48 protein-coding genes and 1 tRNA gene (2 of these 49 running past the window's edge) are annotated in these 57,671 nt (G+C 72.6%); 19 read left to right on the top strand and 30 right to left on the bottom strand.

Annotated features, from left to right (window positions below; all coding sequences use genetic code 11):
- Positions 1-223 carry the 5' portion of a winged helix-turn-helix transcriptional regulator gene (locus NAEX_RS37735; RefSeq protein WP_096332311.1) on the bottom strand. The gene continues 179 nt to the left of window position 1, outside the view, so 223 of the gene's 402 nt are visible here — the first part of the coding sequence; it begins with the start codon at positions 221-223; its stop codon lies beyond the left edge, outside the window.
- A gap of 87 nt (positions 224-310) precedes the next feature.
- Between NAEX_RS37735 and NAEX_RS37730 the strand changes: the two genes are divergently transcribed.
- A complete protein-coding gene (locus tag NAEX_RS37730) occupies positions 311-1,114 on the top strand; it encodes an SDR family oxidoreductase (protein ID WP_096332310.1) in 804 nt (267 codons plus the stop codon).
- A gap of 79 nt (positions 1,115-1,193) precedes the next feature.
- Here the strand turns inward: NAEX_RS37730 and NAEX_RS37725 are convergent, their stop codons facing one another.
- Entirely contained in the window at positions 1,194-2,615 is a 1,422-nt protein-coding gene (locus NAEX_RS37725; RefSeq protein WP_096332309.1) for an aldehyde dehydrogenase family protein, read from the bottom strand.
- Between the two features lie 8 nt (positions 2,616-2,623).
- Positions 2,624-3,919, bottom strand: a complete 1,296-nt coding sequence (gene guaD / locus NAEX_RS51340) for a guanine deaminase (protein WP_170136339.1) — start codon at positions 3,917-3,919, stop codon at positions 2,624-2,626.
- A 967-nt stretch (positions 3,920-4,886) separates the two neighbouring features.
- Here guaD and NAEX_RS37715 point away from each other — a divergent pair.
- Positions 4,887-7,643, top strand: coding sequence for a serine/threonine-protein kinase (locus NAEX_RS37715; RefSeq protein WP_096332308.1), 2,757 nt, complete (start codon positions 4,887-4,889; stop codon positions 7,641-7,643).
- Between the two features lie 300 nt (positions 7,644-7,943).
- Here the strand turns inward: NAEX_RS37715 and NAEX_RS37710 are convergent, their stop codons facing one another.
- Positions 7,944-9,671, bottom strand: a complete 1,728-nt coding sequence (locus NAEX_RS37710; protein ID WP_096332307.1) for a right-handed parallel beta-helix repeat-containing protein — start codon at positions 9,669-9,671, stop codon at positions 7,944-7,946.
- A 168-nt stretch (positions 9,672-9,839) separates the two neighbouring features.
- Between NAEX_RS37710 and NAEX_RS53370 the strand changes: the two genes are divergently transcribed.
- The 3 genes from NAEX_RS53370 (at position 9,840) to NAEX_RS37695 (ending at position 12,454) form a co-directional block, all read left to right on the top strand.
- Positions 9,840-10,736: a GNAT family N-acetyltransferase gene (locus NAEX_RS53370; RefSeq protein ID WP_245913890.1), complete on the top strand. Its 897-nt coding sequence runs from the start codon at positions 9,840-9,842 to the stop codon at positions 10,734-10,736.
- A 10-nt stretch (positions 10,737-10,746) separates the two neighbouring features.
- Positions 10,747-11,553 carry an ABC transporter ATP-binding protein gene (locus tag NAEX_RS37700; RefSeq protein WP_096332306.1) on the top strand — a complete coding sequence of 269 codons (807 nt, stop codon included), beginning with the start codon at positions 10,747-10,749 and terminating at the stop codon, positions 11,551-11,553.
- Between the two features lie 112 nt (positions 11,554-11,665).
- Positions 11,666-12,454, top strand: coding sequence for an ABC transporter permease (locus tag NAEX_RS37695; protein ID WP_096332305.1), 789 nt, complete (start codon positions 11,666-11,668; stop codon positions 12,452-12,454).
- A gap of 72 nt (positions 12,455-12,526) precedes the next feature.
- Here the strand turns inward: NAEX_RS37695 and NAEX_RS37690 are convergent, their stop codons facing one another.
- Both NAEX_RS37690 and NAEX_RS37685 read right to left on the bottom strand, forming a co-directional pair.
- Positions 12,527-12,982, bottom strand: a complete 456-nt coding sequence (locus NAEX_RS37690) for a winged helix-turn-helix transcriptional regulator (RefSeq protein WP_096332304.1) — start codon at positions 12,980-12,982, stop codon at positions 12,527-12,529.
- 13 nt (positions 12,983-12,995) lie between these two features.
- Complete coding sequence (locus NAEX_RS37685; RefSeq protein WP_096332303.1) at positions 12,996-14,360, bottom strand: DHA2 family efflux MFS transporter permease subunit; 1,365 nt, start codon at positions 14,358-14,360, stop codon at positions 12,996-12,998.
- Between the two features lie 144 nt (positions 14,361-14,504).
- Between NAEX_RS37685 and NAEX_RS37680 the strand changes: the two genes are divergently transcribed.
- The 5 genes from NAEX_RS37680 to NAEX_RS37660 all read left to right on the top strand — a co-directional run bounded on the left by NAEX_RS37680 (position 14,505) and on the right by NAEX_RS37660 (position 21,626).
- The gene (locus NAEX_RS37680; protein WP_096332302.1) at positions 14,505-15,554 is read left to right on the top strand and encodes an aldo/keto reductase; all 1,050 of its coding nucleotides are present in this window, start codon (positions 14,505-14,507) and stop codon (positions 15,552-15,554) included.
- A 372-nt stretch (positions 15,555-15,926) separates the two neighbouring features.
- Positions 15,927-16,928, top strand: coding sequence for an ABC transporter substrate-binding protein (locus NAEX_RS37675; RefSeq protein ID WP_170136338.1), 1,002 nt, complete (start codon positions 15,927-15,929; stop codon positions 16,926-16,928).
- Positions 16,929-18,081: 1,153 nt separating this feature from the next.
- A complete protein-coding gene (locus NAEX_RS37670; protein ID WP_143825704.1) occupies positions 18,082-18,666 on the top strand; it encodes a hypothetical protein in 585 nt (194 codons plus the stop codon).
- Between the two features lie 21 nt (positions 18,667-18,687).
- Positions 18,688-19,887, top strand: a complete 1,200-nt coding sequence (locus NAEX_RS53365; protein ID WP_245913889.1) for an RNA polymerase sigma factor — start codon at positions 18,688-18,690, stop codon at positions 19,885-19,887.
- 365 nt (positions 19,888-20,252) lie between these two features.
- Positions 20,253-21,626, top strand: coding sequence for an FG-GAP repeat domain-containing protein (locus NAEX_RS37660; RefSeq protein ID WP_096332298.1), 1,374 nt, complete (start codon positions 20,253-20,255; stop codon positions 21,624-21,626).
- 116 nt (positions 21,627-21,742) lie between these two features.
- Here the strand turns inward: NAEX_RS37660 and NAEX_RS37655 are convergent, their stop codons facing one another.
- The 6 genes from NAEX_RS37655 to NAEX_RS37630 form a co-directional block, all read right to left on the bottom strand.
- The gene (locus tag NAEX_RS37655) at positions 21,743-24,676 is read right to left on the bottom strand and encodes a DEAD/DEAH box helicase (RefSeq protein WP_096332297.1); all 2,934 of its coding nucleotides are present in this window, start codon (positions 24,674-24,676) and stop codon (positions 21,743-21,745) included.
- Between the two features lie 231 nt (positions 24,677-24,907).
- Positions 24,908-25,969, bottom strand: a complete 1,062-nt coding sequence (locus tag NAEX_RS37650) for an aldehyde dehydrogenase family protein (protein ID WP_096332296.1) — start codon at positions 25,967-25,969, stop codon at positions 24,908-24,910.
- 148 nt (positions 25,970-26,117) lie between these two features.
- A complete protein-coding gene (locus tag NAEX_RS37645; protein WP_096332295.1) occupies positions 26,118-26,942 on the bottom strand; it encodes a purine-nucleoside phosphorylase in 825 nt (274 codons plus the stop codon).
- 13 nt (positions 26,943-26,955) lie between these two features.
- Positions 26,956-28,002: a serine/threonine-protein kinase gene (locus tag NAEX_RS37640; protein WP_096332294.1), complete on the bottom strand. Its 1,047-nt coding sequence runs from the start codon at positions 28,000-28,002 to the stop codon at positions 26,956-26,958.
- A gap of 218 nt (positions 28,003-28,220) precedes the next feature.
- Positions 28,221-29,738 carry a replicative DNA helicase gene (gene dnaB / locus NAEX_RS37635; protein ID WP_211302541.1) on the bottom strand — a complete coding sequence of 506 codons (1,518 nt, stop codon included), beginning with the start codon at positions 29,736-29,738 and terminating at the stop codon, positions 28,221-28,223.
- Entirely contained in the window at positions 29,708-30,205 is a 498-nt protein-coding gene (locus NAEX_RS37630; protein WP_096332292.1) for a hypothetical protein, read from the bottom strand. Before NAEX_RS37630 ends, dnaB begins: the two co-directional genes overlap by 31 nt.
- A 46-nt stretch (positions 30,206-30,251) precedes the next feature.
- Here NAEX_RS37630 and NAEX_RS37625 point away from each other — a divergent pair, with 46 nt between their 5' ends.
- Entirely contained in the window at positions 30,252-30,488 is a 237-nt protein-coding gene (locus NAEX_RS37625; RefSeq protein ID WP_096332291.1) for a hypothetical protein, read from the top strand.
- A gap of 158 nt (positions 30,489-30,646) precedes the next feature.
- Here the strand turns inward: NAEX_RS37625 and rplI are convergent, their stop codons facing one another.
- The 8 genes from rplI to NAEX_RS37585 form a co-directional block, all read right to left on the bottom strand.
- Positions 30,647-31,093, bottom strand: a complete 447-nt coding sequence (gene rplI / locus NAEX_RS37620; RefSeq protein ID WP_224193273.1) for a 50S ribosomal protein L9 — start codon at positions 31,091-31,093, stop codon at positions 30,647-30,649.
- A gap of 28 nt (positions 31,094-31,121) precedes the next feature.
- Positions 31,122-31,361 (bottom strand): 30S ribosomal protein S18, encoded by a 240-nt coding sequence (gene rpsR, locus NAEX_RS37615; protein WP_096332290.1) that lies wholly within the window; start codon positions 31,359-31,361, stop codon positions 31,122-31,124.
- 3 nt (positions 31,362-31,364) lie between these two features.
- Entirely contained in the window at positions 31,365-31,865 is a 501-nt protein-coding gene (gene rpsF / locus NAEX_RS37610; protein ID WP_096332289.1) for a 30S ribosomal protein S6, read from the bottom strand.
- 194 nt (positions 31,866-32,059) lie between these two features.
- The gene (locus NAEX_RS37605) at positions 32,060-34,273 is read right to left on the bottom strand and encodes a sodium-translocating pyrophosphatase (protein ID WP_096333859.1); all 2,214 of its coding nucleotides are present in this window, start codon (positions 34,271-34,273) and stop codon (positions 32,060-32,062) included.
- Between the two features lie 121 nt (positions 34,274-34,394).
- Positions 34,395-34,973: an aminoacyl-tRNA hydrolase gene (pth, locus tag NAEX_RS37600; protein ID WP_096332288.1), complete on the bottom strand. Its 579-nt coding sequence runs from the start codon at positions 34,971-34,973 to the stop codon at positions 34,395-34,397.
- A gap of 32 nt (positions 34,974-35,005) precedes the next feature.
- Complete coding sequence (locus tag NAEX_RS37595) at positions 35,006-35,686, bottom strand: 50S ribosomal protein L25 (protein ID WP_096332287.1); 681 nt, start codon at positions 35,684-35,686, stop codon at positions 35,006-35,008.
- 119 nt (positions 35,687-35,805) lie between these two features.
- The gene (locus tag NAEX_RS37590; protein ID WP_096332286.1) at positions 35,806-36,753 is read right to left on the bottom strand and encodes a ribose-phosphate diphosphokinase; all 948 of its coding nucleotides are present in this window, start codon (positions 36,751-36,753) and stop codon (positions 35,806-35,808) included.
- A gap of 34 nt (positions 36,754-36,787) precedes the next feature.
- Positions 36,788-36,859, bottom strand: a tRNA-Gln gene (locus NAEX_RS37585).
- Between the two features lie 448 nt (positions 36,860-37,307).
- On the opposite strand from NAEX_RS37585, the gene NAEX_RS37580 reads away from it, so the two are divergent.
- The 3 genes from NAEX_RS37580 (at position 37,308) to glmS (ending at position 42,478) form a co-directional block, all read left to right on the top strand.
- Entirely contained in the window at positions 37,308-38,771 is a 1,464-nt protein-coding gene (locus NAEX_RS37580; RefSeq protein ID WP_096332285.1) for a M16 family metallopeptidase, read from the top strand.
- A gap of 33 nt (positions 38,772-38,804) precedes the next feature.
- Entirely contained in the window at positions 38,805-40,400 is a 1,596-nt protein-coding gene (locus NAEX_RS37575) for a M16 family metallopeptidase (protein WP_096332284.1), read from the top strand.
- A 218-nt stretch (positions 40,401-40,618) separates the two neighbouring features.
- Complete coding sequence (gene glmS, locus NAEX_RS37570) at positions 40,619-42,478, top strand: glutamine--fructose-6-phosphate transaminase (isomerizing) (RefSeq protein ID WP_096332283.1); 1,860 nt, start codon at positions 40,619-40,621, stop codon at positions 42,476-42,478.
- 69 nt (positions 42,479-42,547) lie between these two features.
- Here glmS and NAEX_RS37565 read toward each other — a convergent pair whose 3' ends face one another.
- Positions 42,548-43,159, bottom strand: a complete 612-nt coding sequence (locus tag NAEX_RS37565) for a GNAT family N-acetyltransferase (protein ID WP_143141167.1) — start codon at positions 43,157-43,159, stop codon at positions 42,548-42,550.
- Positions 43,156-43,644, bottom strand: coding sequence for a cyclic pyranopterin monophosphate synthase MoaC (gene moaC, locus NAEX_RS37560; RefSeq protein WP_096332281.1), 489 nt, complete (start codon positions 43,642-43,644; stop codon positions 43,156-43,158). Before moaC ends, NAEX_RS37565 begins: the two co-directional genes overlap by 4 nt.
- A 196-nt stretch (positions 43,645-43,840) precedes the next feature.
- Here moaC and pntA point away from each other — a divergent pair, with 196 nt between their 5' ends.
- From pntA to NAEX_RS37535, 5 genes are all read left to right on the top strand, one after another.
- Positions 43,841-45,433, top strand: coding sequence for a Re/Si-specific NAD(P)(+) transhydrogenase subunit alpha (pntA, locus tag NAEX_RS37555; protein WP_096332280.1), 1,593 nt, complete (start codon positions 43,841-43,843; stop codon positions 45,431-45,433).
- Positions 45,434-45,451: 18 nt separating this feature from the next.
- Positions 45,452-46,864 carry an NAD(P)(+) transhydrogenase (Re/Si-specific) subunit beta gene (locus NAEX_RS37550; protein ID WP_096332279.1) on the top strand — a complete coding sequence of 471 codons (1,413 nt, stop codon included), beginning with the start codon at positions 45,452-45,454 and terminating at the stop codon, positions 46,862-46,864.
- Between the two features lie 138 nt (positions 46,865-47,002).
- Positions 47,003-47,296 carry a helix-turn-helix domain-containing protein gene (locus tag NAEX_RS37545; RefSeq protein ID WP_096332278.1) on the top strand — a complete coding sequence of 98 codons (294 nt, stop codon included), beginning with the start codon at positions 47,003-47,005 and terminating at the stop codon, positions 47,294-47,296.
- Positions 47,293-48,573: a type II toxin-antitoxin system HipA family toxin gene (locus NAEX_RS37540; RefSeq protein ID WP_096332277.1), complete on the top strand. Its 1,281-nt coding sequence runs from the start codon at positions 47,293-47,295 to the stop codon at positions 48,571-48,573. Before NAEX_RS37545 ends, NAEX_RS37540 begins: the two co-directional genes overlap by 4 nt.
- Before the next feature lie 78 nt (positions 48,574-48,651).
- Complete coding sequence (locus NAEX_RS37535; RefSeq protein ID WP_096332276.1) at positions 48,652-49,017, top strand: winged helix-turn-helix transcriptional regulator; 366 nt, start codon at positions 48,652-48,654, stop codon at positions 49,015-49,017.
- A 230-nt stretch (positions 49,018-49,247) separates the two neighbouring features.
- Here the strand turns inward: NAEX_RS37535 and NAEX_RS37530 are convergent, their stop codons facing one another.
- The 8 genes from NAEX_RS37530 to NAEX_RS37495 form a co-directional block, all read right to left on the bottom strand.
- Positions 49,248-50,990, bottom strand: coding sequence for a hypothetical protein (locus NAEX_RS37530; protein WP_143141166.1), 1,743 nt, complete (start codon positions 50,988-50,990; stop codon positions 49,248-49,250).
- A gap of 16 nt (positions 50,991-51,006) precedes the next feature.
- Positions 51,007-52,620, bottom strand: a complete 1,614-nt coding sequence (locus NAEX_RS37525; RefSeq protein ID WP_170136337.1) for an ATP-binding cassette domain-containing protein — start codon at positions 52,618-52,620, stop codon at positions 51,007-51,009.
- Positions 52,621-52,711: 91 nt separating this feature from the next.
- On the bottom strand, positions 52,712-53,539 hold the full coding sequence (locus NAEX_RS37520) for a PHP domain-containing protein (RefSeq protein WP_096332273.1): 828 nt from the start codon (positions 53,537-53,539) through the stop codon (positions 52,712-52,714).
- Entirely contained in the window at positions 53,539-54,489 is a 951-nt protein-coding gene (locus NAEX_RS37515) for a Ppx/GppA phosphatase family protein (protein ID WP_096332272.1), read from the bottom strand. The genes NAEX_RS37520 and NAEX_RS37515 overlap by 1 nt, the downstream gene beginning before the upstream one ends.
- A 12-nt stretch (positions 54,490-54,501) precedes the next feature.
- Positions 54,502-55,776, bottom strand: a complete 1,275-nt coding sequence (locus NAEX_RS37510) for a PD40 domain-containing protein (protein WP_096332271.1) — start codon at positions 55,774-55,776, stop codon at positions 54,502-54,504.
- A 205-nt stretch (positions 55,777-55,981) separates the two neighbouring features.
- Complete coding sequence (locus tag NAEX_RS37505; protein WP_096332270.1) at positions 55,982-56,833, bottom strand: hypothetical protein; 852 nt, start codon at positions 56,831-56,833, stop codon at positions 55,982-55,984.
- Positions 56,834-56,846: 13 nt separating this feature from the next.
- Positions 56,847-57,293 (bottom strand): biopolymer transporter ExbD, encoded by a 447-nt coding sequence (locus tag NAEX_RS37500; protein WP_096332269.1) that lies wholly within the window; start codon positions 57,291-57,293, stop codon positions 56,847-56,849.
- Positions 57,294-57,323: 30 nt separating this feature from the next.
- On the bottom strand, positions 57,324-57,671 hold the final stretch of the coding sequence (locus NAEX_RS37495; RefSeq protein WP_245913888.1) for a MotA/TolQ/ExbB proton channel family protein. It continues 357 nt past the right edge of the window; 348 of the gene's 705 nt are visible here — the last part of the coding sequence; the start codon falls outside the window, past its right edge — the gene reads right to left on this strand; the stop codon is at positions 57,324-57,326.

Genomic DNA, 57,671 nt, shown 5'->3' with positions numbered 1-57,671 from the left:
GCAGCTGCTGCGCCAGCATCTTCTGCGACACCTCCGGGATCGCGCGCTCCAGCTCCGAGTAGCGCAGCACCTTGCCGCCGAACAGGTGGAACAAGATCCGCAGCTTCCAGCGCCCCTCGAGCAGCGCCAGCGCCTCGCCCACCGCCTCGGCCGCCGCCTCCGGGGTGAGCGGCTCCGACTTCGCTGCGGGTGCGTCGCTGACTTTCTCGTGCGAACTTGTCACTCCGGCAGACTAGTCCCATCTTCGCGGTTCGAGCAATCGGCGGCCGGCGAGCGACGCGCCGCGCGTGCGCTCCCCGGAGATCGACCCATGAGCCCGGCAACGCCCCTCTTCTACGATTCCCGCGAATTCACCGGCAAGCGCGTCCTCGTCACCGGCGGCACGAAGGGCATGGGCGCCGCGGTCGTTCGCCGGCTCATGGCCGGCGGCGCCACGGTCGCCACCACCGCGCGCTCCGCCTTGCCCGAAGGACAGGAGCCGGCCCTGTTCGTGCAGGCCGACATCGCCACCCGCGAGGGCGTCGACCGGGTCGTCCGCGCCGTGACCGACGACCTCGGCGGCCTCGACATCCTCGTGCACAACGCCGGTGGCTCGACCGCCCCCGGCGGCGGCGCCCTCGCCCTCGACGACGAGCAGTGGCGCCACGACCTCGACCTCAATTTGCTCGCCGCCGTCCGCTTCGACCGCGCCTTCCTGCCCGGCATGGTCGCCCAGCGCTCCGGCGTCATCCTCCACGTCTCGTCGATCCAGCGGCGCATGCCGCTCTTCGAGGCCATGCTCGCCTACGCCGCGGCCAAGGCCGCCCTCACCACCTACAGCAAGGGCCTGGCCAAGGAGTTCGGCCCCCAGGGCGTCCGGATCAACAGCATCGCCCCCGGCTACGTCGAGACCGCCGCCGCTCACGCCCTCGTGGCCCGCCTCGCCGCCGAGGCCGGCACCGACGAGGCCACCGCCCGCAACGGCCTCATGACCTCGCTCGGCGGGATCCCGATCGGCCGCCCCGGCCAGCCGGAGGAGGTCGCCGAGTTGGTCGCCTTCCTCGTGTCCGACCGCGCCGCCTCGATCCACGGCAGCGAGACCACCATCGACGGCGGCACCGTCCCGGTCGTGTGAACCCTGCCCCCACCACGCTGATAGGTCTCTTCGAGCATGTCCCCTGCGACATGCTCTTCGGGACACCTCGCGGCGTCGGTCACCGCACCACGAGCATCCGGATCTCCGACATGTCCTCGATGGCGAAGCGCAGGCCCTCGCGGCCGAGGCCGGAGTCCTTGACCCCGCCGTAGGGCATCGGGTCGGCGCGGAACGACGGCACGTCGTTGATGATGACCCCGCCGACCTCGAGCGTGTCCCAGGCCTGGTGCATGCGGTCGATGTCGCGGGTGAACACGCCGGCCTGCAGGCCGAACTTGCTGTCGTTGACCTGCCACAGCGCCTCGTCGAACGTGGCGAACTCCTGCAGCAGCGCGACCGGCCCGAACGCCTCCTCGGCGGCGATCGGCTGGTCGCGGGGCACGCGCTCGAGCAGCGTCGGCGCGACCATCACCCCGTCGCGCTGGCCGCCGCACAGGAGCCGCGCGCCGGCCTTGACGGCGCCGTCGATCCACTCGGAGATCCGGCGCGCCTCCTTCTCCGCGATGATCGGTCCGATGAACGTGTCCTCGTGGCGCGGGTCGCCGACCTTCAGCTTGCACACGGCCGCGACCAGGCGCTCGCGCAGCTCGGCGTAGATCGACGCGTGGGCCAGGATCCGCTGCACGCTGATGCAGCTCTGACCCGACTGGTAGAACGCCCCGACGACGAGCCGCTGCACCACCTTCTCGAGGTCGGCGGTCTCGTCGACGACGCAGGCCGCGTTGCCGCCGAGCTCGAGCACGACCTTCTTCTTGCCGGCGCGGGCCTTCATCGCCCAGCCGACCGCCGGCGAGCCGGTGAAGCTGAGCAGCTTCAGCCGGTCGTCGCTGGCCAGCGCGTCGGCGCCGGCGCGCGGGCACGGCACGATCGACCATGACCCTTCGGGCAGGTTCGTCTCGGCCAGCACCTCGCCGATCAGCAGCGCCGAGATCGGCGTCGCGCTGGCCGGCTTGAGCACGAACGGGCAGCCCGCGGCGATCGCCGGCGCGATCTTGTGAGCCGCCAGGTTGAGCGGGAAGTTGAACGGCGAGATCAGCGAGCAGGCCCCGATCGGCACCCGCTTCCACTGGCCGCGGTAGCCTTGCAGGCGCGGGCTGGTCGCCATCGGCAGCACCTCGCCGAGCGGTCGCGTCACCTCGGCGGCCGCCGCCTTGAACGTCTCGATCAGCCGGCCCACCTCGCCGCGGGCGTCGCGGATCGGCTTGCCCGCCTCGGAGCACAGCACCATCGCCAGCTCGGGCGCGCGCTCCTCGAACCGGCGCGCGCAGTGCTCGAGCGCCGCCTGGCGGGCGTACGGCGGCAGCGCGGCCATCGCCCGCGTCGTCCCGGCGGCCGCGGCGATCGCCGCGTCGAGCGTACCCGGGTCGGCCTGGGCCACGCGGGCCGCCTCCTCGCCGGAGAACTTGTCCAGCACGGGCAGGTCGAAGTTGGCCTGCACCGCGCGGCCGCCGAGGAACAGGGGATACGTCTCGCGGAGCATGCCCCGGTTTACACCACCTCGGGACCGGCAGCGACCGCCCCGCGCAGCAGCGCCCCGCGGACGAACACCGCGCGGGCGGGCGCCGCGTCGCGCCGGAACGCCAGCGCGTCGAACAGCCCGTCGGCGGCCGCGATCTCGGGCGCGTCGATCACCGCCAGGTCGGCCGAGTAGCCGGCCTGCAGGCAACCGAGCTCGGCCGCCATCCCCAGCGCGCAAGCTCCGCCGCGGGTCGCCAGCCACAACAGCTCCTCGGCCGTCGCCGGCGCCCCCGCGATGAGGCTCGCGTCGTAGGCGCTGGCGACCACCTGACGCAGCGAGAAGCTGCGCCCGGCGCCGACGTCGGTGCCGAGCCCGACGCGGATGTTCCGCCCGGTCGCCGCCCGCAGGCGCATGCAGCCGCTCCCGAGGAAGAAGTTGCTGTCCGGGCAATGCGCCACCGCCCCGCCGGCCGCCGCCAAACGATCCCACTCGCCGTCGGACAAATGAACGCAGTGCGCGAACAACGAGCGCGGCCCGCTGAGCCCGTGCGATTCGTACACGCCGAGGTAATCGCGCGCCGACGGGAACGCCGCCGCCGTGTGCCGCAGCTCATCGGTATTTTCGGACAGGTGCGTCTGGACATGTAAGCCGTGCGCCTCGGCCAGCCGCCCGGCCGCGCGCAGCAGCTCCGGCGTGCAGCTGAGGGCGAACCGCGGGGTGACGCAGAACCCGAGCCGGCCGTCGTGGCCGTGCCAGCGCGCGATCAGCCGCTCGCAGCCGGCGATCGCCTCGTCGGCCCCGACCAACAGCCCCGGCGGCGCCCCGCGGTCCATCAGCGTCATGCCGACCAGCGCCCGCAGCCCGCAGCGGCTCAGCTCCTGGAACAGCACGTCGGTGGCGGCCTCGTGGCTCGAGGCGTAGATCGCCGCGCACGTGGTGCCCTGGCGGATCAGCGCCTCGCAGAACTCCCACGCCACCGCGGCCGCGTAGCGCACGTTGTTGAACCGCTGCTCCTCGGGGAACACCGTGCGCTCGAGCCAGCGGAGCAGCGGCCCGCTGGCGCTGCCGATCACCCGCGTCTGCGGGAAGTGCACGTGCGCGTCGACGAAGCCCGGCAGGATCACCGCCCCCGGGTACGACTGCGGCAAGGGACAATCCTCCGGCGCCGGCGCGATCGAGGCGATCCGGCCGTCCTCGCCGATCGTCAGCAGCCCGTCGGCGATCCGCTCGATCTTCGCCTGCCGCGGATCGGGGCACAAGAGGCGCCCCCGCAGCACGCGGGCGCGGGACGGGGTCTTCGCGGGGCCGTCGGTGATCGTCGACATCCGGGCCGAAGGTGCCCGTTGCCGCCGCCGCGCGCAATCCGGGGCCCGCGCCAAAATGCTCGCACGAGCCCCCCGCGTCGCCCGCGGGGCCTGCGGGTCCTCGCGGTCGCGACCCGCGTTCGCGCCTCGACCTCGCGGGCTCGGGCGCTGGACTTCGCCCCCGCGGCCGCGGCTCCGGCGAACGCTCGCCCCGTCGCCGGCGCCGACCGCGAATTCCTCGCCGCTCGCGCCACGATCGTCGACCCGCCGCCGAACTTCGGTCGCCGCCGGGCCGCGCGTGATCGCCGGCTCCGTCGCCGCGGTCGCGATCGCGGCGAGCCATCCACCTGTCCCGAGAGACATATCATCACTTCCCCGACGACGCCCGCGCCGATCCTCGCGCGACGAGCGGCCGCCCGCTCGCTCGTCGGCGCGTGACGCCGGCCACGCCGATGCGACCTGCGCCGCGCGTTCGCGGCGGCGGTCCTCGACCGGCGCCGCGGCGACCCCGGCCAGGGCTTTGCCGGCCGCTTCGGCCGCGCCTCCGCGCCCGCGGCGAAGCGAGCTCGACCGCCGCGCCCGATCGTGCGTGGCGCACTGCACAATGTCCATTCGCGGCCGCGCGGCGGCCGTGATCCGCCTCCGTTTTTCGTACGGGCCACGATCCCGTATATGCACAGTACGGCCTCTCGAATGCCGGTCCCCGCCGCCTCGGCGAGCGCTCGATCGTTGATCCGGCGCACACGGGCGAGCCTCCGACGGAACACCCAGAACGGCGGTTTGACCGCCTTGCGCGCGCTTCTGCCGGCGTTCCGCCGTCGCGGCATTTTTTAGAACTTTGGGACAGGTTACGGCTAGCGCCCGCTGCGCGTCGCGGTCGGGCGGACACGCGCGATCGGCCGGGGTCGCCGCTTGAGCGCGCCGCATCGGCCTCGGGGCGCCGCGGCTGGGGCGTGTGTGCGGGTCGGTGCAAGACTGGACGAGTCCCATGAGCGTCATCATTCCCGATACGGACGCGTCGGGGATCTCGGTGGACATCACGCAGTCGCTGCCTGGTGTCGCGATCTCGGTCCCTGCGACCCTGCCTCCGCGGCTCGGTCGGTTCACCATCCTCGAGCGCCTCGGCGGCGGAACGGCGGTCGTCTACGCCGCCTACGACGAGCTCCTCGACCGCAAGGTCGCCATCAAGGTCCTGCCCGACACCGGGTCGAAGGGCCAGATTCGGCTGCTGCGCGAGGCCCAGGCGATGGCCGGGGTGAGCCATCCCAATGTCATCACCGTGCTCGAGGCCGGGGTCGTCAAGGGCCAGGTCTACGTCGCCATGGAGCTGATCCGCGGCGCCGCGCTGCCGGCCTGGCTGGCCGCCGGGCCGCGGACCTGGCGCGAGATCCACGACGTCTTCACCCAGGCCGCGCGGGGCCTCGCCGCGGCCCACGAGGTCGGCCTCCTGCACCGCGACTTCAAGCCCGGCAACGTCATGATCGACGCCACCGGTCGCGCCTGCGTCCTCGACTTCGGGCTCGTGCGGGCCACGCCCGATCGTCCGAGCCTGCTCGAGCTCTCGGGCGGAGGCGCCAGCCAGAGCATGCGCGTGCGCGTCTCCGGCGAGGACGAGGACGACATCCTCGGCACGCCGGCCTACCTCGCGCCCGAGCGCTGGCGCGGGGGCCCGGCGGAGCCCGCCTCCGATCAGTTCAGCTTCTGCGTCGCCCTCTACGAGGCGCTGTTCGGCCTGCCGCCGTTCGCCGGCAACGACATCCTCGCGCTCTCGCACGCGATCACCAACGGCCACCTGCGGCCGCCGCCGCGCAACCACGGCGTGCCCGCGTGGCTGCTCGCCGCGCTCATGCGCGGCCTCAAGACCGAGCCGCGCGACCGCTACCCGTCGATGGAGGCGCTGCTCGGCGCGCTCGCGCCGTCGCGCGGGCGGACCTGGCGGTTCGTCGGCGCCGCCGTGGCGCTGGCCCTCACCGCCGGCGCCGCCGGCCTCGCCGTCGTGCCCGAGGCCGCCGCCGAGTCGCCGTGCGCCGACGCCGACGCCGACATCGCCCGCGTCTGGGGTCCCGCCCAGCGCAACGCCGTCGCCACCGCCCTGCGCGACGCGGCGCCGCACTACGCCGCCGTCCTGTGGCCCCGGGTCGCCGACAAGCTCGATCGCTTCGCCGCCGCGTGGGGCGAAAATCACCGCGACACCTGCCTCGCCGAGCACCAGGGCCGCTACACCGAGGCCCTGCTCGATCGCCAGCGCCGCTGCCTCGACCGCCGGCGCGACGCCTTCGACGAGACCGTCAAGGCGCTGTCGATCGCCGACATGGACATGGCCCCGCGGGCGCTCGCCGCCGCCAGCGATCTCGTGCCGCCCTCGTCCTGTCACGACCTCGCCTTCCTCAAGGCCGAGCCGCCGGCGCCCGACGACGCCGAGCTGGGCGAGCGCGTCGCCGACCTGCGCAACCACATGGCGCGGGCCGAGGCGCTGGCCAAGCTCGGGCGGATCCACGACGCCGTCGACGAGGCTGCCGACATCGAGGCCGCCGCCGAGCAGATCGGCTACGCCCCGCTGCGGGCCGAGGTCGCGCTGCTGCGCGGGCGGCTCTCGCTCAACACCTCCGAGGAGACCGGGCAGGAGCTCGAGTGGCTGACCCGGGCCATGCGCAGCGGCATCGAGTCGCGCGGCGACGCGATCGCGGCCGAGGCCGTGGCCTTGCGGATCGTCGCCGCCAGTCGGCGCCCCGAGATGGTCGGCCGCGCCCTCGCCGACGAGCCCCTCGCCCTCGCCCTCGCCTCGCGCGGCGCGGCCCCCGAGGCTCTGCGCGGCCTCGTGCTGCACAACCTCGGCGTCGCCCACCTCGCCCAGCGCAACGCGGCCGAGGCGCGGCGCTACTTCACCGAGGCCCTGAGCGTGCGCCAGGCCGCGCTGTCGGCCGGCCACCGCGACGTCGGCTACACCCTGCTCAACCTCGCCGCCGTCACCGAGCCGGGCGCCGCGCGCGACGACCTCCTCGCGCGCGCGCTCGAGATCTTCGACGCCGAGCTCGGCGTCGTCCACCCGGCCACCATCGAGGCGCGGATCACCGCCGCCCAGCTCGCCGAGCCGGGCGAGGCGTGGACGATCCTCCAGACCGGCTGCGTCGCCCTCGAGCGGTTCTTGCCCGACGACCTCGTGCGGCGCACGCGGTGCCTGTTCCACCTCGGCCGCGCCGCCACCGAGATCGGCGACGACGACGACGCCGCCTCGGTCTTCCGCGCCGCCGCCGAGCTGTCGGAGATGTCGGGCACGCGGCTGTTCGGCCCCGAGGCCACCCTCCTCGCCGGCTACCGCGGCCTCGCCGGCCCGGTCGACGACAACACCGCCGTCGAGCACCTCCAGGCCACGCTCGGGCGCATGCCGGACGCCACCTGGTCGAGCGAGGAGATCGCCGAGCTGCGCCTCGTCCTCGGCCAGAACTTGCTCGTGCGCGGCCGGCCGCTCGAGGCCCGCGTGCCGCTGGCCGCCGCCGTCGCCGAGCTCACCGTCCTCGCCGCCGACGACCCGCACTGGGCCCCGCGCCTCGCTCGCGCCCACCGCACCCTCGCCGAGGCGATGCTGTCCGCCACGCCGCCGGCCGTCGCCGCCGCCCGCCCGCACCTCGGCGCCGCGCTCGCGTTCTACCGCAGCGCCGGCGCCAGCTTCGCCCGCCAGCTCGCCGCCAGCGAGCGCCTCCTGGTCCGCGGGGTGCCCCGGGCCAAGCCGCCGGCGAAGCCATGAACGAGAGAACATGCTCTTCGGAGCATGCCTCAAAGAACATGTTTTCGGCGACATGTCGGATGCGACATGCCCTGCCGAGCGCTGACGCCGCGCCTGCCGGCCACGCGCGCCCGCCCATCGCAGCCAACAATGGATCACATATGTACTTCTAAGGTTCAATACCCGCCACAATGGATGAAATATCACCTCTTGTTGAATTAGCCTGACGCGCCAGGCCCTTCGTGACCATCGCAGGGCCTGGCAGCAGCGCGTTGCGACCCGCGATCGCCGGGAAAGCCCCCCACGCGCGCGGCGGGCCCCCTACGCCGGGTCGCAGCCGAACGGCGGCAGCGTGGCCGCCGGCGTCTCCGCGCCGCCCGCGACCCGCTCGGACGTCACGCGCGAGCCGCAGGCCCACGTCAGCGTCGGGCTGAAGCAGCGCACGCAGGACACGTCGCGGACCACCGCGTCGACCCCGATGGCGACGTTGATCGCCCCCTCGCCGCCGGCGTTGCGCAGCTGGACGTGCTCGAACACGTTGCCGCGGGCCTTCTCGTACAGGCGGATCGCGTCCCAGGTGCCGCGGCGGTCGGTGACGCCGAAGATCTGCACCGGCTTGTCCGCCGTGCCCTCGACGCGCAGGCTGCCGCCGCCGTACTCGCCGACCCCGAGCGAGAAGCCGTCGTGGACGCGGAGCTTCGCCCCCGCGCGGATCGTCAGCGTCGCCTCGCCGTCGACCGAGACCGGGCGCTTGACCTCGATCGGCACCCCGAAGTCGTGCCAGACCGCGTCCTTGCCGATCTCGCCGCCCTCGACTTGCACCGTCGTCTCGGCGTCGAGCTTGTTCTCGGGCGGGATCATCCCGTAGAGCTGCGGGCTCACGTCGAAGGCCGGGTGCGAGCGCTCGAACGTGTTGTCGCGGAACTCGCCGAGGCGGACGTTCGCGCCCTGCAGCGTCACCCCGCCGCCGTTGTCGTGGAACGTGCAGCCCTTCACGCTGAGGCGCGCCTCGTTGTTCGCGTACACCACCCCGCGGTCGGAGCGCTGGCCGCCGTACTCGAACACCACGTTGCTGAAGCTCGCGGTGGCCGAGCGGTACAGGTTGACCCCGCGCCACGCGTGCGCCGTCTGCCGCGTCGCCGACGTCAGCACGATCGGCTCCTTGCCGGCCGCCTCGGCGATCAGCGCCGCCGGGTGGTCGTAGCCGACGGTGAAGTAGGCGTCGTCGTCGAACTTGAGGACTGTCCCCGGAGCCAGCTCGAGCAACGCCTCGTGCTTGTCGTCGGGGCCCTCGATCTCGATCACCCCGCCGATCACGAACGGCACCTTCGGCACGTCCCAGCGGGCGCGCTCGCGGATCATCCCGCCGAGCACGTGGATCACCGAGTCGGGCGGGAACGTGTTGTCGGGCGTCACCGACCCCGCCGAGCGGGCCGGCAGCAGCAGCGCCGGCGAGCTCACGCGCTCGAGCCGGTTGCCCTTGAAGCTGCTGAGGTGGCCCTTGGACGTGACGTGGACCGCCACGTTCTGGCTGTCGCGCACCGTCGAGCGGTCGATCTTGACGTCGGTCGCCTGCACGTAGATCGCCCCGCGCAGGTCGGTGCCGGCGTACTCGAGCACGAGCCCGGCGATCTCCGAGCCGTCGGCGTGGTCGTACAGCGCGATCCCCTTCCACGCCCCCGGCTTGGCCTGCTCGCCCGCCGCCGTGAAGCGGACCGGCGACTCGGGCGTGCCGCGCACGTGGAGCGCGGCCGGGCGCTCGAAGCCGACCGCCAGCTCGGCGCCGGGCATGAACTGCAGCGTGACGCCGGCCTCGATCGTCAGCGAGCCGTTCTCGATGCGGTAGCCCGGGTGGACCGTCACCGCCTTGCAGGCCGAGCCGATCACCCGGTCGACCTGCTCCGGCTCGCGCAGCGCCTCGGGGCAGTCGGTGATTTCCGGCCGGCGCGGCGCGGGCGCAGGCGCGTGCACGCGGTCGGGCATGTTCGGGTTCGCCTCGGCCTTCTGCGGCTTCTGCTCGCCCGGCCCGCAAGCGAGCGCGACGGCCACGCACCCGAGCCCGAGCCGGCGCAGGCCCGCGCTGCGACGTGGACCACGCCGGCGCGCAGGCTCGGCAGCGGACGCGGCGGCGCGGGGACGCATCGGCCGAGCATGCCACGCGCATCCGCGTGCCCGCAAGGCGGACGAGCGCCCCCCGGCCGGTGCTAGACTTCGGGCGTGGCCTCCCGCAAGCCTGCGCCCGCCGTCACGGAGCCGACCATCCGTGTCCGCCGGATCCACCGCCGCGACCTCAACAAGGTGTGGGAGTTCCTCAAGCGCGTGTTCCGCTCGGTCAACCGCGAGACCGTCGAGTACCAGCGCCCCCGCACCAAGACCCGCTTCCTCGAGATCTACGAGGAGGAGGGCATCGAGCAGCTGCTGTTCGAGATCCACGAGGGCGACGCCCCCGTGATCGTCGGCTACGCCGAGTGCGCCTACGAGGTCATCGGCTCCGACAATTGGATCAACGAGCGCTACTTCGAGAGCCGCGACATGCGCCCGCTGTTCGTCGAAGAGATCGCCATCCACCCCGACTTCCAGGGCCGCGGGATCGGCAGCTTCGTCATCGAGCAGCTCGAGCACCTCGCCCGCGTGCGCGGCTGCACCCACCTCGTGCTCGAGGTCGCCGCCAACAACAAGCGCGCGCTCCAGTTCTACCGCGCCCGCAGCTTCTCGCAGATCGACGCCGCCATCTTCCTGGCCAAGAAGGTCGTCAGCGAGCCCGAGCTGCTGCCGCCCCGCACCCTCCGCAGCAGCGGCCTCGAACCGGCCCAGCCCGAAGCCGAGGCCGAGGCCGAGGCCGAGGAGGACGCTGAGGACATGTCCCAGGCGACAGGTCCGGAAGCACCTGACCTCGAGGACATGCCCGAAGAGGCAGCCGAGCCCGAGGCCGCGCCCGAGCCGGCTCCCGCGCCCCGGCCAAGCCCGCCCGCGCCCGCCGCACGCGCCCCCGCAAGGCCTAGCGCGCCGCCGGCCGCCCGCGGGCGCGGGCGAGCCTGCGCCGCTCCGGCTGCCCGCAGCGCAGCTCGGAGTCGTCGCGCCGGCCCCGCGACGCGCCGCCGGCCGCTGTGTTAGCGTCCCACGCGTGACCGATCCGGCCCCCGCCCCGCACCTCGAGGCTCGCGGCCTCGGCGTGCGCTTCCCGGGCGGCGTGCAGGCTCTGAGCGGCCTCGACCTCGTCGTCCGCCGCGGCGAGCTGCTCGCCCTCATCGGCCCTTCCGGCTGCGGCAAGTCGACCCTCCTGCGCGTCGCCGCCGGCCTCGCGCCGCCCAGCGAGGGCGGGCTCACCGTCGCCGGCGAGGCGCCCGCGCGGGCCCGGGCCCGCCGCGCCGTCGCCTTCGTGTTTCAGGATCCGACCTTGCTCCCGTGGCGCAGCCTGCACCAAAACGTGCGGCTCCCGCTCGAGCTGGCGCGCGTCCCCCTCGCCGAGCAGAACGCCGCCGCCGACGCCGCCCTCGCGCTCGTCGGTCTGTCGGAGTTCGCCGCCGCCGCCCCGGCCGCCCTGTCCGGCGGCATGAAGATGCGGGCCTCGCTGGCCCGCGCGCTCGTCACCCGACCCGAGCTGCTGCTCCTCGACGAGCCGTTCGGCGCCCTCGACGAGCTCACCCGCGAGCGGCTCAACGACGAGCTGCTGCGCCTGTGGGAGCGCGACCGCTTCACCGCCCTGGCCGTCACCCACAGCGTCGCCGAGGCCGTCTTGCTCGGCGACCGCGTCGTCGTCCTGTCCGGCCGCCCCGGCCGGGTCGTCGCCGACATCGCCGTCGCTCTGCCGCGCCCGCGCCGGGCCGCCCTGGTCGGCAGCCCCGAGTTCGCGGCGATCGCCGCCGAGGTCCGCGCCCGCCTGCGCGCCGCCGCCCCGCCTGACCCTTCGGACCTGCTCGCACGGACCTGACCTTTCGACCCTGTCTTTTCGCGCCTGTTCCTTCGCACCTGTCTCTTCGCGCTTCTGCCTCCCGACCGTCCAGCGCGCTCCGCTCCCCGACATCCCACCTCGACACCCGCGCATGTCCCTCGCATCGGCCGCCCGCGCCGCCCTCCCGCCGCTCCTCGTCTTCCTCGCCTTCCTCGGCCTGTGGCAGCTCGCCTGCAGCGTGCTGGCGCTGCCGGCGTACCTCGTGCCCACCCCGGCCGAGGTCGCGCGCGAGGCGGCGGCCCACCTCGACCAGCTCGCCGAGGCCGCGCTGCTCACCGCCCTCGGCGCGCTCGGCGGCCTCGGGGCCAGCCTCGTCGTCGGCGGCCTGGTCGCGGTCCTCTTCTCGCAGTCCCAGGTCGCGGCGCGCAGCCTCTACCCCTACGCGATCTTCCTGCAGACCGTCCCGATCGTCGCCGTCGCCCCGCTGATCGTGGTGTGGTTCGGCACCGGCCTGCAGAGCGTGATCCTCACCGCCGCGATCCTCAGCGTCTTCCCGATCATCACCAACGGCACCACCGGCCTCGTCCGCGTCGACCCGCAGCTGCTCGAGCTGTTCGCCATGAGCGACGCTTCGCGCCTGCAGCTGCTGCTCAAGCTGCGCCTGCCCGGCTCGCTGCCCTACTTCGTCGCCGGCGCCAAGATCAGCGGCGGCCTCGCCGTCATCGGCGCCATCGTCGGCGAGTTCTTCGCCGGCTTCGGCGCCGACGACCTCGGCCTCGGCGCCCTGATCCTCCAGACCTCCGGCCGCCTGCAGACCGCCTACCTGTTCGCGGCGATCTTCGCCGCCACCCTGCTCGGCCTGTTGCTGTTCGGCGCCGTCGCCCTGCTCGGCGAGCTCGCCCTCCGCCGCTGGCGCGGCCGCGAGCTCGCCGTCCACTGACCCTTCGAGCATGCTCGATCCGCCATGCCCGAAGGACCTATCCTCCGGACATGCCCCTTCGAGCTCCCGCCTTCACCCGCGCCGCGGCACCAGCGGCCCGACCGCGCGCACCCGCAGCGCCGTCAGCGGCGCCCCGCTGACGCGGTCGACCAGCGTCGGCTCGATCTTCAGGCCCGTGCTCGCGTCCTCGAGGTGGGTCGGCGGCGGGTCGTCGCGGGCGAACTCGTCGCCCCACTGCATCAGCGTGACGATCACCGGCCGCAGCCCGCGGCCCTTCGCCGTCGGCACGTACTCCTCGCGCGGCGGGTGGTCCTGGTAGGACCGGCGCTCGAGGATCCCCGCGTCGACCAGGTGCGCCAGGCGGGCCGTCAGCGTCGCCCGCGGGATCTGCAGCCGCGCCTGGAACGCCTCGAAGCGGGTCACCCCGAGCAGCGCGTCGCGCACGATCAGCAGCGTCCACGGATCGCCGACGACGTCGAGCGCTCGCGCGATCGAGCACTGCATCCGGTCGAGTCGTTTGCGCCGCACGGGGCTCCTTGTATCACGCCCGGGCCGGACCTGTCCGAAGGGGCAAGGAGCACAGCGCCGTCGCCACTCCGCCGGCGATCATCACCCACCACACCCGGTCGAACCGCGCCAGCGCGTCGGCCGGCCCGCTCGCCCCGGCCGTCAGCCCGATCGCCAGCGCCACCCCGAGCGTCCCCGCGAACTGCCGCAGCGCCTGATGGACCGCCCCGCCGACCCCGAGCCGGTTCGGCGGCAGCGCCTGGCCGACCACGCTCGACAGCTGCGGCAGGCACAGCGCCACCCCCGTCCCGGTCAGCAGCATCGACGGCAGGTAATCGATTGCGTAGTCGACCTCGGCCGACAACATCATCAGCCGCCACAGCCCGCCGAGCGCGAACGCCAGCCCGCCGGCGACGAGCAGCGGCCGCTGGCCGATCCGCGCCGCCAGCCGCCCGAACCGCGGCGACAACGCGGCCACCAGCAGCGGCCCGGGCGCGACGCCGAAGCCCGCCGCGAGGATCGACCAGCCCCACACCGCGGTGAGGAACAGGACGCTGGCCAGGAACATCGCCGTGAAGGCCGCGCCGAAGGTCAGCGTCGCCGCGTTGGCCCAGCGGAAGTTCTTCGCCGCGAACAGCGACGGATCGATCGTCGGCGCCCGCGTGCGCGCCTGATGGATCACGAACGCCGCCAGCGTCGCCAGCCCGGCCACCAGCGTCGCAGCCGTCTTCGGCGCCGCCCAGCCCCACGACTCGCCGAGCACCAGCGCCAGCGTCACCAGCACCGCCGCGATCACCAGCAGCACCACCCCGAGCGGCGCCGGCAGCACGCTGTCCGGATCGCGCGACTCGGCCAGTCGCCGGCGCCCGAGCAGCACCGTCACCAGCCCGACCGGCAGGTTGATGACGAACACCCAGCGCCAGCCGCAGGCCTCGATCAGCGCCGCGCCCAGCGTCGGCCCGACCGCGCCGGCCACCGCCCCCGTCGCGCCCCACACCGCCAGCGCCACCGGCAGCTTCTCGCGCGGCGTCGCTCGCATCACCAGCGCCAGCGACGACGGCACCAGCGCCGCGCCACCCGCCGCTTGCAGCACGCGCGCGGCCACCAGCAGCGCCGGCGTCGGCGCCACCGCGCACAGCAGCGACGCCAGCGTGAACGCGACCGACCCGGCGAGGAACGTCGCCCGATGGCCCCAGCGATCGGCCAGCCGCCCGAACGGCACCAGCGCCGCCGCGAACACGATCGTGTACGCGTTCAGCACCCACGACAGCTCGGCCGTCGGCGCCGCCGGGAACGTCGCCGCGATCGACGGGAACGCCACGAACAGCACCGTCGTGTCGAGGAACACCGCGAACACGGCGAGGCTGGCCACGACCAATGGGGACGGACGAATCTCCATGCGTTCAATGATTGAACGAACGCCGGACCGATCGCAAGCACCGCCGCGCGTATCTGCCCATGCCGACTCCACCGAGCTCACGAGCCCGTCCCTTGCCGATTCCATATTACAACCATAATCTAAAACCCACGTCAGGAGCACACGATGCGGTACAGGACATTCGGTCGTCACACAGGCTTACGCGTCTCCGAGCTCGCGCTCGGCACCGGCAACTTCGGCACTGGTTGGGGTCACGGCAGCGAGCCCGAGGAGGCCCGGCGGATCTTCGACGCCTACGCCGAGGCGGGCGGCAACTTCATCGACACCGCCGACACCTATCAGGTCGGCCAGTCGGAGCAGCTGCTCGGCGAGTTCCTCGCGGCCCGGCGCGACCGCTTCGTCGTCGCCAGCAAGTACACCCTCGGCGTCGACGGCGGCCTGCACGGCACCGGCAACAGCCGCAAGACCATGCTCGCCGCGATCGAGGCCAGCCTGCGCCGGCTCCGGACCGACCGCATCGAGCTGTACTGGGTCCACCTCCCCGACGGCCTGACCCCGATCGAGGAGATCGTGCGCGGCCTCGACGACCTCGCGCGGGCCGGCAAGATCCTCTACGGCGGCCTGTCGAACTTCCCCGCCTGGCGGGTCGCGCGAGGCGACGCGATCGCCGAGCTGCGCGGCTGGGCTCCGCTCGCGGGCATCCAGCTCGAGCACAGCCTGGTCGAGCGCACCGGCGAGCGCGAGCTGCTGCCGATGGCTGAGGCGCTGGGGCTCGGCGCCGCCCTGTGGTCGCCGCTCGGCGGCGGCTTCCTCACCGGCAAGTACCGCACCGGCGACGAGGGCCGCCTCACCGGCCTCGGCATGCTGGTCCACACCGAGAAGACCGCGCGCGAGACGGCGATCCTCGACACCGTCGTCGCCGTCGCCGCGGAGGCCGGCGTCGCCCCGACCCAGGTCGCCCTCGCCTGGTCGCTGGCCCACGCCGACCGCTCGACGACCGCGCGGATCCCCATCCTCGGCCCACGCACCCGCCAGCACCTCGACGCCGCCCTCGCCGCGCTCGCCCTCGAGCTCTCGCCGGCCCAGCTCGCCCGCCTCGACGCCGCGAGCGCGATCTCCCCCGGCATCCCGCACGAGCAGATCGAGAACAGCCGGGCGCAGATCGCCGGCGGCCGGCCCGACAGCATCGTCCCGCCGCCGATCCCGGTCGCCTGACCCGAACCGCGCACCGCGCTCGCCTCACCCGCGCCAGGGCGCGAGCCGAGGCGGTCACCTGACCCGACCTCGCTCTGCGCTCCGCGGCGCGCCCCACCTCCGCCGGGGCGCGAGCCGCTGCCCCGGCCGCTCCTCGCTCCGCGTCGCACCCAGCCGCGCCGCGGGCCGCGAGGCCTCCCGAAGTCGCGGACCGCCCGAGCCTGCGACCCACGTGAAGCCGGAGCGCACCGCCTGACTCTCGGGCCCGTTCGTCACATGGCCCAAAGGACATGCCCATTTCGTCATGTCCGCGCGAACATCTCTTTCCGTTTCGCCCCTCCGCGCGGTCGAGGCCGCTGGTGTGTCCGCGCCGCTCGGGTGTACGCTTCCGGCATGCGCGCTCCGCTCCGACCGGTCCCGCCGCGCCCGCGGTTCGGCGCCCTCGTCCGCCTGTTCGTCGCCTGTCTCGGCTTGCTGCTCGTCACCTGTGCCCGCGAGCAGGACGCGCAGCGCGTGCGGATCGCCCTCAACTGGTTCCCCGAGGTCGAGCACGGCGGTTACTTCGCCGCCCTCGTCCACGGCTACTACAAGGAAGAGGGCCTCGACGTCGAGCTCGTGCCCGGGCGGCCGGAGGCGCCGGTGCTGCCGCAGGTGGCGGCGGGCCGGGTCGAGTTCGGCGTCGCCGACGCCAGCGAGATCCTGCTCGCGCGGGCCCAGGGCGCCCCGGTGGTCGCCCTGGTCGCGGGCCTGCAAAAGAGCCCGCGCTGCATGATGGTCCACGAGGCCTCGGGCATCACCGACCTCGCGGATCTCCGGAGCGGCAGCGTGCAGATGAGCGTGCGCGAGCCGTTCGCCAGCTTCCTGCGGGCCGAATACCGCTGGCCCGAGGCGGTCCAGATCGTCCCGTACAGCGGCAGCGTCGCCCCGTTCCTGCTCGACCCGAAGTCCGTCCAGCAGGCCTACGTCTTCAGCGAGCCGATCATCGCCGAGTCGCAGGGCGCCAAGGTCCGCTGCATCCTCGTCGCCGACCTCGGCTTCAACCCCTACGCCAGCGTCCTCGTCAGCTCCGAGTCGCTCCTGGCCAGCCGCCCGGAGCTGGCCGCCCGGATCGTCGCCGCGACCCTCCGCGGGTGGGAGCAGTACCTGCGCGACCCGAGCGCCGCCAACGCCGAGATCCGCGCCCGTAACACCGAGCTCAGCCCCGAGATCCTGGCCAAGGGCGCCGCCGCCCTCAAGCCGCTGGCCGCTCCCGAGGGCGGCACGATCGGCGGGATGGACCCCGCCCGCTGGAAGACCCTGGCCGACCAGCTCGTCACCCTCGGCCTCCTCACCCCCGGCGCCGTCGATCCGACCACCGCCTACAACCTCGAGGTCGGCCGCAAGCCGAGCAAGTAGCCAGGGCCGGGTCGCCCGCCCTTCCTCTTGAAACATGCCTCGAACGACATGTTTTAAAAGACATTTCTTTTCGAACATGCCCGATCGGCCATCCGCGTCGCCTCGCCCGGAACACTGCTGCTCTCGCTGACGGTCACCGGCGAGCGACGCACGGCGCCCGCGAGCTCGAGCGCAGCCCTCGTCGCTCCGGCGCGAGCGCGGTCCCGTGGCGCCTCCGAGCGAGCGAACGGCCGCGACACGCGTCGGGGCGAGCGACGCACGGCCCCCGCGCGGCGCGCTCGCCTGGCATCGACGGCACCCGGGCCGGCGCGGCAGCGACCGTCCGAGCGCCGACAGTTGACGCCCCTCGTCGGCCCGGACACGATCACGGGCGCCAGGACCTTCGCTTGCTCGCCGTCGCCGCGCTGGTGTTCGCTCGCCTCTCGTCCGCCGCGGCACCGACTGCCGCGCCGCCGGTCGACCTGACCTGGCAGGCCCCGCGCGAGTGCCCCGACGCCGGCGCTGTCCTCGACATGGTCGCCGGCTTCTTGCGGCAGCCGACCGGCGACGCCGAGCCGGCCCGCGCCGTCGCTCGCGCCGTCGTCGGGCGCGTCGGCGCGACCTGGGAGCTGCGGCTCGCGCTGCGCGGGCGGGGCCCTGACGATCGCCGGACCGTCCGTGCCGAGAGTTGCCCGCTCCTGGCGCGAGCGGCCGCCCTCCTGATCGCCATCCACCTCGACCCGCTGGCCGTCACCCGCAGCCTGCCCGCCGCGGCCGTCGTCCCACCCGCGCCGCCGGACCTGTCCCTCGGGACATCCGCGCCCGCGCCCCCCGACCCGCCGCCCGGCTCGGCCCCGCCGTCCGACCTGTCCCCCAGGACATCCCCGTCCTCCCCCGGTGTGCCGCCGAGCCCGGCCCCGCCGTCCGACCTGTCCCCCAGGACATCTCAAACCCCACCGTCCGACGCCGATCTGTCCCTCAGGACACCTCCCCTCTCCCCCGCCGAACTCGCTGCGAGGCCGGTCCCCCCGCAGCTGCCGCCCGACCCCTCGCTCCCGCCGACCTCGCTCACGCGCGAGCCCCCGCGACCACCCCCCGCCCCGCCGGCCAGCCCCTACCGCCCTCGCCCCCGCGCTCCCCGCTCGCGCCTGCGCGCCCGCTCGCCCCCGAGGACATGGCCGAAGAGGCAGCCGAACTGGCCGCCCCTCCCCGGCCCGAGCCCCCCGCCTCGCCGCCCGTGCTCGGTCACCTCCGGCTCGAGGGCGGCCTCGACGTCGGCGTCCTCCCCCGCGTCGGCGGCCTCGCCGGCGTGTTCGGCGGCGTCACCCTGCCGCGCCTGCGCGTCGAGGCCGGCCTCGTCGGCGCGCCCGCGCGGCTCCTCGCCGGAGACGGCGATCGTCCCGGCGGCCGTTTCGATCGCCTGGCCGGCGTGGTGCGGATCTGCCCGACCTGGCGCCCCCACCCGGCGCTCGTCGTCCTGCTGTGTGCCGGCGGCGAGATCGGGGCGATCCGCGGCGTCGCCCTCGATGTCCGCGCTCCCAGCCCGCGGTGGGCGCCGTGGGCCAGCCTCTTCCTCGGCCCGGCGCTGCGCTGGCGCGTCGCCGGCCCTGTCGGCCTGTGGCTGGCCGTCGAGGGCCTCGTCGCCCTCAACCGCCCGATCTTCACCGTCGGCGACGACCAGGAGGTCTATCGCGGCGGCCGCGCGGGCCTGCGCACCGCGTTGGGCCTCGACCTGCAATTCGGGCCACGGAATCGCTGACCCGCGGAGACAGACCCGATCGTGCAGCTCCCCCAGGAAGCTCCCCCCGACTTCGCCGCCGTCTACCGCGCGAATTACGGCTTCGTCTGGCGCACCGTCCGGCACCTCGGCGTCGACCCGGCGCGGGTCGACGATGCCGTCCAGGACACCTTCCTGGTCGTCTACCGCCGTCTGCCCGAGTTCGCCGGCCGCGCCGCCCTGCGCACCTGGTTGTTCGAGATCGCGCGGCGCGTCGCCAGCCGTTACCGGCGCAGCGCCGCGCGCGAGGAGCCGCGCCGCTGCGCGCTGAGCGAGGCCGAGGTCGTCGCCCCGGCCGTCGAGGCCCCGGTCGAGCAGGCCGAGGCCGCGGCGATCCTCCAGGGCTTCCTCGACGGCCTCGACCGCGACCAGGCCGTCGTCTTCGTCATGACCGAGCTCGAGCAGTGGCAGGCGCCCGAGATCGCCGCCGAGCTGGGCGTCAACCTCAACACCGTCTACTCGCGCCTGCGCGCCGCTCGCCGCGAGCTCGATCGCATGGTCCGCCGCCTCGACGCCCGCGACCGCCGGGCCCGCCCGCGCCAGGGCGCCCACGTGCTCGCGGCGCTGGTCGTGGTCGGCCCGCCGTGGCCGCCGCCGTGGCGCCTGGCCGCCGCGCGCGACGGAGCTGTCGTCGCGGACATGCTCGCAAAGACAGGGTCGATCGGACCGGTCGCCACCCCGGCCGCGCTCGCCGGCGGCAGCCCGGTCGTCGGCCTCTCGCTCGCCGGCGTCGGCCTCGCCGCCGTCCTGGCGTTCGGTCGACCCGCGCCGCCCGAGCCCGCGCCGCCGGTCGTGGCGAGCCTCCACGACCCCGCCCCCGCGCCGCCGCCAGCCTCCCGCGAGCGGGCCGAGGCGTCGATCGCCGCCCCGGCCCCCACCCTCGCCGAGCCGCTCCCCGCCGCGCCCGCGCGCCGTCCGGCCGCTCGCGACGACGAGCCCTCGCTGGCCGCCGAGCTCGCGCTCGTCGAGTCGATCCGCGCCGCCCTGCTCGCCGCCGACGACCGCGCCACCCTCGAGCTGGTCGCCCGACACCGGCAGCGTTTCCCTGCCGGCGTGTTCGCCCAGGAGGCCGCCGCCGCCGCCATCGAGGCCCGCTGCCGCCTCGGCGAGCAGGACCGGGCCCGCCGCGAGGCCGCCGCGTTCGTCGCCCGCTGGCCCGCCTCCCCCCTCGCCGCCCGCGTGACCGCCCTGTGCCGCTCGTGAGCGCGGCGCCCTGGTCCTCGCGACCCGCGCGACCGCCGGTGCATGTCCTTTCCGACATGCCCTTTCGATCTCATGTCTCACGGGACATCTTCGCCACTATGAGAGCACATGTCCCTCCGGACCTGCCATCGCGCCTGACCCGGCGCGGCCGCGCTAAAACATGTCCCATCGGACATGTTCCATCACGCGTGCCTCACGGCCTGCGCGCTGTGCTCGCAAAGAGCGGACGAAGCGCGCCCGGTGCGAGGGCATCGCGCCTCCCGCCGGACGCCGCGCGTCCGGGCCGCACCACGCTCCTCGCGGTCGCGCGAAAATCGGCGAACGGAACCTCGGGCCTCGAGGCACTCACTCGCTGAAAGGCCACCATGCGTATCCACCCGATCTCGACCCTCCCTATCCTCCTCTCTCTCCTCTCCGCCTGCGACCTCGACATCAAGCATTGCATCGGCGACTGCGAGCACGCCTCCGGCGGCAGCGGAGGCTCGGGCGACACCACCGAGGGGCCGGGCGACAGCACCGGGGGTCCGGGCAACGGCACCGAAGGGCCCGCCACCGACACCGGCACGGACACCATGCCCACCACCGACCCCGGCACCGCGACCGACCCCGGGGGCGGCGAGCTCGGCACCTGCAAGATCCTCGACACCATCCCCGCCGCGGCCACCTGCGACGACGGGCAGTTCGCCGTCGGCGAGCTGTGCTTCTCCGGCACCCTCGGCTTCGGCTCGCAGCCGGTCACCTCGAGCGTCGTCCTCCCGCTCGACGACCTCCACGGCGCCGACGTGCTCACCACCCTCGAGGACCACACCCTCCGCGCCGAGCTGTTCGCGCCGCTGACCGCGAACTCCAAGCCGTGGGGGCAGGTCCTCGGCGACCAGCCGCTCGTCCGCGCCACCGGCGACCTCGACGAGGACGGCGTCGTCGACGTCCTCGCCAGCTCGATCGGCCCCGACGGCGTCAGCGTCCACGCCCTCTTCCTCGACGGTGAGGGCGGCCTCGCCGTCGACCAGGTCGTCCACCTCGCCGAGAACGTCATGACCCTCGACGCGGTCGACTGGAACGACGACGGCCACCTCGACATCGTCACCCTCGCCAACACCGAGGACCTCGACGGCCTCGCCGTCCTGCTCGGCGACGGCGACGGCGGCTTCACCGTGTCCGCGGGGCCGGTCCTCGAGCAAGCCGTGCCGAACTACGTGCTCGGGGCGCTCGACGCCGACGGCCGCGCCGACGACTTCGTGTTCGTCGACGCCGGCGGCGGGCGGATCGTCCACCATCAGGGCAACGTCCAGACCCAGCTGCTCCTCGCCCCGCCGCCCGAGCTGGAGTTCCACGAGTTCGTGGTCGCCGACTTCGACGGCGACGGCCTCGGCGACCTCGCCGGCGTCGCCACCAACAACCAGTTCGAGACCAGCGAGCTCGTCGTCTTCCTCCAGTCCGGCGGCGACTTTCCGGTCACCGCGCGCTACCCGGTCCACTGCGGCGCTCGTCTGATCGCCCTCGGGGACCTCGACAGCGACGGCACGCTCGACCTCGTCACCGCCGGCGACGACACCCTGGGGTCGATCCGCCGCGGCGACGGCCAGGGCGGCTTCGCCCAGCACAAACGCGTCTCGCTCGACAGGCTGAACGAGGGCGACGCGCTGCACATCGCCGACCTCGAGGGCGACGGCAGCCCCGACATCATCGGCTCCGGCCACCAGATCGGCATGGTCGTCGTCGCCTACAACCGCCCGTGACCGCGGAGCGGGGCTCATCCGCCCCGCCGCGTGGCTAGCCGGGAAGACATGTTCCTAGGGACATGCCGTGAGAGACATGCGCCATCGAACATGCCCCGATCGACATGCCCCCGAGCTCACTCGAGCAGCGCCAGCAGGTCGCTGCGGGTGATCGCCGCCGCCCCCGCGGCGTCCTCGAGGGCCGCCTCGGCGATCGCCCGCTTGCGCGCCTGCAGGGCCAGGATCCGCTCCTCGACCGTGTCTTCGGCGACCAGGCGATGCACGATCACCGGGCGCTCCTGGCCGATGCGGTGGGCGCGGTCGGCCGCCTGGTCCTCGACGGCGGGGTTCCACCACGGGTCGAGCAGGAACACGTGGTCGGCCGCCGTCAGGTTGAGGCCCGTGCCGCCGGCCTTGAGCGAGATCAGCATCACCGGCGGCCCCGCCGGGTCCTGGAAGCGCGCCACCACCCCGGCGCGGTCGCGCGTCGAGCCGTCGAGGCGGCAGAACAGCAGGCCCGCCGCCTGCAGCCCCGGCTCGCACAGATCGAGCAGGCTGGTCCACTGCGAGAACACCAGCGCCTTGTGGCCCTCGGCGATCGCCTCGGTCAGCGTCTCGAGCAGCAGCTCGAGCTTCGACGAGCGCGCCGCCGACTGGCCCGGCACCAGCGCCGCGTGGCACGCCGCCTGACGCAGGCGCAGCAGCGCCTCGAGGGCCGCCAGCACCCCGCCGCCGGCCTGCAGCTGCGCCACCACCTCCTCGTGGGTGGCCGCCCGGACCGCGTCGTAGACGGCCCGCTCGCGCGCGTCGAGGGTGCAGCGCAGCACCACCTCGGTGCGCGGCGGCAGCTCGCGCGCCACCTCCTGCTTGCGCCGGCGCAGCACGAACGGGGCGATCCGGCGCCGCAACGCGCGCGCCGCCGCCTGGTCGCCGTCGCCGATCGGCCGGCCGAAGCGCTCCTGGAAGTCCGCGCGCCCGCCGAGCAGCCCCGGGTTGATGAAGTGGATCTGGCTCCACAGCTCGTCGAGGCGGTTCTCCACCGGCGTGCCCGTCATCGCCAGGCGCCAGCCGGCCTGCAGCCCGAAGGCCGCCCGCGCGACCTGGCTCTCGGGGTTCTTGATCGCCTGCGCCTCGTCGAGGATCACCGCGTCCCAGCGCTCGCCGGCCAGCGCCTCGGCGTCGAGCCGCAGCAGCGCGTAGCTGGTGAGCGTCAGGTCGGCCTGCGGATCGAGGCGCCGCTTGGGCCCGTGGTACACGCTGACCCGAAGGCCAGGTCGGAACTTCTCCGCCTCGGCCGCCCAGTTGTGCAGCACGCTGGTCGGCGCGACCACCAGCGTCCGGCCCCGGACCGCGCACAGCGCCTGCAGCGTCTTGCCGAGGCCCATGTCGTCGGCCAAGAGCGCCCCGAGCCCGGCCTCGCGCAAGAACGCCAGCCAGTCGACGCCGCGCCGCTGGTACGGCCGCAGGTCGACCTGCAGGTCGGCCGGCAGGCGCGACTCGGGGATCGCCTCGAAGCCCTCGATCAGCGCCGCCAGCCCGGCCAGCTCGGGCGGCGGCGGGTAGTCGAGCGCGCGGCACAGCTCGGCCAGCGCCGGCCGGGCCCACGCCGCCGGCTCGCCGCCCTGCTCGCGCGCCGCCAGCAGCAGCGCCACCTCCGAGCCGAACCGCGACAGCCAGTCGACCGGCAGCGGCGCCACCCCGCCGTCGTCGAGCACCACCTCGGTCGCGCCCGCCTGCCACGCCTCGAGCACCCGGCGCGCGTCCGCGTGCGAGACATGTCCCGAAGAACCTGTCTCGAAGGCAATGCCCAATCGACCACCCTCGCCGGCGACCATGCGGGCCGCCAGCGGCCCCTTGCGCACGAACTCGCGGTGCGCCTCGCCGACGACCTCCCCGCCCTCGAACCCGCGCAGCGCCTCGGCCAGGCCGACCGCCAGCGGCCCGACCGCGCTGGTGGTGCGCCCGAACTGCAGCCCGAGCTCGCCGAGCCGGCGCACCAGCGAGGCCTCGGCGAGCGCGTCGCGGCGCGGCACCTCGCGCCCGTGGATCACCAGCCGCCCGGCCTCGACCCGCGCCGCCTCGGGTGTCCCATAGACCAGGACCGGAAGGACAGACATGCCCGTGCCGGCGCGGCCGACCTCGAACACCACCCGCGGGCGCGCGTCGGACAGCACCGGCAGGCGGTCGGTCTTCTCCTTGAAGCCCTTGACCCGCGCGCGCAGGGCCGGGATGGCCTCGGCCACCAGCTCGCCCGCGCGCTCGGGCGGGAACTGCAGCCCCGCGCGCAGCTCGGCCGCCTCCTTGGGCCCGATCCCGCCGTTGTCGAAGCAGCGCAGCACGTCGCCGCACAGCACCACCCCGCTGGCCGCGAACACCTCGGTGATCGCCGGGTCGCGGACGATGTACAGGCGAAACCCCTTGCCGCCCTCGAACGCCGCCACCCGCCCGTGGTAGCCGGCCGGCTCGGCCCCGGCGGTGATCTTCTTGCCGTCGAGCGTGATGTCCTCGCAGCCGGCCAGCGCCGGCAGCAGCTTGCGCGTGATCACCGGCGCGAGCGGGCCGCGCTTGTAGATCCCGAGCGCCCCCTCGACCTCGAGGTCGGCCGCGGTCGCCACGATCCCCGGCCCCTCGACCTTGCCGCTCGTGATCGCCACCAGGCTGTGGCCGAGCGGCGACTCCTTGCTTTCGGGACCTGTCCCTTCGGACACGCGCACGCGCACCAGCTCGAGCCCGCCCTCGGCCCGGCGGAACCGGTAGCCGACCCGACCCGCGCGCTCGCTGCCCCGCGGCATCGCCTCGCCGGCCTCGACCGCGCGCTGGAGGGCGATCGCCGCCGCCGCGACGTGGAAGCAGCACTCGCCGGCCTCGTCGCAGTCGCAGCTCCACTCGGCGTCGTCGGGGTAGAGCGCGACCGTCGGGCTCTTGCCCGCGCCCTTGACCGCGACCCGCAGCACGACCTCGTCGCGGTCGCGCCGCACGCCCGCGACGGCCCCGGCGCGCGCGAGCTCGACCCCGCGCGACCAGTCGCGGGGGCTGCACGCGGCGCGCACGGCGTCGAGGAGGGCTCGCACGGGCCGGTCGCCTAGCACGACCGGGCTGCGCTGTCAGCCGCCTGCCCGCGCGCGGCCGCAGCGGCCCCGCCACGGCCCGGCGGCGCGCCCGCATCGGCCCGCGCTCACGCCCCGCGACTCGCTCGGTCAGCCGCCTGCCCGCGCGCGGCCGCAGAGGCCCCGCCCCGGACCGGCGGCGCGCCCGCATCGGCCGCGCTCACGCCCCGCGACTCGCTCGTGAACGAGCGCCGCTCACGTCGGCCGCGGCTCGGGCAGCCCGGGCGGCAGGCGGCCCAGCGCGAGCGGCTGCAGCGGCGCCATCGGCGGGGTGCCGACCTGCTGGCGCCACGCCTCCGGCCCGAGCGGCTGGATCACGTCCCCGCGGGCGCGGCAGGCCGCCAGCGCCGCGTCGAGCGTGGCCGGCTCGCACGGGTGCAGCACCACCAGCGGCCCTATCGCCCCCGCGTGGGCCGGCGGCGGCTCGATCGGCGGCGCGCGCAGCAGCGCCGGCGCGAGGTACGTGCGCGGATCGCCCGGGCGCTCGAGCTGTCCTCCGGGACAGAGCACCCTGGCCCCGGGGACAGCCGACCACGCGGCCAGGGCGACGCGGTACACCTCGGCCAGCGCGGGCTCGACCGGCCCGGCGAACATCTCCGGGTCGTCCGGCGGCCCGAACGCCGCGCCGACCCACAGTCGGTGCAGGTGCCGCTCGAGCCGCTCCAGCGGTCCCGCCACGAACGCCTGCACGATCCGCCGCGGGTCGGCCCCGCCGCGTCGCAGCCCCGACAGCGCCAGCGCGTACGCGGCCAGCTCGCGGTCCGCATCGGCGTGCACCGCCGCCACCCGCGGCCGCGCCGGCGTCACCCCGACCCGCTCCCAGTCGCGCGCCTCGTCCGGGGCCGCCTCGCCGGCCGCGCCGATCGTCAGCGCCTCCCCGGCCTGCTCGCGCGACAGCTCGTCGCGCAGCTCGGCCAGCAGCTCCGGCACCACCGCGCTCGCGCCCGCCTCGACCTCGAGGTGGACGCGTCGGCCCTGGCGCAGCAGCGCGCTGACGATCAGCAGGCTCTCGAGCGGCTGGTCCTTGCGCTCGCACACCCGCGCGGGCGGCCCGCCGAGGCCGTGGAAGCGCCGCTCCCGGAGCGCCCACAGCCCGCGCTGGACCTTGCCGATCGCCTTGTGCCGGTCCCACGCGACCATCCCGTGGGTGCGCGCCAGCGCCTCGCCGATCGCGTCGGCCCGCGCCGTCAGGAGCCCCAGCAGGGCCACCTGGCGCGCCCGCGCTGCGGCGGCGATCCGCTCGGGCTTCAGGCTCACGACGCCCGGTCATACCACGCCGCGCGGCGGCCGTCAGCCGCCCCGCCGCGCCGGCGCGCGGCCGTCATCGCGCATGGCCCTTGCGGCATGTCTTGAAGAGCATGCCCGCGCGAGCATGCCCCTTCGAGCATGCTCTTTAGAACATGTCTCACGCGCCAGGCGGTTGGGCCAGCAGGCCGCGCAGCAGGCGGGCCACCTGGGGCTTGGCCGCGCGGGTGCGCTCCTGGACCTCGTCGTGGCTGAGGCCGACCTGGCTGGCGGCGTTGGTGACCACGCCGACGCCGCAGACCGCCGCGCCGTGGGCGGCGGCGAGGATCGCCTCGTAGGTGGTCGACATGCCGACGACCTGGCCGCCGAGCGCGCGCAGGGCGGCCGTCTCGGCCGGGGTCTCGTACTGCGGGCCGCGGGCGTGGGCGTAGACCACCTCGGCCAGGCTGCTGGCGCCGAGCCCGGGGTCGATCGCCTGCAGGCGCGCGCGCAGGTGCGGGCTGTAGAGCTGGCTCATGTCGATGAAGCGGGGCCCGACCAGCGGGGTCGGGCCGAACAAATTCATCTGGTCCTTGAGCAGCACCACCTGGCCGGTGCGCAGCGCCGGGTCGAGCCCGCCGACGGCGCAGGTCAGGCACACGCCGCGGGCGCCGTTGGCCAGCATCGCCCACAGCGGCGCGGTGACGACGTTGATCGGGTGGCCCTCGTAGGGGTGGATCCGGCCGGTCTGCACGCACACGCGCTGCCTGCCGACGGTGCCGAACACCAGCGCGGTGCCGTGGCCGGCGACGGTCGGCACCGGCAGGCCGAGGCCGCGCAGCGGGAGCGAGCCCTCCACCGTCATGCCGAGCCCGTCGGGCCCGTCGCCGGCCATGCCGACGAAGCCGGAGCCGGACACCACGACCCAGTCGATCGTGGTGCCTTCGAGGCGTTCACGCAGGTGTTCGGCGGCGCGGTGGTAGTGCGGGTCTTCCGAGTGGAGCATGCGAGGCCAAGCTCTACAGGCTCATCACCGCCAGCACAACGCCGAGCGCGATGCCGATCGTCACGCCGACGCCGACCGCGATCATCGTCGTCCGCGTCGCCCCGCTCGGCGGCGAGCCGGCCGCGGCGCCGGGCGGCGCCTTCTTCTGCTCCTGCCGGATCTTCTCGCTGATCTCCTCGGGCGAGCGCAGCTCGACGTCGGCGTGGCGCGGCGGCACCTGCCCGCCGAGGCGCTTCGAAATCTCGGTGAGGCCGACCTTGAGCTCCTCGAACGACGGGCGCACGTCGGGCCGGCGGCTCATCATCCGCCGGCACAGGTCGGACAGCGCCTCGTCGAAGCCCTTGATCTCGTACTTGAGCTCGGGCCGCTCCGAGCGGAGGTGGCGGCGCACCACCGCGGTGTAGTGGTCGTCCTGGCCGCCCTTGCGGAACGGCGGGTGACCGCTGCACATGTGAAACAGCGAGCAACCGAGCGCGTACACGTCGGCGCGGGCGTCGACCTCCTTGCCCATCGCCTGCTCGGGCGCGAGGTAGTCGGGGGTGCCGACGAACACGCCGGTGGCGGTGATCGACAGGTCCTCTTGCAACGCCTTGGCCAGGCCGAAGTCGGTCACCTTGACGATGCCGGTCGACGTCACCACCAGGTTCGACGGCTTCACGTCGCGGTGTACGACGCCCACGCGCTGGGTCTCGGCGAGCCCGATCGCCGCCTGGCGGATGACCTCCGCCGCGTCGCCCGGGTGCAGCGCGCCCCGCTTCTTCAGCATCGCGCCGATGTCCTCGCCGTCGAGGAACTCCATCGCCAGGAACGGCCGGTCCTCGTGCTCGCCGATGAAGTACACCGCCACCACGTTGGGGTGATTCATCTGCGCCAGGGCCTTGCCCTCGCGGAGGAACCGCGTCTTGAACTCCTCGGACTCGCGGTGCTTCTTGCCGAGGATCTTGATTGCCACCCGCCGGCCGAGACCGGCGTCGACGCCCTCATAGACCTCCCCCATGGCCCCCTTGCCGACGAGGCCTTTGACCTTGTAGGGGCCGATCTGGGTCGGAACCGACGACATCGCCCGTAGAACCTAGCACGGACCGCGCCGGCACCGCTACGTTGCGACCAAATGGCCCCTGCTGGCGTTCCAGGCGATCCTGCGGCCGCCGCGGCGAGCTTTCGGCGACGGCGCGGGGTCCGGCCCGCGCACCCCGGCGACGAGCCTCACGGACCCCCGCGAGCCCCCAGGCGCCCCTTCAGGCCCGCAGGGCCCCGGGTGTCGGCCGCGCCGGATCCTCAGTCGCGATGAAAGCCCGGCTCGGCCGGGTTTTCGAAGCGCGTCATGTGCTTGATGAACATCAACGGGACCTCGCCGATCGGCCCGTTGCGCTGCTTGCCGATGATGATCTCGGCCTGGTTCTCGACCTTCTTCTTCTCTTCCTCGGTCGCGGCGTAGCGCTCGGCGCGGTAGATGAACATGATGACGTCCGCATCCTGCTCGATGGCGCCGGACTCGCGCAGGTCCGACAGCTGGGGCCGGTGATCGGCGCGGGTGTCGACCGCGCGGTTGAGCTGGGACAGCGCCAGAACGGGCATCCGCAGCTCTTTGGCCATCGCCTTGAGGCCGCGCGAGATCTCGCTGATCTCCTGCTCGCGCGAGTCGTAGCGGGCCTTGCCGCCGCGCGCGAGCTGCAGGTAGTCGACGATGATCATCCCGAATTGGCCCTCGATGCCAGGGAAAATGTTCTTGTCGTCCTTGAAGCGGCGCGCGCGCGCGCGCATCTCGAGGATCGACGGCGCCGCCTGGTCGTCGATGTAGAACTTGCTCTGGGCGATCCGCGACGCCGCGCTGGTCATGCGGATCCACTCTTCCTCGAGATAGTTGCCGGTGCGCAGCTTGCCCGCGTCGACGCGGGCCTCGGCACACAGCACGCGCTCGACCAGCTGGCTCGCGCCCATCTCGAGCGAGAAGAACAGCACCGGGTGCATCACCGGCTTCTCGCTGTCGGGCAGGCCGTCGAAGCGCTGCGGCATGATGCAGGCGCTCTGCGCCAGGTTGAGCACGAACGCCGTCTTGCCCATCGACGGGCGCGCCGCGATGATCACGAGGTCGCCCGGCTGCAGCCCGCCGGTCATGTGGTCGAGCTGCGTGAAGCCGGTCGGCACGCCGGTGATCGGGTTCTTCCGCTTGGCGCGCTCGGAGATCTGGTTGAACACCTGGATCAGCAGGTCACGCGACGACACGTAGCCGGTCTTGCGCCCGCGCTCGTTGACCTCGAGGATCCGCTTCTCCGCCTGGTCGATGAACTCGTCCGGGCTCTCGAGGTCGCCCATCCCCTCCTCGGCGATCTCCTTGGTGACGATGACGAGGTTGCGGATCGTCGCCGTGCGCCGGACCATCTCCGCGTGGTGGGTGATGTTGCGGCTGGTCGCGTAGCGGTCGGCGAGCCGCGTCAGCGCCTCGATGCCGCCGACCAGCTTGAGCTCGTCGCTGGCCCGCAGCTGCGCCTCGAGCGTGACCGTGTCGATCGGCTCGCGCTTCTCCGACAGCGTCCGCATCGCCCGGAACACGGCCTGGTGCGCCGGGACGTAGAAGTCCTCCTCGCGCACGATGTCGAGGACGTCGAGCAGCGCCTGATCGCCGCGCAGGATGATGCCGCCGAGGATCGCCGCTTCGGCCTCGCTGTTGTGCGGGAGGGTGCGTCCAGCCATCGCCAGCCCCGGAGGATGCCCGAGCCGCGCGCCTCCTGTCGAGACCACGCGCGCGGCGCGACGAACCCGTACTAGTGCGACAGCGGGCCCGCGGGCAACCACGCGGCGGGCTTGCCGGCGAGGAAGCCCGGCATCATCGAACCCGGCGCCGCGAGCTGCAGCCCGAGCTCCGTCAGCACCGCGCGCACGCGGCGAGCGCTCGGATCGTCCGGCTTGTCGTGGCAGCGGAGATCGAGGAGGCCCGACAGGAACGCGGCGGTGTCGTCGGCGAGGTAGACGAGCGCGTCCTCCTCGTGGTCCCACAGCACCCACGGCATGCCGATCGTGCGCAGCAGCGCGGCGTCGACGTAGCGCCCGTACGCGCTGCCTCCGCCGTCCATCGCCACCACGAAGAACTTCGGCGCGTGACAGTCGAGCTGGTCGGCCGGCATCGGCGCGAGCTCGAACATCAGCCGCTCGAGGTCGTCGGAGAATCGCGGGTCGGCGTCGGCGCGGGCGATCACCCGGCGCAGCGCCTCGTCCGGCGGCAGGCCGAGCGCGTCGTAGTCGGCGAGGTAGCGGCGTTCCATCCGCGCCACACTTTCACGCCGCGGCCCGTCGTGGCAAGGTGGGCGCATGCGCCTCGTCCTCGTCGCCATCGCCGCCCTCGCGCTGCCCGCCTGCGCCGGCAAGCTGGAAAAAGCCACGCGCACCCAGGCCGCCGCCGACTTCAAGTGCGACGCCGACAAGCTGAAGGTCCGCGGCGACGAGGTCTACGGCAAGTATCACGTGTCCGGCTGCGGCCAGAAGGGCGTCTACTCGGCCCAGTGCCTCATGGGCGACTGCAGCGCCCAGCGCCTCCAGGGCGAGTAGCGACGCCGCGAGCAAAGAAGACAGCGAGGGCCGGCGTCCCTCGCCTTCGCTTCACGGAAGCAGCGCCGGTTCGGCGGCGAGAAAGCGACGAGGGGCCCGCCGTGCGGACCCCTCGCCTTCGCATCACGCGACCGACCCGTGGCGGGCCGGCGCGACGCTCACACGCCGACCACGTTGACGCGGATCGTCTCGGTGATGTCGCCGCTGAAGCGCACCGGGACCTCGTAGGTGCCGATGTTCTTGAACGGCTCGTCGAGCTTGATCAGCTTGCGGTCGATGGTGATGTTCTGGTTGGCCAGCGCCTCGGCGATGTCCTTGGTGGACACGGAGCCGAACAGCTTGCCCTCGGCGCCCTTCTTGCGGGCGATCGAGACCGACACGCCCTTGAGCTTCTGCGCCATCGCCTTGTGCTCGGCGAGCACGCGCGCCTGCTCGGCGGCGATCAGGCGCTTCTGGTGCTCGAGCTGCGCCATGTTGCCGCGGGTGGCGGCGAGCGCCAGCCCGCGCGGGATGAGGTAGTTGCGGCCGTAACCCGGGCGCACCTTGACCACCTCGCCGGCGCGGCCGAGGCCGGGGACGTCGCTGCGGAGGATGAGTTCCAACATGAGCGAAAAACCTTTCTGTCCTCGGGGATCAGGCCACCGTGTACGGCAGCAGCGCGAGCATGCGCGCGCGCTTGACCGCCTTGGTGATCTGGCGCTGCTGCTTGGCCGTCACGCCGGAGATCCGGGCCGGGACGATCTTGCCGCGATCCGTGAGGAAGGCGCGGAGCAGCTGCGGGTTCTTGTAGTCGATGACCAGGGTCTTGTCGCTGGCGAGCAGCGAAGCACGGCTGGCCTTGCTCGGGCGGGATGAAGTCTTCTCGTCGCTCATGGCTTAGCGCCTCCTCTCCTCGTCGTCGCCGTCGTCGTCCGAGACGAAGCGGTCCTCTTCCTCGCGCACCGGCTCCGGCTGCGGCTCCGGCTCGGGCGGCGGCTCGGCCACCGCCTGCAGCAGGTCCTCGGTGATCTCCGAGGGCCGCGCGTCGGGGTCGACGTCGTCCTCGACCCGCACGGTGTAGTAGCGGAGCACGGACTCCGAGATCTGCAGGTTGCGCTCGAACTCGTGGACGATGTCGGAGCCGCCGAGGAAGCGCCAGTAGAGGTAGATGCCGGTCGGCGAGCGCTTGATCGGGAAGGCCAGCGTGCGGCTGCCCCAGTTCTCGATCTTCAGCAGGCGCGCGCCGTACTTCTCGAACACGCCCTGCATCTTGTGGACGAGCTCGAGGATCCCGTTCTTGTTGACGTTGGGCCGAAGGATGATGACGGTCTCGTACTCGCGCTTCGTACCCTTGCGCGACTGGACCGAGACGACCTGGCCGACTGTGCTTTCGGACATGTAAGTCTCCTTGTGGACTTGCTGGCCCCCACCGCGGGAGCAAGGAGAAGGCCCCGGAGGGCCTTTCGTTCGCCGGTCCCTTCGAGCCCGGAGGGCCCGCGAGGACAAAGCAAACGGCCCGCCCGGAACATCCGGACGGGCCGCGAGGTGTACCCCCGAACGCGCCCCCCCGCAAGGGGGCCGCGGGGCCTAAATCAGCCGCCCGAGGCCAGCTTGAGCAGGGTCGGGGCGATCACGACCGCGACGATGGTCATGAGCTTAATCAAGATGTTGAGGCTCGGACCCGCGGTGTCCTTGAAGGGGTCGCCCACGGTGTCGCCGATCACGGCCGCCTTGTGGCGGTCGGAGCCCTTGCCGTTGTTGCCCTCCATCGACATGTCCTTCTTCTGGTCCTCGACCTGCTTCTTGGCGTTGTCCCAGGCGCCGCCGGCGTTCGACATGAAGATCGCCAGCATCACGCCCGACACCAGGGTGCCGGCGAGCAGGCCGCCCAGCGCGAAGCGCGACCACAGACCGATGACCACCGGCGAGATGAGCGCCAGCAGGCCCGGGGTGATCATGCGGCGGATCGACGCCTGGGTGCTGATGGCGACGCAGCGCTCGACCTCGGTCTTGCCGCCGGCCTCGAGCACCTGACGCTCCTCGTCGGCGGTCAGGTCGCGGCCCTCGTGCTCGGCCTTGGTGACCAGGCTCAGCGCGGCGCGCAGCACCGGGATCTCGCGGAACTGCCGCCGGACCTCGGTGATCATGTCCATGGCGGCGCTGCCGACCGCCTTCATCGCCATCGCCGAGAACAGGAACGGCAGCATGCCGCCGACCAGCAGGCCGATGAGGACCTCGGGGTTGGTGAGCATCAGCTCCTCGCCCGGCCGGAACGCGACGTTGCGGTAGGCCGCGAACAGCGACAGGGCGGCCAGCGCGGCCGAGGCGATGGCGAAGCCCTTGCCGATCGCCGCGGTGGTGTTGCCGACCGCGTCGAGGTTGTCCGTGCGCCCGCGCACCTCCGGCGGGAGGCCGCTCATCTCGGCGATGCCGCCGGCGTTGTCGGAGATCGGGCCGTAGGCGTCGACCGCGAGCTGGATGCCGGTGGTCGAGAGCATGCCGAGCGCCGCGAGGGCGACGCCGTAGAGGCCGGCGAAGTCGTTGGCGAGGTAGATCGCGCCGGCGATGAGGATGATCGGGATCGCGGTCGACTCGAAGCCGACGCCGATGCCGGCGATGATGTTGGTCGCCGGGCCGGTCTTCGACTGGGCGACGATGCTGTTCACCGGGCGCTTGCCCTTCGAGCAGTAGTAACCGGTGATGAGGCCGATGGCGACGCCGGCGACGAGGCCCGCGACGATCGCCCACATCAGGGCCATGGTCGTGATCGGCGCGGCGCCGTGCTCGAGGACCATCGGCGTGCCGTTGGCCGCGGCCGACTTCACGCAGTAATCGATGATCAGGTACGAGATCGGCAGCATCACGAAGGCCGCGCCGAACGAACCGGTGTCGAGCGCCACCTGCGGGTTGCCGCCCTCCTTCGTGCGCACGAAGAAGGTGCCGAGGATCGAGACGACGATGCCCGCGCCGGCGATGAGCAGCGGCAGGATCGCGGCCTCGAGCCTGCCCGACACCGCGACCGCGCCGAGCACCATGGTGCCGAGGATCGCGCCGATGTACGACTCGAACAGGTCGGCGCCCATGCCCGCGACGTCGCCGACGTTGTCACCGACGTTGTCGGCGATGGTCGCCGGGTTGAGGAAGTGGTCCTCCGGGATGCCCGCCTCGACCTTGCCCACCAGGTCGGCGCCGACGTCGGCCGCCTTGGTGTAGATGCCGCCGCCCACGCGGGCGAACAGCGCGATCGACGAGGCGCCCATCGAGAAGCCCGCCAGCAGGTTGACGACGCGGGTCAGCTCGACCGCCTTGCCGTCGACGTCGGCGAGCGCGTCGAAGTGGCCGAGGTAGAACAGGAACAGCGCGCCGAAGCCGACCAGGCCGAGGCCGACCACGCACATGCCCATGACCGCGCCGCCGCGGAACGCCACCGACAGCGCCGGCGACAGGCCCGTGCGCGCCGCCGCGGCGGTGCGGACGTTGGCGCGGGTCGCCACGCGCATGCCGAAGAAGCCGGCCAGCGCCGAACACAGCGCGCCCGACACGAACGACAGGCCGATCAGCGGCGACGAGGTCGCCGGGTCGGCCGTCAAAATCAAAAGGCCGGCGATGACGACCACGAAGATCGCCAGGACCTTGTACTCGGCGGCCAGGAAGGCCATCGCGCCGCGGAAGATCTGCTCCGCGATGCCCTTCATACGCACGTTGCCCTCGTCCTGACGCGAGATCCAGGCCGTCGTGAAGATCGCGTACAGCAAGGCTAGAGCGCCGCAGGCCGGCACGGCATACAGCAAGTTTTGGATCGGCATGTCCACGGGGGGAGTCCTTCCTCAGGCCCGGCGGGCCGGGAAACTGGCCCGAAGGGGCCGGGAAACTGGTTCAGGCTGCGGCCTGAGTTTGGGATGGGAGAGCTGGCGGCGGGCGCCAGGGTCAGGTGGTGTTGAACTTGTTCATCGCCGTGACCACGCCGTCGCGGGTCACGCAGGTGATCGCCGCCACGGCGCGTTCGAGCAGGTCGTCGACGACCGGCCCCTCGTCGGGCCGGAAGTCGGACAGCACGTGATCGGCGACCTCGCCATGCACGGGCCTGCCGATGCCGAGGCGGATCCGCAGGAAGTCGCCGCTGCCGAGCAACTGGAGGATGTCACGCAGGCCATTGTGCCCCCCGTGACCCCCGCCCTTCTTCACTGCGAGGCGACCGAGCTGGAAGTCGACCTCGTCGTGGACGACGAGGATCTGCGCCGGCGGCACGCGCAGGAACTGAGCGGCCGGGACGACGCTCTGGCCGGACCGGTTCATGAAGGTCTGCGGCTTCAGGGCCACGACGCGCGAAGAGCCGGTGCCGAGGGTGGCGACCTGCGCCTTCCACTTCTCGGACCAGCTCGGCGAGCTCGTGGCCTTGTCGCACCAGGCGTCGACCGCCATGAAGCCGATGTTGTGGCGCGTGCGCGCGTACCGGGCCCCGGGGTTCCCGAGGCCCACGAGGAGCCATGGCGCCTGGTCGGCCATCTGCGCGCGCCCTCAACATCGGCGGTGGAGGCTCACTTCTTCTTGGCGTCCTTGGCCGGTGCGGCCGCGGCCTTGGCGGGCTCGGCCTTCTTGCCGGCCGCCGGCTTCTTGCCGCCGGCCGCCTCGGCGCCCTCTTCCTTCTTGGCCTTGGCGGCCTCGACGAGGACGAGCGGGATGTTCGGGTTGTCGAGCAGGCGGCCCGCCGGGAACTTCACGTCGCGCACGCGCAGCGTCTGCCCGCCCTCGAGCGGCGTCACGTCGATGACGAAGCTGGTCGGGATGTCGGCCGGCTTGACCGCCACGCGGATCTGCCGGGCGATCGTCTTCAGCGTGCCGCCGACGGCCACGCCGGCCGCGCGGCCCGAGAACTCGAGCGGCAGCTTGACCTCGAGCTCGCGGTTCGGGTCGACGCGCAGGAAGTCGACGTGCAGGACGTCGTCGCGGACCAGGTCGAGCTGGCGGTCGACGATGATGCACGACTCGACGCGGTCGGCCTTGCCCTCCTCCTGGACGCGCACGGCAAACCAGGTGTTGCGCTTGCGGGCCGGGTCGACGGCCTTGCGCAGGGCCAGCGGGTCGATGGCGATCGACAGGTGCTCGCCGCCGTGGCCGTAGATCACGCCGGGGACCTTGCCGGACGCGCGGAGCTTGTGGGCGGCGCCCTTGCCGGTGCCCGTGCGGACCTGGACCGTGATTTCGCGTTGCTGATTCATGGTGATTGTCTCGCTTCTCTCGTCGGGTCCCTGCTCGGGACCCCTGTCTCGCCTCCGGGTGGGAGCCACACCATCGGGCTCGCCGCCGGTTGGGCAGAGGTCGTGCTCGTTCGTCGGGCTCAGTAGAACAGGCTCGAGATCGAGTCTCCGTGGTGGATGCGCTTGACCGCCTCGGCCAGGAGCGGCCCCAGGCTGACGACCGTCAGGCGGTCGCAGCGGGCCAGCCGGTCCTCCTGCGGGCAGCTATTGGTCACCCAGATCCGCTTGATGACCGACTTGTTGATCCGCTCCATCGCCGGGCCCGAGAACACCCCGTGGGTGGCGACCGCGTAGACCTCGGTCGCGCCGGCCTTGAGCACCGCCTCGGCTGCGTTGCACAGCGTGCCGGCGGTGTCGATGATGTCGTCGACGAGGATCGCCCGCTTCCCCGCCACGTCGCCGATGAGGTGCATCACCTGGCTGACGTTGGGCCCGTCGCGCCGCTTGTCGATGATCGCCAGCGGGCAGTCGAGCAGCTTCGAGTACAGCCGAGCCCGCTCGACGCCGCCGGCGTCCGGCGAGACCACCACGACCTCCTGCCCGCGCAGACCCTCGAGCTTGAGCAGGTCGCGGAACACCGGCGTCGCCACCAGGTGGTCGAACGGGATGTTGAAGAAGCCCTGGATCTGGCCGGCGTGCAGGTCGACCGCGAGCACGCGGTCGGCCCCCGCCGCCGTCAGCAGGTCGGCCACCAGCTTGGCCGAGATCGGCGTGCGCGGCTTGACCTTGCGGTCCTGGCGGGCGTAGCCGAAGTACGGCATCAGCGCCACGATCGACCCGGCGCTCGCCCGCTTGAGCGCGTCGATCATGATGAGGAGCTCCATCAAGTTGCGATTCGGCGGCGAGCAGGTCGACTGCATGATGAAGCAGTTGACCCCGCGCACGTTCTCGCCGATCTCGACGAAGATCTCGCCGTCCGAGAAGCGCTCGGCGCGAGCCCTGCCCTGCGAGATGCCGAGATGGTCGCACAGCTCCGCGGTGAGGGCCGTGTTCGAGTTGCCGCCGAAGATCGTGAAGGTCTTGTTCAAGCGCCGTTCCTCGGTCGATGGTCAGCGGAGAGGATTGGGGCGGTAGGATTCGAACCTACGAATGGCGGAACCAAAACCCGCTGGCTTACCACTTGCCGACGCCCCAGCATTTGTTCAGCCCCGCGGGGCCGGATGAGCGGGTCCCGAAGGACCAGGTCGAGAGAATTGGCCGTGCTCTGAGGCTCGCAGGAGCGGTCCCAGGGCGCGCGCTTTATAGGATTAGCCCAAAGGCGCTGTCAACCGTCCCACCGGCGCCGAACCCGACTTTGCGCCCCCTGAGCGACGTAGGGCGGGTCACACGCCGGGGCGCCGGCTGCGCCTGCCCCTGACGACCTGGTCCGAGGGCCCGGCGCACGGTGGCGTGAATTGGGGGTCCGAGGCCCGCGGTCTCGCGTCGCCGACGCCCCGCGAATCGCGTGAGTTCTCTTGCTCGGCAGCGGGGCACAACGCGGGTGGGACCCGGAGTCTCGGGCGCGTGCGAGGGTCCCGCTTTGTCCCACAGCCACCTTACCCCTGTGCTAGGTTGCGGGCCTCGCAGGAGACGACCAATTCCCATGTCGCCCACGCTGAAGTCTCACGGACGATCGCGCCGAGCCCTCGCCGGCCGCGCCGGACGCACCCTCGCCCTGTTCACCCTCTGCGGCGGCCTGACGATCTCGCCGCTCGCCGCGGACGCCGCACCGGCCGCGGATCCTGCGCCCGCCAAGGCCGCGGCCAAGAAGCCGGCCAAGGGCGGTCTCAATTTCGACCTGCCCGTCCAGGAGTTCTCGCTCGCCAACGGCCTGCGCGTCTACGTCGTCGAGGACCACTCGACCCCGGCCTTCAACATGACCCTCGTGTACGACGTCGGCTCGCGCGACGAGGTCCAGGGCCGCACCGGCTTCGCCCACCTGTTCGAGCACATGATGTTCGAGGGCAGCAAGAACGTGCCGCCGATGGGCCACCTGACGTTCGTGCAGCGCGTCGGCGGCAACAACAACGCCGGCACCAACTACGACATGACGATCTACTACAACAACCTGCCGAGCCAGTACCTCGAGCTCGGGTTGTGGCTGGAGGCGGATCGTCTGCGCTCGCTCGAGATCACCGACGCCAACTTCGAGAACCAGCGCTCGGCCGTGAAGGAAGAGAAGGCCATGCGCATGGACAACGTGCCGTACGCGGCCGCCGTGCAGAAGTGGCTGTCGGCGGCGTGGGCCGGCACCGGCTACGGCCACGAGGTCATCGGCAGCCTCGAGGACCTCAACGCCGCCAAGACCGCCGACGTGCAGGCGTTCTTCGACAAGTACTACGCGCCCAACAACGCCGTGCTGGTGTTCGTCGGCGACGTCGAGGTCAACGACCTCAAGGCCAAGGTCGAGAAGTACTTCGGCGACATCAAGAAGGGCCCGGACCGCGCGCCCACGCCGGCCGGTCAGGTCGACCGCAGCAAGCCGATGGAGACCGTCGTCGAGGACCCGCTGGCGCAGCAGTCGCTGTACCTGCTCGGCTGGCACACCGTCGGCGCCAACCACCCCGACCGCCACGCCCTCGACCTGCTCGGCAACATCCTGCTCGTCGGCGAGTCGGCGCGGATCCCGAAGATCCTGCAGGACGAGAAGAAGCTGGTCGCGTTCGCCGGCGGCACCCACCTCGCCCTGCGCGACGTCGGCCTCGTGTTCGTCCAGGCCATGCCGAACAAGGACACCAAGTTCGACTCGATCAAGCAGGTCGTCCGCGACGAGGTCGCCAAGATCCAGAAGAGCGGCATCACCGCCAAGGAGCTGCAGAAGGCGATCAACCGGCAGGTGATGGACACGGTCCAGACGCTCGCCACCAACGCCGGCCGCGCCAACTCGATCGCCACGGGCGCGCTGTTCCACAACGACCCCAAGTTCGTCCTCACCGACCTGGAGAAGTACCAGCAGGTCAAGCCCGCCGACATCAAGCGGGTCGCCAACGAGTACCTGGGCGCCAACTGGCTGACCCTCGAGATCAACCCCGGTTCGACCGGCGCGCCGATGATGGGCCCCGGCTGACAGCGCTGACCTCAAGGACAGGAGCCAACGACCATGTTTACGCGCACCACGAATTCCTTCGCCACTGCCCTCGTCGTCGCCGCTCTCGCCGCCCCCGGCTGCGGCAAGCAGAAGGCCGAGACCACGCCGCCCACCGACACCAAGCCGGTCGAGGCGCCGCCGGTCGCCGACAAGCCCGCGCGGGTCTACCAGGACCCGCCGCCGCCGACCGAGCCGCGCGAGGTCCAGTTCCCCGACCTGCAGAAGATCCAGATTAAAAACGGCCTCGAGATCTACGTCGTCGAGAACCATGAGGTCCCGCTGGTCTCGGCCCAGCTCGTGATCAAGGCCGGCACCATGGACGACGAGCAGCTGGCCGAGATGACGGCCAACATGCTCGGCGAGGGCACCAAGACCCGCACCAAGGCCAAGATCGACGAGGAGATCGAGTTCGTCGGCGGCAGCCTCGGCGCCGGCGCCGGCGTGCACGACACCAGCGTCTACACGCAGGTGCTCAAGCGCGACATCAAGCTGGCGCTGACGCTGATGGCCGACGAGGTCATGAACCCGGCGTTCCCGCCGGCCGCGCTCGACAAGCTGAAGGAGAAGGCCAAGACCGGCCTCAAGGCGATGAAGTCGAACTCCGACGTGCTCGCCGACCAACTGTTCGACATGGTCGCCTACCCGGCCGGCCACCCGTACGGGCGTCCGCTGCCGACCGAGGCGCAGATCGACGCCGTCACCGTCGACGCGGTCAAGAAGTTCCACGACACCTTCTACCGCTCGAACAACAGCTACCTGATCCTCTCCGGCGACATCACCGTCCCCGAGGCGGAGAAGCTCGGCAACGAGGTGTTCGCCAAGTGGAAGCCGATCGAGGGCCAGGCCCCGGCCAACCCGCTCAACGGCTTCAAGTCGTACAAGCACCCGCCCAAGCTGATCGTCCACCTGGTCAATCGGCCAGGTTCGGCCCAGTCCGACATCCGCGTCGGCAACCTCGCGCTCGCGCGCAAGAACCCCGACTGGATCAAGCTCGACCTCGCCTCCGACATCCTCGGCGGCGGCTCGACCGGGCGCCTGTTCCTCGACGTCCGCGAGGAGAAGGGCCTCACCTACGGCATCTACACCAAGATGGAGCCGGGCGTCGCCCCGGGCACCTGGCGGATCTGGACCAAGACCAAGACCGCCACCACCGGCGAGATGCTGAAGGCGATCTTCGGCCACATCAAGAAGATGCGCGACGAGGACGTCACGACCAAGGAGTTCGAGGACGTCACGCGCGAGGCGATCGGCAGCTTCCCCCTGAGCATCGAGACCGCCGACCAGGTCGCCGGCCGCGTGCGCACGATCCTCACCTACGGCCTGCCGAACGACTACTTCAAGACCTACCGCGACGAGGTCCGCAAGGCTCAGATCGACGACATGAAGACGATGGCGCGCAAGTTCATGAACGACGTGCCGGTGGTGATCGTCGTCGGTCGCGCCGACAAGACCGAGCAGCAGATCAAGGACGCGCTGCCCGACGCCACGATCGTCCACTACGACACCGACCTCAAGTGCCTCGAGAAGGACACCACCTTCTGCGCCGCCAACAACGCCCTCGCGGCCGCCGGCGCCGCACCGGCGCCCGCGCCCGCGCCGGCCAAGTAATCGACCGCCGCGGCGGCTCGTGATAACCCCAGGGGGGCCCCGCGGAAGCGCGAGGCCCCCTTCGCGCGTACGGGGCACGCTCGCGCCGCCGGCCCGAGCTCCCTCGCAGGCCCTTCCGGGGGATTCAATTCTCGGCCCTTCGGGTACTCACTCTCACGGCCCCCGGGCCGTGGCCTCCCCCTCGACTCCAGGGCCCCCTCTCGCCAGGAGACTCCATCATGTGCGGCATCATCGGTTACACCGGCGCTCGCTCCGCCGTCCCGCTCCTCCTCGGCGGCCTGCGCCGCCTCGAGTATCGCGGCTACGACTCGGCCGGCGTGGCCGTCCCCTCGACCACCGGCGGCCCCGTCCAGCTCGCGCGCTGCCAGGGCAAGATCGTCGCCCTCGAGCAGGCGCTCGAGAAGCACCCGCTCGCCGGGCCGTGCGGCATCGGCCACACCCGCTGGGCCACTCACGGCCGCCCGTCCGAAGAGAACGCCCACCCGCACCGCGCCGGCGACGTCGCCGTCGTCCACAACGGCATCATCGAGAACCACGCCGAGCTGCGCGCGCGCCTGCAGGCGGCCGGCTGCCAGTTCACCAGCGAGACCGACACCGAGGTCATCGCCCACCTCGTCGCCCACGAGCTCAAGGACGGCGGCGACTTCCTGCAGGCGGTCGTGCGCGCCACGGCCCAGCTCGAGGGCGCGTGGGCGATCGCCGTCGTCCACCAGAAGCAGCCCGACACGATCGTCGCCGCGCGTCACAGCGCCCCGCTGCTGCTCGGCCTCGGCGGGCCCGGGGTCGGCGAGGACAGCACCGCCGCCGAGAACTTCGTCGCCAGCGACGTGTCGGCGATCTTGCAACACACGCGCGTGGTCGTCGACCTCGAGGACGGCGACCTCGCCCGCGTCACGCCGACCAGCTACGAGCTCGTCGACGCCCACGGCAAGCCGGTCCAACGCCCGCGCCGGCGCGTCGAGTGGAGCCCCGCCGCCGCGGAGAAGCAGGGCTTCCGCCACTACATGCTCAAGGAGATCCACGAGCAGCCGCGCGCGATCCGCGACACCATGCTCGGCGCGGGCGTCGTCGCCGACGACGTCCGCTTCGACGGCGTCGATCTGCTCGGCAAGGGCCTCGACGCCTGCGCGCGGATCGTCATGCTCGCCTGCGGCACCAGCTTCCACGCCGCCCTCATCGGTCGCTCTTTGATCGAGAGCCTCGCGCGGATCCCCGTCGAGGTCGACATCGCCAGCGAGTTCCGCTACCGCGACCCGATCGTGCGCACCACCGACCTCGCGCTGGCGATCACCCAGTCGGGCGAGACCGCCGACACCATCGCCGCGCTCAAGGAGGCCAAGCAGCGCGGCGCCCAGACCCTGGCGATCTGCAACGTCCTCGGCGCCAGCATCAGCCGCGTCGCCGACCGGGTCCTCTACACCCACGCCGGCCCCGAGATCAGCGTCGCCTCGACCAAGGCGTTCACCACCCAGCTCACCATGATGGTGCTGCTGGCGATCCACCTCGGGCGGCGCACCGGTCACCTCGGCGCCGAGCGGGCGCGCGCCCTGATCGACGGTCTGCAGGACCTGCCGGCCCACATCGACAACCTCCTGGCCGCCAGCGCCGCGATCCGGATCGTCGCCCGCCGTCACCAGGGCGCCCGCGACTGCCTCTTCCTCGGCCGCGGCCTGTGCTACCCGGTGGCCCTCGAGGGGGCGCTCAAGCTCAAGGAGATCAGCTACATCCACGCCGAGGGCCACGCCAGCGGCGAGATGAAGCACGGCCCGATCGCGCTGGTCGACAACACCATGCCCGTGGTCGTCCTGGCCCAGCGCGGCCCCGGCTACGGCAAGGTGCTGTCCAACCTCGAGGAGGTGCGCGCCCGCGGCGGCAAGATCATCGCCGTCGCCACCCTCGGCGACCACACCATCGGCGACCTCGCCGACGACCTCATCCTCGTGCCCGACGTCGCCGGCGAGCTGCAGCCGATCCTCGCCAGCATCCCGCTGCAGCTGCTCGCCTATCACTTCGCCGATCTGAAGGGCACCGACGTCGACCAGCCGCGCAACCTCGCCAAGTCGGTCACCGTCGAGTAGCCGCAAATCAGCGGCGCGCCGGCGGCCACGGATCAGCGGCGCGCCGGCGGCCGCTCCATCCGCCACGGATCAGCGGCGCGCCGGCGGCCGCTCCATCCGCCAGAACCGCACGCCACCGAGGTGGGCGAGGTCGTGCTCGCCGACGACCTCGTAGCCGTAGCGCATGTAGAGGCGCTTGGCCGGCTCGCGGTCGGTCTCGAGGTAGCACGGCACGCGGGCCGCGTCGGCGCGGGCCGACAGCGCGCGCAGCAGCGCCGAGCCGAGCCGGCGCCCCTGCAGGGCAGGTTCGACCCCCAGCACCGCGAGGAAGAAGTGCGGCGCGCGCGGGTGATGCGTGCGCAGGAACTCGTCGAGCCGCAGCAGCCGGACCAGCGCGCGCGGGCCTGTGCTGACGCCCGCGAGGTACATCGGCAGCAGCGCTCGCCCGCGCGGCTTCTGACCTGGCCCATAGGACAGGCTCACCGCCGCCACCTCGCCGCCGACGCGGATCACCTCGACCGTCCCGCTGAGCAGCGCCATCCCGGACAGCCCGCCCATCAAGCGAGTGGCCCGCCCCAGCCGCGTCGGGCGCTCCTCGCCGAGCGTGGCGACCATGCCCGGGTTGTCGCAGAACGCCCGCCCGAGCAGCCCGCGCAGCTCGGCCGCCGCGCCGGCGAAGCGCTCGACCCGCGGCTCGCTCACGGCGCGTCCCCGCGGGTCCACACGCCCGACTTCCCGCCTGACTTTTCGACCAGGTAGACCGACTCGATCGTCATCCCGCGGTCGATCGCCTTGCACATGTCGTAGATCGTCAGCGCCGCGGCGGCCGCCGCCGTCATCGCCTCCATCTCCGGGCCGGTGCGGTCGACGGCGCTGACGCGGACGGTGGCGCGGACGCCGGGGAGTTCGGGCTCGAGCGCGAAGTCGACGTCGATCCCGGTCAGCCGCACCGGGTGGCACAGCGGGATGAGCTGCGGCGTCTGCTTCGCGCCCGCGATCGCGGCCAGGCGGGCCACCGCGAGCACGTCGCCCTTGCCGATCTGGCCCTCGCGGATCCGCTCGAGCGTGGCCGGGGCCATGCGCACGCGGGCCTCGGCCACCGCGGCGCGCGCCGTCTCCGGCTTGTCGGTCACGGCGACCATGCGCGCCGCCCCGGAGGGGTCGAAGTGGGTCAGGGGCTCGGCCATGGCCGAGGCTAGCGCCGGGCGAGGCGAGGTCGTGCGCTCGTGGGCCCGCTCAAGCTCACACGCCTGCGGTCGGGCGCCGCGCGGCCGGATTTGCCGATTGTGGCGAGGAAACGGCTAGAGCCGCGAACGACCTCATGATATCTCTCGGGCCGGCTGCCGCGGCCTCGTTGGGCCCGCCTCGCAAGCCCGCAACGCTATGAAGATCGGCATTCCGAAGGAGATCTACCCGGGCGAGCGCCGGGTGGCTGCCACCCCTGACACCGCCAAGCGCCTGCAGAGTCAGGGCTTCTCCGTCGTGGTCGAGTCCGGCGCCGGCGCGGCCGCCGAATTCGGCGACGACGCCTATGCCAGCGTCGGCTGCGGGATCGCGGCCGATGCCGCCGGTCTTTGGGGACAGGTCGATATCGTCCTCAAGGTCCGCCCGCCAAGCAGCTTCGAGGCCGACCTCGCGCGCGAGGGCCAGGTGCTCATCAGCTTCATCTGGCCGGCGCAGAACCTTGACCTGGTCGAGCGCCTGCGCAGCCGCGGCGTCACCGTGCTCGGCATGGACGCGGTCCCGCGGATCTCCCGCGCGCAGAAGCTCGACGCCCTGTCGTCGATGGGCAACATCTCCGGCTACCGCGCCGTCATCGAGGCCGCCAACGTGTTCGGCCGCTTCTTCACCGGCCAGATCACCGCGGCCGGCAAGGTCCCGCCGGCCAAGCTGCTGGTGATCGGCGCCGGCGTGGCCGGCCTCGCCGTCATCGGCGTCGCGCGCGGCCTCGGTGCGATCGTCCGCGCCTTCGACACCCGCCCCGTCGTCAAGGAGCAGGTCGAGAGCATGGGCGCCGAGTTCCTCGAGCTCGACTTCCAGGAGGACGGCACCGGCGTCGGCGGCTACGCCAAGGAGATGAGCCCGGCCTTCATCGCCGCCGAGATGGACCTGTTCCGCCGCCAGGCGGAGGAGGTCGACATCATCGTCACGACCGCGCTGATCCCCGGCAAGCCGGCGCCCAAGCTGATCTTGCGCGACATGGTCGAACGCATGAAGCCCGGCTCGGTCATCGTCGACCTGGCCGCCGAGACAGGTGGCAACTGCGAGCTGACCCAGCCCGGCGAGAAGATCGTCCACGCCGGCGTCACGATCATCGGCTACACCGACCTGCCGAGCCGCATGGCCGCGCAGTCGAGCCAGCTCTACGGCACCAACCTGTGCCACCTGCTCGACGACATGGGCAAGGCCGCGAACTTCCGCATCGACGAGAACGACGAGGTCGTGCGCGGCTGCCTCATCACCTACCGGGGCGAGCTCAAGTGGCCCCCGCCGCGGCCCGCAGCGCCCGCCGCCCCTGCGCCTGCGCCTGCGGCCGCGCCGAAGCCCGCCGCCCCCGTCGCCGCCGCCCCCGAACCGCCGCGCTTGTCGGCTCCGCCGGCGAAGAGCCACGGCCACGGCCCGCCGGGGGGCGAGTCGAGCCCGTGGCCGCTCGTGCTCGCCGGCGTCGCGCTGGTCGGCATCGGCGTCGGCGTCGACGACAAGTCGAGCTTCCTCAGCCACTTCACCGTGTTCGTGCTGGCCTGCTTCATCGGCTACCAGGTCGTCTGGAGCGTCTCGCCGGCGCTGCACACCCCGCTGATGAGCGTCACCAACGCGATCAGCGGCATCATCATCATCGGCGGCATGCTGCAGATCTCGGGCGCCCCGACCTCGGCGGCGACCTTGCTCGGCGCGGCCGCCATCTTGCTGGCGATGATCAACGTCGCCGGCGGCTTCCTCGTCACCCAGCGCATGCTGAAGATGTTCCGCAAGTAAGCGGCGGGGACCTCCACGATGTCGTACAGCCTCCTCACCGTCATCTACATCGCCGCCAGCGCGCTGTTCATCCTCAGCCTCGGCGGCCTCTCGCGCCAGGAGACCGCCCGCCGCGGCAACCTCTACGGCATCATCGGCATGCTGCTCGCGGTCGTCGCCACCGCCGTCGGCATGAACGCCGACAAGATGATGAACATCAGCGGCAGCGGCTTCGCCATCCTCGCCGCCGCGATCATCCCCGGCGCGCTGATCGGCGCCGTCCTGGCCGCCCGCGTCGCCATGACCGCGATGCCCGAGCTCGTCGCCGTGCTGCACAGCTTCGTCGGCGCCGCCGCGGTGCTGGTCGGCCTGTCGTCGTACCTCGGCGCCACGAGCCACGCCGACACGGTCCACAACGTCGAGATCTACATCGGCGTGTTCATCGGCGCGATCACCTTCACCGGCTCGATCATCGCCTTCCTCAAGCTGCGCGGCAGCATCGGCGGCAAGCCGCTGACCCTGCCCGGCCGTCACCTGCTCAACCTGGCGATGGTGCTCGGCTGCGTGTTCCTCGGCTGGCAGTTCCTCGCCGACCCGCACCACGGCCTCACCCCGCTGCTGATCATGACCGGCATCGCCAGCGTGATCGGCGTCCACATGGTCATGGCCATCGGCGGCGCCGACATGCCCGTCGTGGTGTCGATGCTCAACAGCTACTCCGGCTGGGCCGCCGCCGCCGCCGGCTTCATGCTGAGCAACGATCTCCTGATCGTCACCGGCGCGCTGGTCGGCAGCAGCGGCGCGATCCTCTCGTACATCATGTGCCGGGCGATGAACCGCTCGTTCATCAGCGTCATCGCCGGCGGCTTCGGCTCGGACGGCGGGGCCCCGGCGCCCAAGGGCGCCGTCGCCCAGCCGGTCGGCGAGTGCCGCGAGATCGACCTCGACGGCACCGTCGAGCTGATGCGCTCCGCTCGCAACATCATGGTCGTGCCCGGCTACGGCATGGCGGTCGCGCAGGCGCAGCACCCGGTGGCCGAGATCGCCAAGATCCTGCGCAAGGCCGGCGCCAACTTCCGCTTCGCCATCCACCCGGTCGCGGGCCGCCTGCCCGGCCACATGAACGTGCTCCTGGCCGAGGCCAACGTGCCCTACGACATCGTCCTCGAGATGGACGAGATCAACCACGACTGCCCGAACACCGACCTCGTGCTCGTCATCGGCGCCAACGACATCGTCAACCCCGGCGCCCAGGACGACCCCTCCAGCCCGATCGCCGGCATGCCCGTGATCGAGGTGTGGAAGGCCAAGACGGTGATCGTCATGAAGCGCGGCAAGGGCGTCGGCTACGCCGGCGTCGACAACCCGCTCTTCTACAAGGAGAACACCCGCATGCTCTACGGCGACGCCAAGAAGAACGTCGACGCCCTGCTCGGCAAGCTCCGCGGCTGAGAGGTCCGGAGTCACGCCACGAAGCCCGCCCCTCGCTCGAGGCGGCGGGCTTTCTCGCGCGCGGCCTGCCCATGTTACAGCACATATTTTTACCTTAATTCGGTTGTCCGCCCCTCAAAAGAAACTATATTATCCTTTATGCTCTTCACCGCCGAGGAGGTCGCGCAGCGCCTGGCCGGGCGCATGAAGGAGCTCCGGCTGGCGCGCGACTGGAAGCGCGAGACGCTGGCGGAGCGGGCCGGCATCAGCGCCGGCACGGTCAAGCGGTTCGAGACGACCGGCCAGATCGCGCTCGACAACCTGCTCAAGCTCGCGCTCGCGCTCGGCTGTCTCGACCAGTTCGAGGCGGTGTTCGCCCCGCCGCCCGCGCGCTCGCTGGCCGAGCTCGAGCGGCGCAGCCAGGCGCCCGCGCGCCAGCGAGGTCGGCGATGACGCCGCTCGTTCGCAAGCTCGAGGTCCGGCTCGAGCGCGCCGCCGACGACATCGGGGTCGTCGGCCACCTGCTGCTGCACGAGCGCGCCATCTACTTCGAGTACGCCCCGGCCTGGCTGGCCCGCGGCCCCTCGATCTCGCCGCTCAAGCTGGCCCTTCAGCCAGGCATCTTCAAAGCCCCGGCGACCACGCGCCTGCACGGCGTGTTCGCCGACGCCCTGCCCGACGGCTGGGGCCTCTTGCTGATGGACCGGCTGTTCCGCAAGCGCGGCCTCGTGCCCGAGCAGCTGTCGCCGCTCGATCGCCTCGCGCACCTCGGCGCGCGCACCATGGGCGCCCTGACCTTCCACCCGTGTACCGACGCCGAGCCCGTCGCCGACCGATCGATCCCCCTCGACCGGCTCGCCGCCGCCGCCGAGGAGGTCTACCGCGGCCACCCGTCGGAGCTCCTGCCGGTGCTGCAGCACGCCGGCGGCTCGCCCGGCGGCGCGCGGCCGAAGGTGCTCGTGGCTGTCCGCGGGGACAGCATGGTCTTTGGGACAGCCGTGCCGCCGCCGGGCCACGAGCCGTGGCTGATCAAGTTCTGGGCCGGCGACGAGCAGCGCGACGTAGGGGCGATCGAGCACGTCTACGCCCGCCTCGCGCGCCACGCCGGACTCTGGGTGCCCGACACGCGGCTGTTCGTGGCGAAGAACGGCCAGCGGTTCTTCGGCGTGCGCCGGTTCGACCGCGACGAGGCCGGCGCGCGCACCCACGTCCACACCCTCGCCGGCCTGCTCGACGCCGACTTCCGCGAGCCGAACCTCGACTACGACATGCTGCTGCGCGTCACCATGCACCTCACGCGCGCGCAGCCCGACGTGCGGCAGGCCTTCCGGCAGATGGTGTTCAACGTGCTCGCGCACAACCGCGACGACCACGGCAAGAACTTCTCCTTCCTCATGGACCGCGAGGGCGGCTGGCGGCTGTCGCCCGCCTACGACCTCAACTTCGTCGCCGGCCCGGGCGGCGAGCACACCATGACGCTCGACGGCGAGGGCCGTCGCCCGACCTGGCAGCACATGCTGCGCCTGGCCCGGCGCGCCTCGATCGACGAGAAGACCGCGCGGGCGATCGTCGACGAGGTGCGCGCCGCCCTGGCGCGCTGGCCTCGCGAGGCGCGGGCGGTCGAGGTCGCTCCTGCCACCATCAGCGACATCGGCCGCCGGCTCGACGCCGTCGCGGCCGAGGCCGAGCTGCCCGGCAGCGGCGCCGCCCGGCGAACCCGCCGCCGCTGACGGCGCGGCCACGCCCAGGCAGTTCGCCGTCCATTTCGCCGGCCGCCTGGGTTATGAAAAGGAACCGAGTCCCCGACCATGCACGAGCAAGAGACCTGTGTGGCGGTGCGCGACGTCCTGAGCCGCGTCGGCGACAAGTGGAGCGTCCTCGTCGTCAGCATGCTGCGCGACCGCCCGCTGCGGTTCAGCGAGCTGCGGCGGACGATCGAGGGCATCTCCCAGCGCATGCTGACCTTGACCCTGCGCGGCCTCGAGCGCGACGGCCTGGTCGCCCGCACCGTCACCCCGACCGTCCCGCCGCGCGTCGACTACGCGCTGACCGACCTCGGCCGCACCCTGCTCGACCCGGTGCTCGCCCTGGCCGCCTGGGCCGACGGCCACCGCGGCGAGATTGCCCGCGCCCGCGAGCGCTTCGACCGCAAGGACCCGGGCAAGCAGGACTGACCGCCGCAGCCGCGCGATCCAGCGGACGCCTGAAAAACATGTCTTTTACGGCATGTCCATCAGGGCATGCTCGCATGGACATGCCCTCCGAGGCATCCGATCGCAGCCGCGCACCACGCCCTCGCTCCTTTTATTGTTCCGCGTGAGGGGGTGATGGAGGACCTCGGCCGTCCCAACCTCCGCGCCCCCTCAGGCGGGACGAGCCTCAAGGCCGCCCTTGCAGCTCCGCCTCAGCGCACCTCGGCCGCCACGCGCAGCACGCCCGGGGCCGGATAGGTGATCGCCAGATCGGCCAGCTCCAGCCCGCCGTCGCGCAGCGCTCGCGTGCCGTCGCGCAGCAGCGCCCGCACCTCGATCCCCGGCAGCCCCGCGGCGCCCGGGGCGAGCAGCGCGTCGAGCCTCGCCTCGACGTCGCCCATCTCGAGCAGCGCGGCGAAGCACGGCCACAGCGCCCCGGCGCGCGCACACGACAGGCGCAGGCGGTCGAGCGCCCCGGACAGCGCGAGCCGCCCGCGCGCGGCGTCGTAGTGCGGGCGCACGAACCCGCGCCCCGCGACCAGCACCTCGCCGGGATCCTCGCCCTCGGTGCCCGTCAGCCCCAGCCGCAGCCCCGCGACGGTCAGGGCCCAGCCGTCACCTGTCCCCGGGGACAGCGACGGCGGCAGGCGGACCTCGATCTCCGCCAGCCCGAGCGTCGTCCACTCGCCGAGCGCCGCGTCGACCCGCTCGACCCATTGCGCCCGCCCCATCAGGTCGCCGAGCAGCCCGTTGGCGGTCCACGCGTCGAGCAGCGCGTCGACGGTGTCGAGGCTGAGCTCGACCTCCGCGTCGGCCTGCGGCGCCACCGGCCGCAGCGGCGGCAGCTCGATCCCGTGCCGCGCCGGCCCCGGAATCGCCGCCAGCCGCGTGCGCACCCGGCTCGCCTCCTCGCGGGTCGTCGGATCAGGTCGGTCTGGCCGCACGGACAGGTGCGCCGCGATCCCGCCCGACTCGATGGCCACCGCGCAGAACGCCAGCGTCGCGCGCGAGCGCGGCTCGCCGACGATCAGCTCGGCGCGCTCGGGGATCAGCGGGATCGCGCTGGCCACCGCCAGCGCCGCCGTCAGCTGCGTCTCGACCTCCTGCCGGGCCCGCCGGTCGATGTAGCCGTCGGCCAGCGCGTAGCCGGCCAGCGCCCCGAGCGGCGCCAGCGGCCCCGTCACGATCGCCCCGAGCCCCGCCGCCCCGAGCGTCGCCCGCGTGCGCAGCTTCCCGGTGAACTCGACCGGCCCGAGCGAGGCCAGGCGCACGCCGAGCTGGCGCGGACCGGCCACCCGCACCTCGAGCGCCCCGGACACCGCGATCCGGTGCTCCCCGGCGAGCGCGACGCGGAACCACAGCGCGTCGCCCTGCAGCGTCACGCTCGCCTCCTCGAGCGTCGTCCCCGGCCCGAGCAGCCCGATCGACGGCGCGGCCGCCAGCAGCTTCTCGCGCAGCGGCGGCAGGACCAGCCGATCGATCGCGGCGGCCGCCACCCGCACCCCTGCCCCGCACCCCGGCGAGTCGTCGTAGCGCGCGCGGAACGGCCCGACCAGCGCCGCGTCGGTCGCCACCTCGGCGCCCCCCTGCCGCGGCAGCTCGACCTCGATCAACCGCAGACCCGGCGCCTCGCCGAGCTCGACCGACAATGCCCCCTCAAACATGCCCTCTTGCACATGTCCTTCCGGACTTCCCGCAGCGTCATTCGTCCCTTCGGACATGTTCTTCAGCACATGTCCTGCAGGACCGACACGGACCTCCCCGTCGACGCGCACCACCGCCCGCGCCGCCAGCTCGGTCGGCACCACCCGCCCCGACCAGCGCCCGTCCGTCGCCGGCGCGTGCGGGCGTGCGACCTCGACGCGGAACGGCTCGACGGCGGCCGCCTCGAGCAGCGCCCCGCGCCCGACGGCCAGCAGCGCGCCCGCCAGCGCCAGCCCGGCCAGGCCGGCCATCGACGCGAGCCGCCACTTATCCTCCGCGAGCGCCATACAGCACGACCAGCGACGCCAGCTCGAGCGCCACCACCCACAGCGTACAGGCCATCACGCTGCGCACCATCGCCGCGGTCACGGCGTCGGCGCTGGCCTTGTCGCTGGAGCCCTTCGCCACCGCGTCCGCCGCGATCCCGCCGGCGTAGAGCGCGACCAGCACGAGCGCGCGCGCGCGGAACGGCGCGCGCGCGGCCGGCGGATCGAGCAGGTCGGCGGTGACGACCACCCAGGGATCGGCGATCGCCGGGACCTGCACCTTCAAGTAGACGAGCCCGCCGAGCACCATCCCGCCGGTGAACACCGCCGCCAGCACCACGTACGCGAGCGCCAGCCCGAGCACCGCCGGCAGCCACAGGTAGCGCGCCTCGGCGATCCCGAGCCCGCGCAACGCCGCCGTCTGGCGCGTCAACGACATCCCGCCGAGCCACGCCGCGACCGCGCTGCCCGAGGTCGCCGCGAACAGGATCGCCGACAGCGGCGGCGCCAGGGCCAGCACGTGCATCGACCCGATCAGGGCGAAGATCTTGTCCGGCCGCACCGGCACCCCGCCGCCCGAGAACGCGCGATGGAAGATGTAGAGCAGCGTGAACCCGACCAGCAGCGACACCGCGGCGATGAAGCCGAGCGGGCGCCACAGCCCCTGGGCGAACGTCACCCGGGCCACCTCGGCGAAGTCGCGCGGCCGGGCCAGCGCCGCCGGGGCGGCCGCCAGCGCCCGGGCCAGCACCGCGAACGGCGCCGACATGTCCGCAAAGACAGCCTTGATCCGCGCCCACGGCCGCACGCGCGGCCGGCCGCCGGCATGACCTGTCTCTTTGGCCAGCAGCTCGCGCAGCGCCGCGCCGAGCGCCGTCACCGTCGCGGCCGCCGTCTCGCCGCGGGTGATCGGCAGCTCGACCAGGCACCCCGCCGCCGAATCGAGGTAGAGGAAGCGATCGGCGAAGCCGGCCGCGAACTCGAGGTCGTGGGTGATCGCCAGCGCGGCCGCGCTCTGGCCGGCGATCTGCCCGCGCAGCGCCGTCGCCAGCCGATCGACGCGCAGCGGGTCGAGCCCGACCGACGGCTCGTCGAGCAGCAAGATCCGCCGCCCGCCCGCCAGCGTGCGCGCGACCGCCAGGCGCTGGGCCTCGCCGCCGCTGACGTGCGCGACCGCCTGTCCCTCGTCGCGCCACCGCCGCGGCAGGTCGAGCGCGGCGATCCAGCGCTCGACCTCCTGCGGCGTCGCGGGCACCGGCTGCTCGGCGTTGCGCAGCGCCAGGGCGATGTTGCCGGCCGCGCTCAGGTGGTCGAGCAGCGCCCCGCGCTGCGGCACGATCCCGACCGCGCCGGCCGCCGTGAACGTCGCCGCGCGGACCGTGAACCCCCGCGCGCGCAGGCCCTCCGCGTCGTGCAGCGCCGCCATCAGCGTCGACTTGCCGGCCCCGCTGGCCCCGAACACCGCGGCCGTCTCGCCGGCCCGCAGCGTCAGCGCCAGCGCCTCGACCAGCGGTGAGCCGTCCGGCCGCGCGATCGACAGCCCCTCGACGCGCAGCAGCACCGGCCGCTCCTCGCCCCGCCGCTCCGCCCCGGTCTCGCCGCCGCCCGCGCTCACCTGTACCTGCCTCTTCGACCCTGCCCGTTCGGACCTGGCCATTCGCACCTGTCGTAAAGTTCAAACCGGACGCGGCGCCCCCGGCCCGCGCTCACTCCGTCAGCCAGGCCTGCAGGCGCTCCGCGTGGCGCTCGGGCAGATCGATGCCCGGCTGACGGATCTCCGGCACCGCCGCCCCGTGGAAGTCCGACCCGCCGGTGACGACCAGCTCGCGCCGCTTCGCCACGTTCAGCCACAACCCGCGCTCCTGCGACCCGTAGCGGCCGTAGTAGGCCTCGATGCCCTCGAGACCGGCCGACTTGTACTGCGCGAACATCTCGTCGACGAGCTGCGGCGAGCGCAGCGTGTGCGGGTGGGCCAGCGACATCTTGGCCCCCGAGTTGCGGCCGAGGCGGAGGCCCTCGTCGAGCGACACCCGCTCGAGCGCGACGTCGGCCGGGCCGCCGTCGTGGAGGTAGCGCTCGAACGCCTCGCGCTGCGAGCGGACCACCCCGGCCTCGACCAGCGCGCGCGCGACGTCGGGCCGGCCGGGCGTGTGGCCGTGGGTGGCGATGAGGATCTTCTCGCCGTCGAGCTTGACCCCGAGCCGGCGCAGGCGGGCGATGATCGCCTTGAGCCGCGCGCGCCTGTCCTCGAGGACATGTTCGAGCCGGCCCTGCAGCGCCGTCAGCCCGCTCCCGTCGCGGATCCCGTAGATCAGCAGGTGGACCGTCTTGCCGGCGTGGCGGCAGCTCAGCTCGACCCCCCGCAGCACCCGGGTGTTCGGCAGCGCCGCCGCGGTCGCCTCGTAGCCGGCCACCGAGTCGTGGTCGGTCAGACAGAACAGCTGGACGCCCTCGGCCTGCGCGCGCGTGGCCACCTCGGTCGGCGTCAAACTGCCGTCCGAGCAGGTCGAGTGGCAGTGGAGGTCGACGCGCATCAATCCTTCTCGATCAGCGCGTAGCGCAGCCCGCGGTCGCGCACGACCAGGCTGCTGGCCCCGCAGTGCTGCATCGCCGCCACCAGGATCGTCAGCCCGGCGACGATCACGTCGGCGCGCGCCGGGTCGAGCGCCGGCCAGATTTGGCACCGCTCCTCCGCGGTGACCTGGGCCGCGCGATCGCGGAGGTCGCGGACCTGGACGTAGGCGAACGCCTTGCAGTCGACCGCCTCGCGGTCGTACGCCTGCAGCCCGCGCAGCATCGCCGCCGCGGTCGTGACCGTGCCCGCGAGGCCGGTGAGGATCGGGTACGGCTCCAGCGGCTGCCCGCGCTGGAACGTCTCCAGCGCCTCGATCTCGATCTGCGCGACCTCGGCCGGCTCCGGCGGATCGTGGGCCACGAACCGCTCGTACAGGCGCACCGCGCCGATCGGGTGCGACACCGACGAGATCAGCCGCTCGCCCTCGCCCACCGCGAGCTCGGTCGAGCCGCCGCCGATGTCGAGCACGCGCAGCGGCGCGGCCGAGCCGTGCTCCTGCGCGACCGAGCGGAACGACAGCTCGGCCTCCTCCGCGCCGCTGAGCAGCCGCACCGGCGCCCCGAGCACCTCGCCCGCCGGACGCAGGAATTCGTCGCGGTTCTTGGCCAGGCGCACGCCCTCGGTCGTGACCGCCAGCGGCGTCGCGCCGTACTGCGCCGCCGTCGCGCGGTACTGCTTCAGCACCTCGAGCGTACGCGCGATCGACTCCGACGCCAGCACGCCGGTCGCGGCGACGCCCTTGCCGAGGCGGGTGATCGTCGCCTGGTCGAGCGCGATCTCGATCTCCTCGCCGCGCCAGCGGGCGACGAGCAGCAGGACGCTGTTGGTCCCGATATCGATGACCGCGCGCCAGGATCCTCGCGGATCCGCGGCGCGCGGCGTCGCAGGCTCACCTGAGTTTGGGAACATGTCCCGAAGGACCTACTCGCTGCGCGGGCCCCAGTCGGGCGTGGTGCCGGCCTTGGCAATGACCTGCTGGTTGTTGCCCTTGTCGTTGGCGACGACGATGCCGCCGACGGTCGACTGGAACGCGATCATGCGGCCGTCGGGCGACCAGGTCGGGTCGAGGTTGCGGCCCGGGTTCTGGGTCAGGCGCGCCAGCTTGCCGCTGCCGACGTCGATCGAGAAGATGTCGTAGCGGTTGGAGTTGTCGCGGCCGGCGTAGGCGACGAGGTTGGCGCGGGCGCCCTGGCCGGGGTTCCAGTCGGGCGTCTGGTTGTAGCTGCCCTGCTTGGTCAGGCGGGTCGCGCCGGCGCCGTTGGAGCCCATGCGGAACACCTGCGGACCGCCGGAGCGGCTCGACACGAACGCGAGCTGGTTCGAGCCCGGGCTCCACGTCGGCGAGCCGTCGATCGCCGCGTTGTTGGTGAGGCGGGCCTTGATCGTGCCGCCGGTGTCGATCAGGTAGATCTCGGAGTTGCCGTCCTTCGACAGCGTGAGCGCGATGCTCGAGCCGTCGGGGCTCATCACGCCGCCGAGGTTGAGGCCGCGCTGGGTGCTGATCCGGCTCAGCGAGCCGCCGGAGCTCATCCACAGGTCGGGGTTGCGCTTGGCGTAGGAGGTGAAGAGCACCTGCCCGCCGGGGCCGATCGACGGCGAGATGTTGAGCGAGCGGTTGTTGGTGATCGAGGCCGGCGACTCGCCGTTCATCTCGATCGTGAACACGTTCTTCGTGACCGTGGGCGTGCGGTTGGTGCGGACGAACGCGATGCGCGAGCCGAACACGCCGGGGATCTTCGTGTAGTGCTCGATCACGTCGTTCATGAACCGGTTGGCGGCCTTGAGCGGATCGTTGGCCGCGTAGCCGCGCGACAGCACCGGCTTGCCGCCCGCGCCGAGGTCGAACAGGCGGAACTTGAACTGACCGCCGACCTCGTCGGCGAGGATGACGGCCTGGGCGCCGATGTCCTGCCAGCCCTTCTGGTCGAAGTCGTTGGCCTTGATCAGCGCGGCCGGGATGCTGCGGCGGTCGATGACCTCGAAGCCGCTCGAGATCAGCGCGTTCTTGCGCAGGATGTCGCCGATGCGGCCGTCGGCCGGGACCGCGAGACGCAGCAGCGTGAACCCGCCGCCGAGGTCGACCTCCGAGCCCGCGGCCGGAGCCGCGTTGGCCAGGGCCGGCTGTTTGCCCGCGTAAAACGAGGCGCTGAGCAGGAGGGTGGCGAGGAAAGAAGTTCCGAGCAGGGTCCGCTTCATGGGCGATGGCACCTTCTGAGCGTGCCAACCATACCCGCCCGTCAAGCCCTGGGGAACCCCCCCGCGGGCCAATTGTGGCCCTTGCGAGCGCGGCCGTGCTTGGGGGCTCGCTGCACCGCCCGGCCGCCGCAATCGGCCGAACGGCAGCCCGCTCGGCCGCCCGCGGACAAAATGTCAACTGCCGGGCCGAGGCGCGGCGGCTCGGCTACTTGACCGAGCCGGCGCCCGCACCCTTGCCGCGCCACGTGAACTCGTACTGGATCTTCTTGCACTTGCCCTTGAGCAGGTCGGCCACGCCGGCCGGGATGCTGACCTTGAGCCCCTCGATGGTGCTCTTGATCCGCGCGTCCAGCGTGGGGTCGCCCGTGCCCTGCTTCTGCTGCGCCGACAGCTTGCCGTCGGGGCAGACCTCGAGGCGGAACTTGAAGGTCGCGTCCTTGCCCTCGGCGCCGAAGGTGCCGACCTTCATGCCGTTCAACACCTTCATGACCTCGGTGGCCCACGGGTCGCCTTCCTTGAAGGTGTCGGACCAGCCGCCGGGATCGCCGAACGGATCGCCGGGCAGCTCCTTGACCGTCGGCAGGTCGTTGTGCGGCGTGTTCGAGTCCTGGTTCTTGTCGGACTCCTTGGCGCCCTTCTTGTTGGGGTCGGGCTTCTCGGTCGACTTGGTGTCGTTCTTCTTCGGCTCGTTCTTTTTCGGCTCGTTCGTCGGCTTCGCCTTCTCGTCGGTGGTCACCGTCGTCTCGGCGGCCTGCTCGGCGGCGACCGTCTTCTCGACGATGATCTTCTCCGGGATCTGCGTCGGGTCGAGCTTGGGCCCGAGGCGCACCAGCTCGCCGGGCATGAACTCCATCTCGAGCTCGTCGTCCTCTTCCGCCGAGACCTCGAAGGTCGGCCCGAACATCACCAGGGCGGCCACGCCGCCGGTGAGCAGCGCCGAGCCCAGCAGGCTGCCGAAGAACGCCGTCGGGTTGCGCAGGATGTCGCCGAACTGGCGGCCCAGCTCGACGAACGGCGACAGCAGCATCGGCACGGTGCGGACTTTGATCTCGGACATCGCTCGTTCCCTCTCAGGTGCGCGGCGGGACCTTCGGGTCGGTCAAGAAGCCGACCTTGGAGACCCCGGCCGTACGCAACGCGACGAGCACCTCGACGATCCGGCTGAACTCGATGTTCGAGTCGCCCTGGATGAAGGCCACCCCGTCCTGCTTGAGGCGCGCGTTGCTGCTGAGCTCGTTGGCCATGGTCGCGGGGTCGCGCGAGAGCGCGACCGTGCCCATGAAGACGTCGCCCTTGGCGTCGACGGAGACGGTCGCCAGCAGGAATTGCTCCTGCGCGATCGCCTGCGCCTTGGCCTTCGGCACCGCGATCTTGTGCGGCTGCTTCGGCGCCATCATCGGCGTCGACACCATGAAGATGATGAGCAGACACAACATCACGTCGACCAGCGGCGTGACGTTGATCGCCGAGACCGGGCCCTCGCCCTGAATCGCGTCTGCTGTGACCTTGCTGCTCATGCGTACACCGTGATCGTAGCAGGCGACCGGCTAGAAGAAGTGCCGCTTGACGATGTTGGTGTAGTCGCTGCCGAACGTCGTCATCTCGGCGCCGAGCACCTTGATGCGGCGGTTGAAGTAGTTGTACGCCATGACCGCCGGGATCGCGCTCATCAGCGACGTCGCGGTCGCCACCAGCGCCTCGGCGATCGGGCCCGACACGGTCGCCAGGTCGGCCGAGCCGGACGCGGCGATGGCGGAGAACGCCTCCATGATGCCCCACACCGTGCCGAGCAGACCGACGAACGGCGCGGCCGAGCCGATCGTGGCCAGGAGCGGCATCAGGTTCTCGAGCTTGGTCGTCTCGCTGACCTTGGCGCGGGCCAGCGCGCGCTCGAT

This window comes from Nannocystis exedens (genome assembly GCF_002343915.1).
Lineage (GTDB): Bacteria > Myxococcota_A > Polyangia > Nannocystales > Nannocystaceae > Nannocystis > Nannocystis exedens.
Note: the sequence above shows the minus strand (reverse complement) of the source record. Positions and strands in the feature narration are given on the sequence as shown.

Bases quoted from the DNA above. Each gene is read 5' to 3' on its own strand.
- NAEX_RS37505 (WP_096332270.1), bottom strand. From the start codon at position 56,833: ATGTCCGAGATCAAAGTCCGCACCGTGCCGATGCTGCTGTCGCCGTTC.
- NAEX_RS37580 (WP_096332285.1), top strand. From the start codon at position 37,308: ATGTCGCCCACGCTGAAGTCTCACGGACGATCGCGCCGAGCCCTCGCC.
- NAEX_RS37695 (WP_096332305.1), top strand. From the start codon at position 11,666: ATGTCCCTCGCATCGGCCGCCCGCGCCGCCCTCCCGCCGCTCCTCGTC.
- glmS (WP_096332283.1), top strand. From the start codon at position 40,619: ATGTGCGGCATCATCGGTTACACCGGCGCTCGCTCCGCCGTCCCGCTC.
- NAEX_RS37520 (WP_096332273.1), bottom strand. From the start codon at position 53,539: ATGCGCGTCGACCTCCACTGCCACTCGACCTGCTCGGACGGCAGTTTG.
- NAEX_RS37675 (WP_170136338.1), top strand. From the start codon at position 15,927: ATGCGCGCTCCGCTCCGACCGGTCCCGCCGCGCCCGCGGTTCGGCGCC.
- moaC (WP_096332281.1), bottom strand. From the start codon at position 43,644: ATGGCCGAGCCCCTGACCCACTTCGACCCCTCCGGGGCGGCGCGCATG.
- NAEX_RS37640 (WP_096332294.1), bottom strand. From the start codon at position 28,002: ATGTCGTCGGTTCCGACCCAGATCGGCCCCTACAAGGTCAAAGGCCTC.
- NAEX_RS37510 (WP_096332271.1), bottom strand. From the start codon at position 55,776: ATGAAGCGGACCCTGCTCGGAACTTCTTTCCTCGCCACCCTCCTGCTC.
- pntA (WP_096332280.1), top strand. From the start codon at position 43,841: ATGAAGATCGGCATTCCGAAGGAGATCTACCCGGGCGAGCGCCGGGTG.
- NAEX_RS37595 (WP_096332287.1), bottom strand. From the start codon at position 35,686: ATGAATCAGCAACGCGAAATCACGGTCCAGGTCCGCACGGGCACCGGC.
- pth (WP_096332288.1), bottom strand. From the start codon at position 34,973: ATGGCCGACCAGGCGCCATGGCTCCTCGTGGGCCTCGGGAACCCCGGG.
- NAEX_RS37725 (WP_096332309.1), bottom strand. From the start codon at position 2,615: ATGCTCCGCGAGACGTATCCCCTGTTCCTCGGCGGCCGCGCGGTGCAG.
- NAEX_RS37625 (WP_096332291.1), top strand. From the start codon at position 30,252: ATGCGCCTCGTCCTCGTCGCCATCGCCGCCCTCGCGCTGCCCGCCTGC.
- NAEX_RS37535 (WP_096332276.1), top strand. From the start codon at position 48,652: ATGCACGAGCAAGAGACCTGTGTGGCGGTGCGCGACGTCCTGAGCCGC.
- NAEX_RS37530 (WP_143141166.1), bottom strand. From the start codon at position 50,990: ATGGCCGGCCTGGCCGGGCTGGCGCTGGCGGGCGCGCTGCTGGCCGTC.
- NAEX_RS37550 (WP_096332279.1), top strand. From the start codon at position 45,452: ATGTCGTACAGCCTCCTCACCGTCATCTACATCGCCGCCAGCGCGCTG.
- NAEX_RS37575 (WP_096332284.1), top strand. From the start codon at position 38,805: ATGTTTACGCGCACCACGAATTCCTTCGCCACTGCCCTCGTCGTCGCC.
- NAEX_RS37670 (WP_143825704.1), top strand. From the start codon at position 18,082: ATGGCCGAAGAGGCAGCCGAACTGGCCGCCCCTCCCCGGCCCGAGCCC.
- NAEX_RS37515 (WP_096332272.1), bottom strand. From the start codon at position 54,489: ATGTTCCCAAACTCAGGTGAGCCTGCGACGCCGCGCGCCGCGGATCCG.
- rpsF (WP_096332289.1), bottom strand. From the start codon at position 31,865: ATGTCCGAAAGCACAGTCGGCCAGGTCGTCTCGGTCCAGTCGCGCAAG.
- NAEX_RS37500 (WP_096332269.1), bottom strand. From the start codon at position 57,293: ATGAGCAGCAAGGTCACAGCAGACGCGATTCAGGGCGAGGGCCCGGTC.
- NAEX_RS37715 (WP_096332308.1), top strand. From the start codon at position 4,887: ATGAGCGTCATCATTCCCGATACGGACGCGTCGGGGATCTCGGTGGAC.
- NAEX_RS37680 (WP_096332302.1), top strand. From the start codon at position 14,505: ATGCGGTACAGGACATTCGGTCGTCACACAGGCTTACGCGTCTCCGAG.
- NAEX_RS37540 (WP_096332277.1), top strand. From the start codon at position 47,293: ATGACGCCGCTCGTTCGCAAGCTCGAGGTCCGGCTCGAGCGCGCCGCC.
- NAEX_RS37605 (WP_096333859.1), bottom strand. From the start codon at position 34,273: ATGCCGATCCAAAACTTGCTGTATGCCGTGCCGGCCTGCGGCGCTCTA.
- rplI (WP_224193273.1), bottom strand. From the start codon at position 31,093: ATGTTGGAACTCATCCTCCGCAGCGACGTCCCCGGCCTCGGCCGCGCC.
- NAEX_RS37685 (WP_096332303.1), bottom strand. From the start codon at position 14,360: ATGGAGATTCGTCCGTCCCCATTGGTCGTGGCCAGCCTCGCCGTGTTC.
- NAEX_RS37630 (WP_096332292.1), bottom strand. From the start codon at position 30,205: ATGGAACGCCGCTACCTCGCCGACTACGACGCGCTCGGCCTGCCGCCG.
- rpsR (WP_096332290.1), bottom strand. From the start codon at position 31,361: ATGAGCGACGAGAAGACTTCATCCCGCCCGAGCAAGGCCAGCCGTGCT.
- guaD (WP_170136339.1), bottom strand. From the start codon at position 3,919: ATGTCGACGATCACCGACGGCCCCGCGAAGACCCCGTCCCGCGCCCGC.
- NAEX_RS37545 (WP_096332278.1), top strand. From the start codon at position 47,003: ATGCTCTTCACCGCCGAGGAGGTCGCGCAGCGCCTGGCCGGGCGCATG.
- NAEX_RS37730 (WP_096332310.1), top strand. From the start codon at position 311: ATGAGCCCGGCAACGCCCCTCTTCTACGATTCCCGCGAATTCACCGGC.
- NAEX_RS37660 (WP_096332298.1), top strand. From the start codon at position 20,253: ATGCGTATCCACCCGATCTCGACCCTCCCTATCCTCCTCTCTCTCCTC.
- NAEX_RS37645 (WP_096332295.1), bottom strand. From the start codon at position 26,942: ATGCTCCACTCGGAAGACCCGCACTACCACCGCGCCGCCGAACACCTG.